We start from the raw sequence: 57,671 nt of genomic DNA on the forward strand, positions 1-57,671 counted from the left end.
AAGCTGCTCCCCGAGCTGCTCTCGGTCGAGGCCTGGGGCGGGGCCACCTACGACGTCGCCCTGCGCTTCCTCGGCGAAGACCCCTGGGACCGGCTTGCCGCCCTGCGCAAGGCCATGCCGAACCTGTGCCTGCAGATGCTGCTCCGCGGCCGCAACACCGTCGGCTACACGCCCTACCCGGAAGAGGTCACGGTGGCGTTCGTCAACGAGGCCGCCGCCACGGGCATCGACATTTTCCGGATCTTCGACGCCCTCAACGACGTCAACCAGATGGCCCCGGCCATCCGGGCCGTCCGTGAGACCGGTACCGCCGTCGCCGAGGTTGCCCTCTGCTACACCGCGGACATGCTGGACCCGGAGGAAACGCTCTACACCCTGGATTACTACCTGGAGCTGGCGCAGAAAATCGTCGACGCCGGGGCGCACATCCTGGCGATCAAGGACATGGCTGGACTTCTGCGTCCGGCTGCCGCGGCACGCCTGGTCTCGGCGCTCCGGGAGCGGTTCGACCTCCCCGTCCACCTGCACACCCACGACACCGCCGGCGGCCAGCTAGCCACGCTCCTCGCGGCCGTGGATGCCGGCGTGGACGCTGTGGACGTGGCCTCGGCCTCCCTGGCCGGAACCACCAGCCAGCCCTCGGCATCGGCCCTCGTCGCCGCGCTGGCCCACACGCCGCGCGACACCGGCCTCAGCCTGGCGAACGTCTGCGCCCTCGAGCCTTACTGGGAGGCCGTCCGCCGGGTCTACGCGCCGTTCGAGTCCGGACTGCCGGGGCCCACGGGCCGGGTCTACCAGCACGAAATTCCGGGCGGCCAGCTCTCCAACCTGCGCCAGCAGGCGATGGCGCTTGGCCTGGGCGAGCGTTTCGAGGCGATCGAGGACATGTACACCGCGGCGGACCGGATCCTCGGCCGGCTGGTCAAGGTGACCCCGTCGTCCAAGGTGGTGGGCGACCTCGCCCTGCACCTGGTGGGCCTCAACGCCGATCCGGAAGACTTCAACGAGAACCCGCAAAAGTACGACGTCCCGGATTCCGTGATCGGCTTCCTTTCCGGCGAGCTCGGTGACCCGCCCGGCGGCTGGCCTGAGCCCTTCCGGACGAAGGCGCTGCAGGGCCGCACCGTCAAGGTCCGCGACGTCGAGATCAGCGCCGAGGACAGCGCCGCGCTCAACGGCGATTCCAAGACCCGGCGGGGCACGCTCAACCGCCTGCTCTTCGCCGGTCCCACGAAGGATTACCAGAAGAGCGTGGAGGCCTACGGCAACCTTTCGGTACTGGACACGCGGGACTACCTTTTCGGGCTGCAGCGCGGCGCGGAGCACGAGATCGAACTCGAGAAGGGCGTCCGGCTGATCGCCTCGCTCGAGGCTGTCTCCGAGCCGGACGAGAAGGGCATGCGCACGGTCATGTGCACGCTCAACGGCCAGTCCCGGCCCGTGGTGGTCCGCGACCGTTCAGTGGTGAGCAACGTCAAGGCCGCCGAACGCGCCGACACCTCCCAGCCGGGCCAGGTTGCCTCGCCGTTCGCCGGTGCCGTCACGCTGACTGTCAAGGCCGGGGACACCGTCAAGGCCGGCGACACGGTGGCCACGATCGAGGCCATGAAGATGGAGGCGTCCATCACGACGCCGGTGGCCGGCACCGTCGCGCGGCTCGCCGTCGCCGGAATCGAACAGGTCCAGGGCGGGGATCTGCTGCTCGTAGTCGAATAGCGGCAGCGCGGCAACACCGCACCCCATCAACACACAAGGGTCCTTCCGGCTTCCGCCGGAAGGACCCTTGTGTTTCTGCCGAACATTGCCTCCCGAACAAAAGCAACGCGGGGTCAGATACGGCCCATCAGGGGGCGCCGGATGGGCCGTATCTGACCCCGCGTTGCTCTGGTGCGGGGTTTCGGTGCGGGGCGGTTGCGGTTGCAGCCTAGGCGAGGGTGGGACGCTTGGCGCTGTACATTTCCTCGATCACGTTCTCGAAGTCCTTGAGCACCTGGGCCCGCTTGACCTTCATGGAGGGGGTCAGATGTCCGGAGGCCTCGGTGAAGTCGGCCGGCACGATCCGGAAGGACTTGATCGCCTCGGCCTGGGACACGGACTGGTTGGCGTGGTTGATGAGCTCCTGGACCGCGGCCATGACGGCGGGGTTGACGGCAGCCTCGGCGAGCGAGGTCGAGGCCGGGAGCCCGTGGCGGCCCAGCCAGCCGGGCAGCGCTTCTTCGTCCAGGGTCACCAAGGCACCAATGAACGGGCGGTTGTCACCGACCACGAGCACCTGCGAGACGAGCGCGTCCGCGCGGATCTGGTCCTCCAGCAGGGCCGGGACGACGTTCTTGCCGCCGGCCGTGACGATGATTTCCTTCTTGCGCCCGGTGATGGTCAGGAACCCCGCCTCGTCCAGCTGGCCGATGTCGCCGGTACGGAACCAGCCGTCCTCGAAGGTTGCAGCGGACAGGTCATCGCGCTTGTAGTAGCCGCGCATGACGCACACGCCCTTGGCGAGGATCTCGCCGTCGTCCGCGATCCTGACGGAGTTGCCCGGAATCGGGGCGCCGACCGTGCCGATCTTGATCAGATCGGGGGTGTTGACGGTGATTGGCGCCGTGGTTTCAGTCAGCCCGTACCCTTCCAGGATCTGCATGCCGATGCCCTGGAAGAAGTGGCCCAGCCGTTCACCGAGCGGCCCGCCGCCGGAAACGGCATGGGAGACGTTCCCGCCCATGGCGGCCCGTAGCTTGCTGTACACGAGCTTGTCGAACACGGCGTGCTTGAGCTTCAGCACGAGCCCGACCTTGCCGGCCTGCCGGGCCCGGGAGAATTCGATGGCGGTGTCCGCGGCGCGGTGGAAGATGGCGCCCTTGCCGCCGTCCTCGGCCTTGGTCAGGGCCGAGTTGTAGACCTTCTCGAAAACGCGCGGGACGGCGAGGATAAAGGTCGGTTTGTAGCTCTGCAGATCCGGCAGCAGGTTCTTGATATCCGGGGTGTGCGCCACCGTGACGCCGGCCGCGACTGCCAGCACAGAGATGAAGCGTGCGAAGACGTGGGCCATGGGCAGGAACATGATGGTCCGCGCCTGCTCGTGGACGATCGTGCCCAGCGACGTGACCAGCGCGTTCTCGGACAGTTCCACGAAGTTGCCGTGCGTCAGCTCGCAGCCCTTGGGCCGGCCGGTGGTGCCCGAGGTGTAGATGATCGTGGCGACATCGTTCAGGGACGCCTGGCTGCGGCGTGCTTCGAGCTCGGCATCGCTGACGCCGGCTCCGGCCGCACGGACCTCGTCCAGGCTGTCGCCCTCGAGCTGCCAGACATGCCCCAGGGCGGTGAGGCCCTCGGAGGTGGCCGCCTGCCGGATGATGTCCTCGTGGTGCGCCGATTCGCCGAACGCGGCCACGGCGCCGGAGTCGCCAAGGTTCCAGGCCACCTGGGAGGGGGAGGAGGTTTCATAGATCGGGACCGAGACGGCGCCGGCGAACCAGATGGCGAAGTCGATCAAGGCCCATTCATACCGGGTGCGGGACATGATGCCCACCCGGTCGCCGGCGGCCACACCGCTGGCCATGAGGCCCTTGGCGAGGGCCGAGACGTCGGCCAGGAATTCCGTGGCGCGGACGTCCTGCCACTGGCCGGCTGCGTCGAGCCGCGAGAACAGCGCAGGGTTGGAGGCCTTGGCCGCCTGGCGCACCACGAGATCGGTGACATTGGTGTCCGGATCGACATTCACCAGGGGCGGGACAATGATTTCTCGCACGACAGCTCCTTTGGTATCCATAGGCCCGCAAGGGGTACCGCTAAGCCTAGTATGCGGCCCCCCGAAGGTGTGTTCTGCGACACCTACTGGCGAGTAACTTTACGGTCGGGGCCGCCGTTCCGCCAGTCGGGGATGCTGCGGGCACGTGCGCGGCGCTCTGCTGCCGCGTCATTCGGCCGGGCTTTCGCTGCCGTTGCGGCCCCGGCGAATAGAATGGGGCACCATGCAGACACCAACACCCGGCCGGCAGCCCGGCCTGCGCCGCCGGACCGCCGCCTGGCGAAGCAGGACCCTGGCCGGAGCCGCGGCCGCCACGGCCGGGCACGACCTCCGCTCACACCTGCGGCTGGGCCGCAAGGGCCTGGCGATCGGCGTCGACATCGGGGGAACCAAGGTTGCTGCCGGCGTGGTGGACGCCGAGGGCAGGATCCTCAGCCAGGCCAAACGCTCCACCCCGGGCAACGACCCGCGCGCCGTGGAACAGGTCATTGTCGAACTCGTCGGAGAGCTGGGCGCCGGACACCGGATCTGGTCGGTCGGAATCGGCGCTGCCGGCTGGATGGACCTCGACGGCGGCACTGTCCTCTTCAGCCCACACCTGGCCTGGCGCAATGAACCGCTGCGCGAGAACCTGCAGCGGCTGCTGCGCCGCCCCGTCCTGCTGACCAACGACGCCGACGCCGCCGCCTGGGCGGAATGGCGCTTCGGCGCCGGACAGGGACAGGACCGTCTGGTCTGCATCACCCTGGGCACCGGAATCGGCGGGGCCATGGTCATGGACGGACGGCTCGAACGCGGCCGCTTCGGTGTGGCGGGGGAGTTCGGCCACCAGATCATCATGCCGGGCGGGCACCGCTGCGAGTGCGGCAACCGCGGCTGCTGGGAACAATACGCCTCGGGCAATGCGCTCGGCCGCGAGGCCAGGGAACTGGCCGCCGCGAATTCCCCGGTTGCCCAGGAACTGCTCAAGGCCGTGGACGGCGACGTGGCACGCATTACGGGCGTGATCGTGACGGAGCTGGCCAAGGCCGGGGACCAGACCTCCCGCGAACTCCTCGAGGACGTCGGGGAGTGGCTGGGCCTTGGCCTGGCGAACCTCGCAGCGGCACTGGACCCAGGCAAGTTCGTGATCGGCGGCGGACTGTGCGACGCCGGCGAGCTGCTCGTCGCGCCGGCCCGAAAGGCCTTCGCGCGGAACCTCACCGGCCGCGGCTTCCGCCCCGCGGCGGAGATCGAACTTGCGGCCCTGGGACCCAACGCCGGGCTGATCGGCGCCGCCGACCTCTCCCGGGTCAGCAGCCGCATGCACACCCAGTAGCGTGCCTTCCTGGGCCCTGAACCAACCAGCGCGGTGCCTGGCGCCCTGGCCGGGTGGACTAGATGCGCGCCCCGTCGTCGTGCTCGTCCTTCTCGCCCGGCAGCTTCATGATCAGGAACACCACGGAGGCCGCGAACGCGGCCACCATGCCCACGATCGCCAGCGTCGGGGCCGACCGCCAGAACATCGCCGAGAACACGAGCGCAATCGGGCCGCCCACCGCGCCAATCCAGGCAAGGACGGTCATCGGATCTGCACCGGCCAGGCTGGGCGGCTCCTCCGGGACGAACACGCCATCGTCGTCGTCGGCCTCGTAGTCCCGGGGGCCGGATGCGGTGTCCGGTGCCTCACTGCTGCCCGCGGCCGGGTTCCCCGGGGCGGAGGCGAGCCGCTCCCTGGCGGAAAGTTCGATCGGCGCGACGCCGGCAAGGCCCAGCGGGTCGAAATCGCTGAACGACCTGTTCGCACCGGTGCCAGCACCGGAGCCAGCGCCGGTGCCGGCGCCGGTGCCGGCGGCGCTGTTGGTTTCGCCGGCCGGGCCGTCAGTTCCCCCAACTGCCTCGTCCCCGCCTGCCCCGACCCCTTCCAGCCTGGCGACCAGATCCAGCCACACGGCGTCGTCATCGGCAAGCGGTTCGTCCGCGGCGGCCGGGTCCTGCGCCTCAGGGGGCGGGGTGGTGCCCGGACGCTGGAGGCCGGATGCGTCAGCGCCAGGCGACCGGGCGTCGTCGGGGTCAGGGGTCTCGGGGTCAGGGACGTCGGGGTCCGGTTTAGTCATTGGCCGTGTCCTTCCGGCTGGCGCGGGCGGCGCCCGGACCGGCTGCGGCTGCAACGGACCGGACAAATTCGGCCGTGCCACGGAAGATCTCGGGCGCGTCGTTGTCCATGGTAGCGACGTGGTAGCTGTTTTCCAGCCGGACCACCTCAAGCGGGGCGTTGGTCAACCCGCCGCGCAGGGCCTCCATGCTGGATTCGGACACCACGTGGTCCACTGTGGAACGGTAGACCCGGACCGGAGCCGTGACGCGGGGCAGCAGCCGCACGGTGTCCTTGAACATCTTGTTGAGCTCGTGCGCGGCGGCCACCGGGGTGCGCGGGTAGGCGCACTCATCCATGCCCGGTTTGAGGATGTCATTGGCGATCGCCGGGGTGCTCTTGAGGACAAACTTCAAGACGCCCGCCAGCGGGGCGCGGGGATCATCGATGACCAGGCCGGGGTTGACCACCACCACCCCCGCTACGGGGCGGGTGGCCGCGATCCGCAACGCGAGGGCGCCGCCCATGGACAGCCCCGCCACGACCACGACGTCGCATTCTTCCGCAAGCTCCAGGTAGGCCGCGTCCAAGGCAGCATGCCAGTCCTGCCACCGGGTCTTGGCCAGCTCCTGCCAGCTCGTTCCGTGCCCCGGCAGCAGGGGCAGCCGGACGGCGAACCCGGCACCGGCCAGGGACAACGCCCAGTCCCGCACACCGTGCGGGCTGCCGGTGAAGCCGTGCGAGACCACGACCCCGGTCCGGGGGATGGTTCCGGTGAACGGGCTGCTGAACGGCGAATGGTCCGGGAGGATGCTCATGGGGACTCCGAGGGGGCGCGGGGCGGCGAAATGGCGTGGGCGTGCTGCAGGAAGAAACGCACTGATTCTTCAAAGAGTAGCGGCGCATCGGCGTCCAGGGTGGCAACGTGCCCGCTCTTCGGGAGGGGAACCACCGTGAGCTCCCGGGACCCGAGCCGCCTGCGCAGCAGCGCCAGGGACGACGGCGGGACCACCGCGTCGGTGTCCGACTTGAACACCAGGGCCGGGGCGGAGACGGACGGCAGGTCCCGGAGGGTCGCGGCGAACAGCCGGCGCAACTGGTGGACGGCGGCCAGCGGCGTCAGGGAGTAGTCACCGTCGTCGGTGGTGGCCGCCGTGGAATTGTCCTCCTGGACGGGCGTGGTGGTGTGCTGGAAGTACTTGAGCAGTCCCACGATCCGGACCCTGCGGTCATAGAAGCTCAGGCCGGGGTTGACGGCGGCCACGCCGGCCACGCTGTGGCGGGCCGCGGTACGCAGGGCGATCGTGCCGCCCATGGACAGTCCCGCGACATAGCAGTCATCAGTCCGGGCGGCCAGGTCCAGGTAGGCCGTTTCAAAGCTCCTGTACCAGTCCTGCCAGCCCTGCCGGGCGAGATCCCGCCAGTGGGTGCCGTGCCCGGGCAGTAGCGGTACCGAGACGGCGAAGCCCTGGGCGGCGAGGTGGCGGGCCCACGGCAGGACGCTGAGCGGGCTGCCTGTGAAGCCGTGGCAGATGGCCACACCGGTCCGGGCGTTGGGGCCGTGGCCCGGGTAGCTGAAAGCGGCGGGCGCAGGGGGAGTGCTGCTTTCAGTCATGAGCCCATCGTGTCACCCCTAGCGCCAAAACTCACTAGAGTAAGGTGTCCATTGAAGCCTGGCCGGACCCGGTTCGGGCCGCAGGCCAGACGCCTTCCGGAGAGGTCACCGAGTGTTTTATTGGTTCATGAAGACGTTTGTCCTGGGGCCGGTGCTCAGGCTGCTGTTCCGGCCCTGGGTCAAGGGCCTTGACAACGTCCCTGCCGAGGGCGCCGCGATCCTTGCCTCGAACCACCTCTCCTTCTCGGATTCCATCTTCATGCCGGTCATGGTGCCGCGGCCGGTCGCGTTCCTGGCGAAATCCGAATACTTCACCGGCACCGGGATCAAGGGCAGGCTGACCGCAGCGTTCTTCCGGCTCACCAACCAGCTCCCCATGGACCGGTCCGGGGGCGCCGCGTCCGCGCAGTCGCTGAACGCCGGGATGGACGTGCTCAAGAAGGGTTCCCTGCTGGGCATCTACCCCGAGGGGACCCGCAGCCCCGACGGGCGCCTCTACCGCGGCAAGGTGGGGGTTGCGCGCCTTGCGCTGCAGGCCCGCGTCCCGGTCATCCCGGTGGCAATGATCGGAACGGACAAGGTCCAGCCGATCGGCAAGCGCGTGCCCAACATCCGCCGCATCGGCATGATCTTTGGCGAACCGCTCGACTTCAGCCGCTACTACGGGATGGAGGATGACCGGCTGATCCAGCGTTCAGTGACTGACGAGATCATGTACGAACTCATGCGCCTCTCCGGCCAGGAATACGTGGATGAGTACGCCGCCGTCGTGAAGCTCCGCCTGGCGGGCAAAGCGCAGGACGCGGCCCCGGACAAAACCCCTGCGGGCCCTGACGCGGTGCAGGATGCGGCCGCCGGCAATACCCCGAACGAAGCCCCAAACACGGCCCCACCGGAAACCCCGAATGAAGCCGCTGCCGGGGATGCGGGGCCGGAGGTTCCCGGCCCCTCATGAGCGGGCCGCGGGTGCCATATGACGGCAGCCGGGCTGTCAATGACAGGCAGGGCCCCCGAACCTTGATGGGGCAACTATCCTTAGATAGTGACCGAGCTATCTGAGAAACCAGTTTCCCCGCTGACCAGCACCGCCCAGAGCGGAGCCGCCAACTATCCCGGACTGGACAACTGGCGGGAGCTCCCGGCCTCGCAGCAGCCCACCTGGTCGGACCCGGCTGTGTTCGAGGCGTCTGTCAAGGAACTTTCCGTCCTCCCGCCCCTCGTGTTCGCCGGCGAAGTGGACATTCTTCGCGAACGGCTCGCCGCCGCCGCGCAGGGCAAGGCGTTCCTGCTCCAGGGCGGCGACTGCGCCGAGACCTTCGAAGCCGCGACGGCGGACAAGATCAGCGCCCGCGTCCGGACCATCCTGCAGATGGCCGTTGTCCTGACCTACGGCGCGGCCATGCCCGTCATCAAGATGGGCCGCATGGCTGGCCAGTTCGCCAAGCCCCGCTCCTCCAACGATGAAACGCGCGAGGGCGTCACCCTGCCGGCCTACCGGGGCGACATCGTCAACGGCTACGATTTCACGCCCGAGTCCCGCGCCCACGACGCCGGCCGGATGCTCAAGGCCTACCACACCTCCGCTTCGACGCTGAACCTGATCCGCGCCTTCACCCAGGGCGGTTTCGCGGACCTGCGCCTGGTGCACCAGTGGAACAAGGGCTTCACCGAGAACCCGGCCCACGCCCGCTACGAGTCCCTGGCCCGGGACATCGACCGCGCCATCAAGTTCATGGCCTCCTGCGGTGCCGACTTCGAGGCCCTGAAGCGGGTGGAATTCTACGCGAGCCACGAGGCCCTGCTGCTGGACTACGAGCGCGCCCTGACCCGCATCGACTCGCGCACGGGGCTGCCCTACGACACCTCCGCGCACTTCCTCTGGATCGGGGAGCGGACCCGCGAGCTGGACCACGCACACGTTGACTTCCTCTCCCGCGTCCGCAACCCGATCGGCGTCAAGCTCGGCCCGTCGACCAGCGGCGACGACGCCCTGCGCCTGATCGACAAGCTGGATCCGAACCGGGAGCCCGGCCGGCTCACCTTCATCACCCGCATGGGTGCGGGCAACATCCGCGAGAAGCTGCCGGCGATCGTCGAGCGCGTCACCGCCTCCGGGGCCCAGGTCCTTTGGGTCACCGACCCCATGCACGGGAACACGGTCACCTCGCCCAACGGCTACAAGACCCGCAATTTCGACGACGTCATTGACGAAGTGCGCGGATTCTTCGAAGTCCACCACGCGCTCGGCACCGTTCCCGGCGGCCTGCACGTGGAGATGACGGGGGACGACGTCGCCGAGTGCCTCGGCGGAGCCGACCCGATCGACCAGGAAGCCTTCCTGGACCGCTACGAGTCGGTCTGCGATCCGCGCCTGAACCACATGCAGTCGCTCGAGATGGCGTTCCTGGTGGCCGGAGCGCTCTCCAAGCGCTGACGCACTGATCGGCAGAATGCGTCTGGCAGAACGCATTCCGGCAGAACGTTTCCCACAGAACGCATTCTGAGAAAAAGCTCCGCCCGGCTACAGCAGCCGGGCGGAGCTTTCTTGTGTAATGGCAGAGGCCGGAGCGGGGTGCCGGTCAGACGACGGTGAGCGTGACGGTCGAGCCTTCCGGGGCCTTCGTGTCCACCGGATTCTGGTCCCGGACCGTGCCGAAGAAACCGCCGAGGATGTTATCGACCTGGACTTTGAAGCCGAGTTTCTCAAGGGCTTCCTGGGCCTCCGAGGCCTGCTTGCCGATGAAGCTGGGGACCTCGACGAGCTTCGGGCCCTTCGAGATGGTCAAGGTGACGGTGCCGCCCTTGGTCAGGTTGCCGGAGGCCGGGTCCTGCGCCAGCACCGCGCCCTCGGGGACGTTCCTGTCGTTGACTGCTTCCGGGGCCACCACGGCCTTCAGGCCGGCGGCTTCCAGGGCCTTAACAGCGGCGTCCTGCGCCTGCCCGCGAACATCCGGGACCGGGATGGGCTGCGGGCCCTTCGAGACGGTCAGGCCCACGGGCGTCCCGTGCCTGACCGGGTTGCCGCTGCGCGGAGCCTGGGCAAGGACGGTTCCGGCAGGCGCCTTCTCGTCGAAGGTCTCGGTAATCGGGCCCAAAGCCATCTGGGCGCCGTTGAGCGTGGTCTTGGCCTCGTCGAGGCTCTTGCCGGCCAGTTCCGGCAGCGGGAACAGCTCCGGGCCCTTGGACACGGCCAGCGACACGGGCTGGAACTTGCGGATGACCTCCCCGGCGGTCGGCTCCGAGCCGACCACGAGCCCGGGCGAGACGTCGTCGTCGAAGACATCCTTCACCGTGGATTGGAAGCCGGCGGTGCGGAGCAGGTCCTGGGCCTCGGCAACGGTCTTGTTCGCCACCGGGGGAATCGTTCCCGGCGACCCTGGACCCATGCCGAAGAACCAGCCGGCGACGGCGGCGAGCAGCGCCGCGACGACGAGCAGGACGATCCACAGCAAGCCGCGGCGCCGGGGGTTGCCCTCGTGCAGGGTCCTGGTGGGCGTGGCGGCGGCGCGCTGGCGCGCCTTCTCCTCGTCCCGGTCCAGTTTGCGCTGGGCGCGTTTGCTGGGGGCAACCGCGCCCTCCGCCGGGCCGTCATACCCGGCGCCGTCGTAGGCCGCCTCGTCCGGGGTGGACAACGGTCCGTAGGCCGGACGCCGCGGGGCACCGGACATCACGGTGGTCGGGTTGCCGCTGGTGCGGGAAATCATCTCGGTGGGCCGGGCGAGGCTGCCGTATACCTCAGTCTGCAATTCCGTGGGCATTCCGGTGGGCGGAAGCACGTGGGCCGTTTCCTGCGCGTCCGACGCCGGACCGGTACCGCCTGGCGGCCGGGTTGGCGGTGCTGTGACGGCCGGCAGGGTGCTGCGAGCCGCTGGCGGCTGGAGGTCGAGTTCGGCGTCGCTGAGGTTGGTCCTGATGTGCCGGAGCTCGGACAACAGGGCGCTGCCGTCGACGGGGCGCTTGTCCGGGTCCCGGTCCGTGCACCACTGGACGAGTTCGTCGATCTCCGCGGCCAGCCCGGGCACCTCCAGCGAGGGCGCTGCGACGGTGGAATTGACGTGCTGGTAGGCGACCTGGATGGGCACGTCGCCTTCGAACGGCTGCCGGCCCGTGATCATTTCGTAGAGCATGATCCCGACGGAATAGATGTCGCTGCGGGCATCTGCCTGTTTGCCCAGGACAAGTTCGGGGGAGATGTAGGCGACGGTCCCGATCAGGGCGCCCGTGCTGGTGGACGTCGAGATAGCGCGTGCCAGGCCGAAGTCGCCGAGCTTGATCCGCCCGTCGTCGGCGATCAGGACGTTTTCGGGCTTGATGTCCCGGTGGATCATTCCGGCGGCGTGCGCGGCGCCGAGGCCTTCGACGACCGGATCGATCAGCGCCAGGGCCAGCCGCGGCGACAGGGCGCCCTTGTCATTGAGGACATCCCGCAGCGTGTGGCCCTTGATGAATTCCATGACCAGATAGGCGAGCCGGCCGTCCTCGCCCTGGTCCAGGACGCCCACGACGTGCGGGTGGGAGAGCCGGGCGGCAGCCTTGGCTTCGCGGCCCAGCCGATCGAGGAACTGCGGGTCGTCAGCCAGATGGGGATGGAGCACCTTCAGCGCGACATCACGCTCAAGGCGCTGGTCCGTGGCGAGGTACACGGTGGACATCCCGCCGCGGGCAAGCCTGGATTGAACCTGGTAGCGGTTGTCCACCAGGTTCCCTACGAGAGCATCCGACACGTATTCCTGCACCTTACAATCGTAGTCGCTGGACAGAAACGGGCCCGAATCAACATGCGATCCGGGCCCGTAGCGTCACGCTCCGCCGAAAGGGAGCCTGTGCTGGAGTCTGTAGTTGGCCGAACGGCCGGGTTTAGCCGAACAGTTGCCGGTTGGCCTTGATGGCGGCGACGTAGCCCTTGGTGTCCTCGAACATGCCGTTCTGACTCACCGAGTACTGGCCCTGGTAGTAGCCGGCGATTGCGGTGTCCACATCCGGGCTCGTGCGGACCAACTGGCGGATGATCGCGATGCCTGCCGTGGCGTTGTCGTACGGATCGAGCAGGTTCAGCTGGCGGCCCACCAGATCGGAGGCCCATTCGCCGGAGGACGGGATGACCTGCATGGTGCCGATCGCATTGGCCGGTGACACGGCACGCTGGTCGAAGCCGGATTCCTGGAAGGCAAAAGCCAGTGCAAGGCTGGCGTCCACGCCCATGCGCCGGGCCGTGTCCGCCACGATCGACTTCATCTGCTGGCGGGTGGGCACCGGAGAGGCATTGAGCAGCGCCTTGTTCTGGTTGGCCGAGCTGACCACCGCGGCCGGGTAGCTGAACCCGAGGAACGTGCTGGGCACGAGGGGCGTGGTGGTGGCAGGCGTGCTCGATGCCGGTGCGATGGTCGACGCGCCGGGGATGACGAGCTTCTGGCCGGGGTAGATGATGCTCGACATTGTCAGCCGGTTGGCCGACAGGACGTCCGAGAGCCTGACACCGTTGCGGGCCGCGATGCCGGAGAGGGTGTCGCCGGCCTTGATGGTGTAGGAGCCGGAACTGGCGGGCGCGGGCGCCGACGGCTTGGGTGCGGCGGCCGTCACGGGTGCAGAGGGGGCCGGCGTGCTGGAACCGCCGCCGACCTTGACCTTCTGGCCGGGATAGATAACGGAGCTCATGCCGAGCCCGTTCCACTTGAAGATCTCGGAAAGGCCAACGCCGTGGCGGGTGGCGATGGCGCTCAGGGTGTCGCCGGACTTGACGACGTACACGCTGCCGCCGCCCGAGGCGGGCGTTGTCGGCGTCGATTTCGCCGGTGCGGACGGTTTGGGCGCTGCCGGCGTCGAGCCCGTGAGCTTGATCTTCTGCCCCGGGTAGATGATGGTGTTCGGCTGCAGGTTGTTCAGCTTGAGCACGGCAAACGTGTCCAGACCGTAGCGGCCGGCAATGGCACTGATGGTGTCGCCGCGGGCGATCGTGTAGACGGCCGGAGCCGCCGCCTGTGCAGGCCGCAAGGCGCTCGGCAGCGTCACCGGGACGGAGGCGGCCGGGATCACTGCCGCCTTCAGGGATGTCGCCGCGTCAGCCTTCGCCTGGGCACGCATGGCGGCCGCGAGCGTTGCCGGGACCGAGCGCACCCGCGATTCGGCTGCGGCAGGCTGGGCGATCGCCAGGGAGGAAAGCACGACGGCGGGAAGCGCCGCCGTCGTCGCCGCGATGAGCGGCAGGCTGCGCCCCGGACGGAGCTGTGGCGAACGTGAGGTTGTCATTGGAAAGATCCTCTTCTCAGCGGCAACGCTGCGGTCAGGCCGGTAGAACTGGTGTTACCAGTGTGACAAAAGTTATTTCTGTTACAAATGTGATCTATGTGAATCTCTCATGAATTGGCAATTAGCACAAGAACCGTTTGACATTCCGCAAACCCGTTTCCGGTGGAGTGTCGCCCGAAAGTCGCTCCAGGGGAGTCCCCCGGTGAAGCCGGGCGGCATTCCGGCACGGCGGGACCGGCCATGCCCGCAGCGTGAATTCTGCGGATGCCGACTAGGCGGCGGGGCACCGGCCGTGGCAATCTTTATGCGTGAGTAATGTAGAAAGCCTCGTGGGCGAATGGCTGCCCCTGCCCGATGTCGCACAGCTTCTGAACGTATCTATCACCAAGGTCCATGCATTGCTGGACGAGCGTGCGCTGGCGGCCGTGAGAATCGGCGACCGGCGCATCCGGTCCGTGCCTGCGGCTTTCATCCAGGACGGGCATGCGGTGGAGAGCCTGAAAGGCACCATTGTTGTTCTCTCAGACGCCGGATACTCGGATGAGGAACTGATCAACTGGCTCTTTACGCCGGACGATTCCCTCCGCGGCCGGCCCATTGACGCCCTGCGGGAAGGGCGCAAGACCGAAATTCGCCGCAGGGCGCAATCACTGGCCTGGTAAAAGCAGACCGGCAGCAACTGCGCCGGCAGCATCCCCCGGACGTGCCATGACGGGCCGTGCACAGCGCAAGCGCCGTGCACGGCCCGCCGCGTTTCCAGGCACCGTTTAAAAAGGCATTGCTGCCGTGAGGGCCGGGTTAAGCGGCGCGGCTGACCGTGGCTTCTGCCAGCCTGCGGAGCGCGGTTTTGGGCAGCTCCTGAAGCGGCAGCAGGTCCAGGGCGGCGAAGGCGGCCTTGCCGAACTCCTCGATGAGCACTTCCGTGGCCTGGAGTGCGCCGCAGTCCACGATGATCCGCCGGATCTCCTCGATGTCCGCGTCGCCGAGATCGGGGCTGCCCAGCTTGGCGTCGATGAACTCTGATTCGGCCGCGGAGGCCTGGTCCAGGGCGAAGGCCACCAGGACCGTGCGCTTGCCCTCACGGAGATCGTCCCCGGCAGGTTTGCCGGTGGTGACGGGGTCACCGAAGACGCCAAGGACATCGTCCCGCAGTTGGAACGCCTCACCGAGCGGCAGCGCGAACGCGGAATAGCCGCGCAGCAGCTCGTCGCCGGCGCCGGCCAGGGCGCCGCCGAGGGCGAGCGGGTGTTCGGTGGAGTATTTGGCCGACTTGAACCGGATGATGGACTGGGCCCGGCTGACGGCCCCGGCGCGGTCCCGCCGGGGCCCGGCGACCTCTTCCAGGATGTCGAGGTACTGCCCGGCCATGACTTCTGCACGCATGAGGTTGAAGATCAGCCGTGCCGGGCTGCCGGAGGCGGCACGGTGTCCGATCTCCGTGAACGATTCCTCGCTGAAGGACAGGCAGAGATCCCCGGTCAGGATCGCTGCCGCGTGGCCGAACCGCTCGCTGTCCAGCGCCCAGCCCTGGGCCTCGTGCAGTTCAATGAACCTGCGGTGGACGCTGGGTCCGCCCCGGCGGGTGTCCGAGCGGTCAATGATGTCATCGTGGATCAGGGCCGCGGCCTGGAACAGCTCCAGGGCCGAGCCGGCGGTGACCACCTCGGCCGCGCCGGCTTCTCCGCCGGCGCCGCGCCACCCCCAGTAGCACATGAGCGCCCGCAGGCGCTTTCCGCCCGTGACCAGGTTTGAGATCGAGCCCATGAGCGGATCGATGTCCTGGGAGATCGAGGCCATGATGGCCTGTCGGCTGGTCAGGAACTCGGTGAGCTTGCCGGCGACGGCGGCCACGTAATCCGCCTGCTCGAGCCGCAGCTGTTCGGCGAGACTCACTTGACGGACTCGGCAGCGACGTTCGCACCGATCGTGAACGTGGACACCCCTGTTGTCTGCATGACGGAGATGTTCACGGTTTCGTTGTCCCCGCGCAGGAAGTCCTTGGAAGGCAGGGCACCGACGGTTTCCCCGGGTACGGGCTTGAATCCCTGCGCCTGCAGCCCCTTGGCGTAGAAAGCCAGGACATCGGCGGCCGGGGCGGTGATGCTGCCGACCAGTGCCGCGGTTGCCGGCACCGTGGTTTTGTCGAAGCTGCTGGAGACGACCTGGGCTCCTGGCATCAGCGGCAGGAGTTTCTGCGGGAAGCCGGGTACGAGGGCGCCGACCGTGGCTGACGTGCCGGGCTCCGCGGAAGGGCTGGGGGGAGCCGTGGTGGAGGACTGCGCAGAGGCGTCCGGGGTCGACGCCGGCGACGCCGCCGGGCTCCCGGTGCCGGCAGGCGTGCATGCGGCCAAGGCCAATAGCGCGCCAGCCGCCGCGATGGCGGCTGCGGCACGTTTGCGCTGTCCAAATACCTTCACAGGGACTTTCCTCCTGGGGTTGAAGCGGAATCAGCCTCCAGTTTAGTCAGTCCCCGGGCATAGGATTGAAGACGTGGGGCCGGACGCAGAGAATCAGCAGGGAGCGCAGAGGAATATGCACCCCAACGGGCCCTCGAATGCGCAGCCCCAGATCCAGCCTGCCGGCAGCCTGGGCGGGGACTCACTGCTGGAACTGCGGCGCAGCAGCATCATGCACGTGGACATGGACGCCTTCTTTGTCTCCGTGGAGTTGCGCAGCCGGCCCGAGCTGAAGGGAAAGCCCGTGATTGTGGGCTACCCGGCGGACCGCTCCGTGGTGCTCTCCGCGTCCTATGAGGCCCGCGCCTTCGGCGTCAGATCGGCGATGCCCATGGTGGTGGCGGCGCGCATGTGCCCCTCGGCTGTCATCATCGAGCCCCGCCACAAGCTGTACTACGAAGTGTCCGGCCAGATCATGGCAATCTTTGGTTCCATCACCGACCTCGTCGAGCCGCTCAGCGTGGATGAGGCGTTCCTGGACGTCGGGGGAGCCATCCGGAGGCTCGGGCCGCCACGGGAGATTGGCGAACTCATCCGGGCCCGCGTGTTCCGGGAGCTGGGCATTACGGCATCAGTGGGCATCGCCGCCAGCAAGTTTGTGGCCAAGATCGCGTCCACCCGCTGCAAACCGGACGGGCTGCTGCTGATCCGGCCGGAGGAAACCGTCCCCTACCTGCACAGCCTTCCCGTCAGTGCGCTCTGGGGAGTCGGCGGCAAGACCGTGGAGGTGCTGGCCCGACGGGGCATCAGGACGGTGGCGGACGTCGCAGCGTCGCCGCTGCCCTCGCTGCGCAAGCTGCTGGGCGCATCGGGGGAGCATGTCTACCGGCTCTCCTGGGGCATCGATCCGCGGCCCGTGACGCCGGTCCGCCTGGAAAAGAGCATTGGTGCCGAGGAGACGTTCGCCACTGACACCGCGGATGACGCGCTGCTTCACAGGGAGCTGCTGCGCCTTTCGCACCGGACGGCGGAGCGCCTCCGCAGTGCCGGTATGCACGCCCGCACCGTGGCGCTCAAGCTGCGCTACGCCGACTTTTCCACTATTACCCGCAGCCGCACCGTGAGCACACCGATCGACAGCGCCCAACTCCTGTACGCGGTGGCAGTGCAGCTCCTGGAATCTGTGGGTCAGCGGCCCATGACGGTCCGGCTGGTCGGCATCCGCGCCGAGCAGCTGGAAGAGGCCGCCGATGCCCCGCTTCAGCTCAGTCTTGACCGCCGGGACGACAACTGGCGGGCCGCCGAACAAGCCCTCGATGCTGTCACCCGGAAGTTCGGCAACAAGTCCGTCCTTCCGGCCCGGCTCCTGGATTCCGGGGGCGCCCTTGAGTGAACCCGGCCGGAACCCCGTCGGGCCGCCCGTTCCCAAGGGTTCCGGCGGCGAAAGGGCCTTAAGACTGTCTTTCAGAACAGGCCGCAACAATCTATCCTTATTAATACCTAGGTTTAGGACTACTGGATCGACCGTTAGGGCGACCTGGCCAGCTAAGACCGGCGCGGGAGAGCTGATTCGACCCCCTTTTCACCAATGGCGGTGACGGGGGAACCACTTCGGAATCCCGGGCGTTAGGGAATTAGGGCAATGGCCACGTCATGCCCGGACGTTGGCAGACTTGAGGAGGTCGTGATGCCGCTCTCGGAACACGAACAGAAGTTGCTGGAGCAACTTGAGAAGCAGCTGCATGAGGACGACCCAAAGTTTGCAAGCTCAATGGGATCGGTCCCCGGACGCTCATGGTCCACCCGCCACCTTGTCATCGGCGTGCTCGCGACTCTCGCGGGCGTGCTGCTGTTATTGGTCGGGGTGTCGATGCAGAACATCTTTGTCGGGGTCCTCGGCTTTGTTGTGATGGGCGCCGGCGTCTATTTCGCCACGATGCGCAGTTCTGCGGTCGGCAAGGCCAGGGCAGCCGGCGGACGCAAGCAGGGCAAGCCCAGGAGTTCGTTCATGAGCAACCTCGAGCAGCGCTGGGACGAACGGCACGGGGGCGAGTCCTAAACCGCTCAGTGACGGCCCCGTAAAGTCCTCCACTTCCCGCCACCGGTCCGCCGGGGAGCGGCGCGAGACCCGCTTCGGCGGGTCTTTCGCCATTTAACGCGGTTATTTCCGGCGCCTTTGCTGCAGCCTTGCTGGAATTTGGCTTCGATGGCGCCGCAAAAGGGACAACCGCACCGAATTATTCGCTCCCGCGCCGGTACGCCCCGTCAATCGGTGCGGGGTGGGAGGCAAGCAGGCAAAAATCGCTCCACTTTCCCCCACCAGTCCCGATTGCCTGCAAATGCTGGGAAGAAGGGGGATAAACATCCGCAGAATTGTCTAAACATCCCGGGCGTGTCGTTGACTGTGGAGCGATGTGGAGTAATGTGGAGGACGTAAGAGGGTAGTGGCAGCACAGGGGACGTTGGACTTCCTAAAACAGACAGGCGGTGGGCCGTGTTTCTCGGCACACATTCGCCGCGTCTGGATGAAAAAGGTCGAATTATCCTCCCCGCGAAGTTCCGAGAGGAACTTGCCAGCGGGCTGGTTCTCACAAGGGGCCAGGAGCGTTGCATCTACGTCTTCAGTGAGGCGGAATTCGGCCGGGTTCACGAGCAGATGCGGGAGGCTCCAATTTCCTCCAAGCAGGCACGTGACTACATCCGTGTTTTCCTCTCTGGAGCCTCGGACGAGGTACCTGACAAGCAGGGGCGCGTGACGATTCCGCCGGCGCTCCGGGAGTATGCAGGTCTTGGCCGGGAACTCGCCGTCATTGGCGCAGGATCCCGGGCAGAGATCTGGGACGCCCAAGCCTGGAATGAGTACCTGGCCGAAAAGGAAACCGCCTTCTCGGAAACAGACGACGCCATCCCGGGGATTCTCTGAACCCCCACTGATCCACCAGCAAACAACGTTCCTTGATCGAGATCTCCAGCCGCCCATCCGGTTGTTGTCCTGGCTCACTTCCCCGGAGCCAGGCCGGCGCAGGATAGGCGCGGATGGGGATCTGGACCAAGGAACGTTGCGTAAGAGCAGTACCAAGCAACGCGCAACTAGCAAAGCGCAACTAGCAAAGCTCAAAACAAACAAGGCCAACGAAAGGACGAAGGCATGACGGATCCCGACCAGGCGAAGCCGACGTCCGAACGCCATGTACCGGTCCTCAAGGACCGGTGCATCAATTTGTTGGCCCCCGGCATCGAGGCCGCACGGAGCCGCGGCGAGACCCCAGTGGTGATCGACGCCACGCTCGGCATGGGCGGACACTCGGAGGCCCTCCTGCAGCGCTTCCCGGACCTTCACCTGATCGGCATCGACCGCGACGAGGAAGCCCTGGCACTGGCGGGGGCCAGGCTGGCGCCCTTCGAGAACCGGACCGACCTCGTTCACGCCGTCTACGACGAAATCCCGGACGTCCTCGAAGACCTGGGCTTCACCGAAGTCCACGGAGTGCTCATGGACCTCGGCGTATCGTCCCTCCAGCTGGACGAGCGGGAACGCGGCTTCGCCTACTCCTTCGATGCGCCCCTGGACATGCGGATGGACACCAGCCGGGGCCAGACGGCCGCCGATGTCGTCAATAACTACAGCGAAGAAGAACTCGTCCGGATCATCCGGAAGTGGGGCGAAGAGAAGTTCGCCGGCCGCATCGCGAACAGGATCGTGGCCGCGCGCGCCGAAAAGCCCTTCACCACCACCGGCGAACTGGTCGACCAGATCCGGGCCGTGGTGCCCGCCGGTGCCGCCAAATCCGGCGGCCACCCCGCGAAGCGCACTTTCCAGGCGCTCCGGATCGAGGTCAACGAGGAACTGGACGTCCTCGAGCGCGCCATCCCGGCAGCGATCGAGGCCATCGCCCTCGGCGGCCGTGTGGTGGTCATGTCCTACCACTCCCTGGAAGACAAGATCGTCAAGGGCTTCTTCCAGGCCGGATCGAAGTCCTCGGCGCCGCTCGGCTTCCCGGTCGAGCTCGAAGAGCACAAAGCCGAACTCAAAACCCTGACAAAGGGCACCGAGGTACCCACCGCCGCTGAAATCGCCGAAAACCCCCGCGCAGCTTCCGCCCGGCTGCGCGCCGTCGAACGCATCAAAGCCAGGAGAGCCGCATGAGCACCGCCGCCGTCAACAGCTACCCCGTTGCCCAGGGCGCCACTGCCCGTGCCCTGCCCGGCCTCCGCCCCGGCCTTGACCAGCCCCGCAAGGCACGCACCCCGCTGTCGGTGGTCCGCTCCGTGCCGCGCAAGCGCCGCGCACCGTTCGTGGTGCTCTGCTTCGGGCTCCTGGCGATTGCCCTCATGGCCGTGCTGGTCCTGAACATCTCCGTCTCCTCCGCCCAGTACCAGCTGGTCCAGCTCCGCAGTGAACAGACCACACTGACCAAGCAGAACCAGGACCTCACCCAGCAGGTGCAGAACTTCGACGCCCCGCAGAACCTGGCGGCCAAGGCCACGGAGCTGGGCATGGTGGCTTCGGTCGCCAAGGGCCAGATCGACCTCTCCACCCTCAATGTCACCGGCAAGGCCAAGCCGGCCGTCAAGGGTGATGCCCCGGGCGCCGTCATCGCCGCACCGGCCGTCGCCGGGCAGCTCACGGTTGTCCCGCCGGCCACGGAGAACGAGCCTCTCGCCCAGCGCAAGGCGGCGGACACCAGGCCGGCCGACACCAGACCGGCGGACACAGACAAGGCGCCGGCAGCTGTGAAGCCCGCCCCCGCACCGAAACCCGCCGCCCCCGCCGTGGAACTCCACGGCGGCTCGGTTCCCGCCCCCGCACAAAAGACGCCGGGGCAGTAACGTTCACTGACCACCAGCAAGGCAAGCAGCAAGGACTCACCGTGGCGAAGAACTCCGGCAGGGCAAGCAAGGCGAAAGCCCCAAACCCCACCCGGCGGCTCCGCGTGGGGCTTGGCATCATGCTGGCGCTCCTGCTGGTGGTCGGCGGCAAGCTGTTCATGGTCCAGGGCCTGGACATCGGGGGACTGGCTGAGGCCGCCCTCAACAACAGGCTCACGCCCACCGTGCTGCCCGCGGAGCGCGGCAGCATCCTCGATTCCTCCGGCGCGGTCCTGGCCAGCAGCGTCATCCGCTACAACGTCGTTGTGGACCAGACAGTCAACACCAAGACCGAAACCTTCCGCCGGTTCGAGACCATCAACGGCAAGGACGAGCTCGTCAAGGTCACCCGGGACCAGGGCATCTCCGAACTCGCCGCCGTGCTCGGCATGGACCGCGGCACCCTCCGCGATGCCCTGACCGGAACCCAGCGCTACTACATCGTGGCCAAGGACCTGAAACCGGACGTCGAGGACAAGGTCTCCAAGCTGCAGATTCCCGGCATCGTCACCGAAGGCACCAGCAAGCGGGTCTACCCCAACGGCTCCGTGGCCGGCGGAATTGTGGGTTTCCTCAAGGACGGCAGCACCGGACAGGCGGGCCTCGAGCAGACCCAGGACGAGGTACTCAAAGGCACACCGGGCAAGCGGCTCTTTGAAATCGGCGCCGACGGACTGCGCATCCCGGTCGGTGTGGACCAATTGACGCCGGCGGTGAACGGCAAGGACATCAAACTCACGCTGAATTCGGACCTGCAGTACTTCTCCCAACAGGCGATCCAAAGCCAGAAGGACAAGCTCAGCGCCGAGTGGGGCGTGATCGTTGTCCAGGACGTCAAGACCGGCAACATCGTGGCCATGGCCGATACCGACTCCCCGGATCCGAACGACCCCGGCAAGGTTGCCGCCGAGGACCGCGGGGTCCGGGCCGTCACCGCCGCCTACGAGCCCGGCTCGGTGGAGAAGATGATCACGGCCGCAGCTGCGATTCAGGAAGGGAAGTCCAGCCCGCTGGACAGGTTCACCATTCCACCGACCTACACAGTGGACGGCCAGACCTTCAGTGACGCGTTCGAACACGGCACCGAGCAGCGGACGCTGGCGGGCATTGTCGGCTATTCCATGAACACCGGCACAGTCATGGTGGGCCAGCGGCTGAGCAAGGAACAGCGCTATGACTGGCTGCGGAAGTTCGGCATCGGCGATGCCCCCGACATGGGTCTGCCGGCCGAATCCAAGGGCATCCTGACCCCGGCCGACCAGTGGGACGGGCGCCAGCAATACACAGTGCTCTTCGGCCAGGGCGTCGCCCAAACCACCCTCCAGACTGTCCGGGCCTACCAGAGCATCGCCAACGACGGCGTGATGCTCCAGCCCCGGCTGATCGACAGCTACATCAACCCGGACGGTGCCGAGGAAAAAGTCCCGGCCAAAGCCCCGCAGCAGGTCGTCTCCAAGGAAACCGCCAAACAGGTCCGCGACATCCTTGAGAGCGCCGTAACCGAGGGCGAGATCAAAGAGGCTGCGATCGACGGGTACCGGGTGGGCGCCAAGACCGGCACATCCGAATCGCCCTGCGACGACGGCAAATCAGGGTTCTGCGGCTATACGGCCTCCATCATCGGAATGGCGCCCATGGACGATCCGCGGTTTATTGTTGAGGTGGTCCTGCAACGGCCCAAGGGAAGCATCTTCGGAATCACCAACGGACCGGTGTTCCGTTCGGTGATGAGCCAGACGCTGCGCACATTCAACGTCCAGCCCTCCACCGGCGAACCCGCGCGGCTGCCGCAGTACGCCAAGTAGCGCCTGTTCCACCTGGCACCCGGAAGTCACCAGCCGACGCCACACCCATTGCCTGCGCGCCGGAGCATTTCCGCGTGCGCAGGTCCCGATCTACCAGTGCCCGATTTTTTTCAGTGCCCGATCCACTAGCACCACAACGGAGATCCACTTGTCAGAGCTCACCGACCCCGATGCTTCCGCGCCGTCCGGCCATGACTCCACCCAGGGCTTCCGGCCCACTGCGGTTGCCGCAGTGCCGCTGGCAGACATTGGCGCGGCGATCGGCGTCGCCGTTCCCGGTGCATCCGGCTCCGTCCAGGTCACCGGGATCTCCCTGAACTCCCGGTCGGTCCGCCCGGGAGACCTGTACGTGGCCCTGCCGGGCGCCACACGGCACGGGGCCGACTTCGTGTCCCAGGCCGTCGACGCCGGCGCCGTGGCGGTCCTGACAGACGACGCCGGGGCGCGCCTGCTGGCCCTGGGCCATGACATCGCCGTCCCGGTCCTGCTGGCCCACGAGCCGCGCAGCGTGGTCGGCCGGCTGTCCGCGCTCATCTACCAGAGCAGGCCCGACGGCGCCGGGGCACCGGCCCTCTTCGGGGTGACAGGCACCAACGGCAAGACCACCACCACCTATTTCATCAATGCCCTGCTGCGGGCGCTGGGTAAGCGGACCGGGCTGATCGGGACGATTGAGATCCTGGCCGGCGGGGAGCCGATCCCGAGCCTGCTGACCACTCCCGAATCCACGGATGTGCACGCACTGCTGGCGCTCATGCGCGAACGCGGGCTCGATGCCGCCTCCATGGAGGTTTCCTCGCACGCCGTGTCCTTCCACCGTGTCGACGCCGTGGTGTTCGACGTCGCCGGCTTCACGAACCTCACCCAGGACCACCTGGACCTGCACGGGACCATGGAGGAATACTTCCAGACCAAAGCCCGGCTGTTCACGCCGGAACGCGCCCGCGCCGCCGTGGTCACCATCGATGATGACTGGGGCCGCAAGCTTGCGGCCACCGCCGAAATCCCGGTCACGACCCTGGCCACGGCCGGGACCGACGGCGCCGGGCCGGCTGACGCCGACGGGGCCGCGGACTGGACCGCGGACTGGACTGTGGTCCGGACTGCTCCGCGGGGCCTCGGCTCAGACTTCGTCCTCCGGCACCGCGACGGCGCCGAGCTGCGCGTCCACACGGGCCTGCCGGGCGGCTTCAACGTCGCCAATGCCGCGCTGGCCACGGTGATGGTCCTCGCCGGGGGCCACGAGCCGGCCGCGGTGCAGGCCGCCCTCGACGCCGCGGATCCCTTCACCGTTGCCGTGCCGGGCCGGATGCAGCTCGTGTCCACGGCCCCGGCCGCCGTGGTGGACTTCGCGCACAACCCCGACGCACTGGCCCGTGCCCTCGCAGCCGTCCGGTCCCCGGAACCCGGATCCAGAGTGATCATCGTTTTCGGCGCCACCGGACAGCGGGACCAGGGCAAACGCCCCGCGATGGGTGCCATCGCGGCGCGGCTGGCGGACACCGTGATTGTCAGCGACGACGATCCCCATGACGAGGACGCGGCGGCCATCCGCGCGGACGTCCTTACCGGCGCCCTGGCGGCCAAGGACGACGAAGGCCTGGACTGCACAGTCCTGGAGGTCTTCCCGCGCGACGCCGCCATCCTGAAGGCCGTAGAGCTCGCCGGAGCCGGGGACACCATCCTCGTGGCCGGGCGCGGTCACGAGGTCTGGCAGGAAGTCAAGGGAGTCAACCTGGCACTGGATGACCGGGTGGAGCTTCGGAACGCCTTGACAGCACGGGGATTCACCGTTCTCGAAGACCACCGGATAGAGTCCTAAACCGAGATGATTGCATTTACAGCGGCGGAAATCGCCGACATAACCGACGGCCGGCTCGCCGCGGAACCGGGAATTACCCCCGCCTCCGTGGTGACCGACTCCCGCGAGGCCACGGCGGGTTCCCTCTATGTGGCCAAACCGGGGGAGAACGCCGACGGACACGACTTCGTCGGCGCAGCCTTTGACCGGGGCGCCGTATTGGCGCTCGTTGAGCGCGAAGTGGCCGACGCCGCCGGAACGGACTATCCCGCCGTCGTCGTTGAGGACACTGTCCTCGCCATGGGCGCGCTGGCCGCCGAAGCCGTACGCCGGATCCGCGCCAGCCGCGCCGCGGCCGGCGCCGCTTTCACCGTGGTCGGCATCACCGGCTCCGCCGGCAAAACCACCACGAAGGACCTGCTCGCCGGGATCTTCGCGGCCGCCGGCGCCGAAGGTGCCACAGTTGCGCCGCAAGGGTCCTACAACGGCGAGATCGGCGTACCGCTCACAGTCTTCAAGGCCGACTTCGACACCCGCTACCTCGTCATCGAGATGGGTGCCACGGGCATCGGCCACATCCAATACCTCGCGGACATGGTCCGGCCGGAGATCGGCGTCGTCCTCGGCGTCGGCTCCGCCCACGCCGGGGAGTTCGGCGGCGTCGAGAACATCGCGGTGGCCAAGGGCGAACTCGTGGAGGCGCTCCCGGCCGGGGGCACCGCCGTGCTGAACCTGGACGACTCCCGCGTCGCCGCGATGGCCACCCGGACCCGGGCCCGCGTGCTCGGCTACACCTCACGCGCGGCCGGCACAGGCCAGGACAACACCATCCAGGCCGACGTGGCCCAGGCCGATGTGGTGCGGGCCGCGGATGTGGACCTGAACGCCGACGGCCACCCGGAATTTGAGCTCTACCTGCCCGCCGACGTGACGGACGGGAAAGCAGAACAAGGACCAACCCGGCACCACGTCGCGGCCAAGCTGATCGGCGCCCATCACATGGCCAACCTCCTCGCGGCCGCGGCCGCGGCCCACGCGGCCGGCATCCCCGGCGCGCAGATCGCGGCCTCGCTCAGCGCGCAGACCGCCGCCAGCCGCTGGCGGATGGAACGCACGGAGCGTCCCGACGGCGTGACCGTCATCAACGATGCCTACAACGCCAACCCGGAGTCCATGCGGGCAGCACTGCGGACGCTGGCCGAGCTGGGCCGCGGCCGCCGCACCTGGGCGGTCCTGGGCGCCATGCTGGAACTGGGCCCGGATTCCATCCGCGAGCACATGGCAGTCGGCACCCAGGTGGTGCGGCTGAACATCTCGCGGCTCGTCGTGGTGGGCCGGGAGGCGCGGTCGCTGTATGTCTCCGCCGTCAACGAAGGCTCCTGGGGCGACGAATGCGTTTTCGCCGAGACGGCGGACGAGGCCTATGAGCTTCTCCAAGCCGAGCTCCAGCCCGGCGACCTGGTCCTGTTCAAGTCATCGAACGGCATCGGGCTGCGCCACTTGGGGGATCGGATAGCATTACCCCCACATGCCACCCAAGACTCTCCCGAGCGACCTGCTGAGGGAACTGCCGCAACCGCCACAGAAGGGAGTGCACAGCTGTGATTGCACTGCTGATGGGCGCCGGAATGGCGCTGCTCCTCGCGTTTGTGGGCACCCCGCTGTTCATCCGGTTCCTGGTCCGCAAGGGCTACGGACAATTCATCCGGGACGACGGACCCACCTCCCACCACACCAAGCGGGGCACGCCCACAATGGGCGGCACCGTGGTGGTCGTGGCGGTCCTTGTCAGCTACGGGCTCACGCACCTGATCATGTGGATGATGAACCCGCACTCACCGGGGCCAAGCGCCTCCGGGCTTCTCCTGCTCTTCCTCATGGTGGGCATGGGGCTGGTCGGATTCCTGGATGACTTCATCAAGATCTCCAAGCAGCGCAGCCTGGGCCTGGACGCCAAGGCCAAGCTGATCCTCCAGGGCGCTGTTGGCATCATCTTTGCCGTGCTGGCGCTGAACTTCCCGAATGCGGCGGGCCTGACCCCGGCGTCCACCCAGATCTCGCTGGTGCGCGACATTCCGTGGCTTAACCTCGCGTTCGCCGGGACCGTGCTCGGCGCCATCTTGTTTGTGCTGTGGTCCAACCTGATCGTCACGGCCGCGACTAACGGCGTGAACCTCACCGACGGCCTCGACGGCCTGGCCGCGGGCGCTTCCGTCATGGTGTTCGGGGCCTACACGCTCATGGGCATCTGGCAAAGCAACCAGGCCTGCGGATCCCCCCGGCAGGCCGGCAGCGGCTGCTACTCGGTCCGCGACCCCCTGGACCTGGCCCTGCTGGCCGCTATCCTGAGCGCGGCGATGGTCGGGTTCCTGTGGTGGAACACCTCGCCCGCGAAGATCTTCATGGGCGACACCGGCTCCCTTGCCATCGGCGGCGCCGTCGCAGCCTTCGCGATCCTGTCCCGCACCGAACTGCTGCTGGCCTTCATCGGCGGGCTCTTCGTCCTCATCACGCTCTCGGTCATTATCCAGGTGGGCTACTTCAAAATCACCAAGGGCAAACGGTTCTTCAAGATGGCACCGCTCCAGCACCACTTCGAGCTCAAGGGCTGGGCCGAAGTCACGGTGGTGGTCCGGTTCTGGATCCTGTCCGGGTTGTTTGTCGCCGCCGGCCTGGGCATCTTCTACGCCGAATGGGTGGTGCTGCTGTGACCGGTCCCATCCCCGCCCCGCTCACCACCTCGCCCCGGCTGCAGGGACTCACCACCTGGGATTCCGAGTGGGCCGGACTGCGCGTCGTGGTCACCGGCATCGGCGTCTCCGGCTTCGCCGCCGCCGACACCCTCATTGAACTCGGCGCCCGGGTGGTGGTGGTGGATGCCGCCACCAGCGCCAAGGCGCTGGCCCAGGCCGACACACTCCGCATCGTCGGCGCCGCGGACGTCCTGCTGGGCGAGGAAGCGGTGGAGTCCGTTCCGAAGATCGACGGGCAAAAGCCGGACCTGGTGGTCACGTCCCCGGGCTGGCGCCCGGACCAGGCACTGCTCGCCGCAGCGGCACGGGCGCACATTCCGGTGTGGGGCGACGTCGAGCTCGCCTGGCGGCTCCGCGAACGCGAGGGCCGTAAGACCGCCGACTGGCTGGCCATCACAGGCACCAACGGCAAGACCACCACGGTCGGCCTGACCGAATCCATGCTCCAGGCCGCCGGCCTGAAGGCGATCGCCGTAGGCAACGTCGGAACCCCGATCCTGGACGCCCTGCGCGATCCCGTGGACTACGACGCCTTCGCGGTGGAACTGTCCAGTTTCCAGCTGCACTGGAGCCACTCGGTGTCACCGGTGGCCAGCGTGTGCCTCAACGTCGCTGAAGACCACGTGGACTGGCACGGCTCCTACGCCTCCTACCTGGCCGACAAGGCCAAGGTCTACGCCAACACGCAGAAGGCCTGCATCTACAACGCCGAGCAGATCGAGACCGAACGCATGGTCGAGGACGCGGACGTGGTTGAAGGCTGCCGGGCCGTAGGCTTCACCACCCTCACCCCGGCGGTGAGCATGCTCGGCGTCGTGGAGGGGCTGCTGGTGGACCGGGCGTTCATCGCCGAACGCAAGGACAGCGCGGCCGAACTCGCCTCGATCGCTGACCTGGGGTCCGCGGCACCCCGCCACATGGTGGCCAACGCACTGGCCGCGGCTGCCCTGGTCCGCGCCTACGGGGTGGAGGCGTCGGCTGTGCGCCAGGGCCTGCTGAACTACCTTCCGGGAGACCACCGGATCCAGCTGGTGGCCCGGCATGAGGGCGTGCTGTGGATCAACGATTCCAAAGCCACCAATCCGCACGCCGCCGCCGCCTCGTTGTCCGCGTTCCAGAATGTGGTGTGGATCGCGGGAGGTTTGTCCAAGGGCGTGAATTACGACTCCCTGATCCAGGAACAGGGCAGCCGGCTCAAGGCCGTGGTCCTGATCGGCGCGGACTCCAGCGATCTGCAGGCCGCCCTGAAGCGACACGCGCCGGATGTCCCCGTGATCGGGCAGGGCAAGGGCGAGACTGAAGACGTGCAGACTGCCGGTACGGCCAAAGCCGACGCAGGCCCTTCGCCGATTTTCGGCGAGACTGTGATGGCCCAGGCCGTTGCCTCGGCGGCGCAGCTGGCCGCCTCCGGGGACACTGTGCTGCTGGCCCCGGCGGCTGCTTCCATGGACCAGTTCTCTTCCTATGCTCACCGTGGCGATGCCTTCATCGAAGCTGTCCGCGAGCTCGTGGAAGGGCAGGCTCAGACCAGCGAGGAGTAACAATGGTCAGCACGCCCACACGTACGACGGCGGCACGACCCGCCGCAGGCGGGGCCACCAGCGGCACGCCCGCCGGCCGTCCGGCCCCTTCGGCGGCTCGGCCAACGGCCGGCGGCCCCGCCGTCACCCCCGCGGCCCGGGTGCGTGCCTGGAGCCGCGGATTCTGGTCCGCGCTGGAAGGCACCGGCAAGTCGCGCAACGGATCCACGTACTACCTGATCCTTGGCTCCACCCTGGCGCTGACGGCGATCGGGATCATGATGGTCCTCTCGGCCTCCAGCGTGGAAGCCATCGCCGCGGGGGAGTCGCCGTACTCCGCCGCCCTCAAACAGGGCGGATTCGCCGCGATTGGTGTCTTCGCGATGCTTGTCCTCTCCCGCGTGAACGTCGTCTGGCTCAGGCGCTTCGCCTGGCCGCTCATGTTCCTGGCCATTGCGCTGCTGGGCCTGGTGCTCCTCGTGGGACGCAGCGCGCTGGGCAACCAGAACTGGATCGACGTCGGTCCGTTCACGTTCCAGCCCTCCGAAGCCGCCAAGCTCGCCCTCGCGCTCTGGATGGCCACCGTGCTTGACCGCAAGGCCAAGCTCCTCCACGAATGGCGCCACGCGCTCATTCCGGTCGTGCTCCCGGGCGCCATTGCGGTCCTGGGCCTCATCCTGGCCGGAAACGACCTCGGGACGGCCATGATCGTGATGATCATCGTGGCCGCCGCGCTGTTCTTCGCCGGCGTGCGGCTGTACCTTTTCGGGTTCGCCGGGGCGGTCCTGGCCCTTGGCGCGACGATCCTCGCCGTCACGAGCCCGAACCGGATGTGCCGCATCCTGTCATGGACGGGCCAGACCTGCGCCGACGGCTCCGACCTGAACTACCAGTCCACCAACGGCCTGTACGGGCTCGCGTCCGGCGGCTGGTTCGGCGTCGGACTGGGCCAGAGCCGGCAGAAGTACAGCTGGATCCCGGAAGCGCACAACGACTTCATTTTCGCGATCATCGGCGAGGAACTCGGACTGGTCGGCACGATCGTCGTCCTGGTCCTGTTCGCCATCCTCGGCACCGCCATCTACCGGGTGGTCGTCGCCCAGCACGATGTCTTCCACCGCGTCCTGGCCGGCACGATCATGGTCTGGCTGCTGGGCCAGGCCAGCGTCAACATGGCCGTGGTCACCGGTCTGGCACCGGTGATCGGTGTCCCATTGCCCTTCATTTCCTATGGCGGCTCGGCCCTGCTGATGTCGCTGTGCGCAATCGGCGTCGTCCTGTCCCTGGCCCGGGCCCAGATGGACCCCGGCATGCAGCCGAAGAAGATGCTCAGGTTCGGCCCGGCCGCCTTCGCCAATTCCGTGCGGAGGGCCCGCGCTGCCCGGGCTGCAAGGACTGCCGCCAGCCGGTCCGCCGCCAGCACGGCCTCCAGCCGGTCCGCCGCCCGCACGGCAGCCCGGCCCAAGGCCCCCGCAGGCAAGGCCCCCGCCGGCAAGAACCCCGCCAAGAGCCCCGCCACCAAGAACCGTACGAAAGCGTAAACAACCCTTCATGAACACCGAGTCGCCCTTGTCCGTGGTCCTTGCCGGCGGCGGAACCGCCGGCCATATCAGCCCGCTGCTGGCAATTGCCGGCGCCCTCCGGCAGTCCCGCCCCGGAGTGCAGCTCCTGGCTGTCGGGACCCCCGGGGGAATGGAAGCGCGGCTCGTCCCGGCGGCCGGCCTGGACCTTGCCACCATCAGCCGTGTCCCGCTCCCGCGCAGGCCTTCCGCGGATCTGCTCCGGCTGCCGGGCCGGATGGCCGGTGCGGTGAAGCAGGCGGGTTCCATCCTGGACGAGGCAGGCGCCGACGTCCTGGTGGGGGTCGGCGGGTACGTGTGCACACCGATGTACCTCGCTGCCCGGCGCCGGAAGATCCCAATCGTGGTCCACGAGGCCAACACCCGTCCCGGCCTGGCTAACCGCGTTGGCGCAGGCCTCGGCGCCCACGTGGCAGTGGCCTTCGCCGCGACCAAACTGGGCCGCGCCGCCCGGCACGTAGGCATGCCCATGCGCCCCGAAATTTCCGGCCTCGACCGCGCGGCCGCCCGGGCCGGTGCACGGCAGGCGCTCGGCCTGGACGCGGACCGGCCGACGCTCATCGTCACGGGCGGGTCCTCGGGCGCCCAGAGCATCAACCGGTCCCTCGCCGCGGCCGTCGGGGCCCTCGCCGACGCCGGCGTGCAGACCCTGCACATCACCGGTCGCGGCAAGTCCGTCCACGACGCCGACGGCAAACCGCTCGCCGCGCCAGGCTACCGGCAGGTGGAGTACGTCGACGGGATGGAAACCGTCTACGCCGCGGCGGACCTGCTGTTGGCCCGTGCCGGAGCCGCCACGGTCTGCGAGGTGGCCGCCGTGGGCGTGCCTGCCGTTTTCGTGCCCCTGCCCATCGGCAACGGCGAGCAGGCGTTGAACGCCGCGGGCCTGGTCGCCGCGGGCGGCGCATTGATAATCGATGACAAGGCCTTCTCCGCCGACTGGATCAGCGGGAACATCATTCCCCTGCTGCTGGACACGGACAGGCTGGACCGGATGGCAGCCAGCTCCGAACAGCTCGGCATCCGCGACGCCGACCGGCGCATGGCCGATCTCATCCTCGGGGTCGCGTCTTCGAACGAGCGCAGCGGGAACCGGCAGCGTCCGAACCGGCAGCGTCCGAAACAGCAGGGCACGAACCAGCACGGCAGGAAGCAGTAGAGCAATGACCCAGCCCCAACACGGCACGCATGCCCTGGAATCCCTCGGCCGCGTCCACTTCATCGGCATCGGCGGCGTCGGCATGTCCGCCGTTGCCCGCATCATGGTGGCCCGCGGCGTCCCGGTGAGCGGCTCCGACGCCAAGTCGCTGCCCGTCATGGCGGACCTCGCGGCCGCCGGGGCGCGGATCGCCGTCGGCTATGCTCCCGGCAACCTGGGAGACGCCCAGACGGTGGTCGCCGGCTCCGCGATCCGGCCCGACAACCCCGAGCTCGCGGCGGCCCGCGCCGCCGGACTCCCGGTGCTGCACCGCTCCGAGGCGCTGGCCGCCACGATGGCGGATGACACTGTGGTGGCAGTCGCCGGAACGCACGGCAAGTCCACCACGACCTCAATGATCACGGTGCTGCTGCAGGGCGCCGGACTGGACCCGTCCTTCGCGATCGGCGCCAACGTGCCCGCGCTCGGAGTCAATGCGGCACACGGCACGGCGGGCATCTTCGTCGCCGAGGCCGACGAATCGGACGGCTCCTTCCTGAACTACCGCCCCACGATCGCCGTGGTGACCAACGTCGAGCCGGACCACCTGGACTTCTACGGCACCGCCGAGGCCGTCTATGCCTCCTTCGACCGCTTCACGGCCCTGCTCCCGGCGGACGGCGTCCTGGTGGCGTGCGCTGACGACCCCGGGGCCAGGGCACTGGCCGAGCGCACCCTGGCCCGCGGCAACACCCGCGTGGTGCTTTACGGAACCGCCGACGACGCCGCCATCCGGCTGCACGACGCGGGACCCGGCCGAATGGGGATCTCGACGACGGCGGGCACGTTCGGCGTCGAACTGCAGGTTCCGGGCCGGCACAACGCACTCAACGCTGCCGCCGCCTTCGCCGTCGCGATCGAACTCGGCGTCGCGCCCGGCACCGCCGCGGCGGCACTGGCCCACTTCTCCGGCGCCTCGCGCCGTTTCGAGTTCAAGGGGGAGGGCCGCGGCGTCCGCGTCTACGACGACTATGCCCACCACCCCACGGAAGTCCGCGCCGCCCTGTCCGCGGCACGGGCCGTCGCCGGGGAGCACAAGGTCCACGTGATCTTCCAGCCGCACCTGTTTTCCCGGACCCGGGAATTTGCCCGCGAGTTCGCCGAAGCGCTCAACACCGCGGACACGGCCCTGGTCCTGGACATCTATCCTGCCCGCGAGGATCCCATTCCAGGGGTCACCAGCGGGCTGATCGCCGAGCACCTGGGCTCAGGCGGCCGCCTTGTCGGACCCGACGGGGAGGCTGTGCAGGCACTGCTGGCGGCCGCCGGGCCCGGGGACATCGTGCTGACCGCCGGCGCCGGTGACGTCACGGCCTACGGGCCGTTGATTGTCGAGGCCCTGACGGCGGAGGCCGCCGGTGCCTAGCACCAGGCGCCCCACCTACCGTGGCGGATCCGGCACGAGTGGGTCCGGCACCGGCGGATCCGGCTCCCGGCCGCCGTCCGCCGGGACGGGCACGGATGTCATTTCTGCGTCCAAGACCGCCACGGACACCGCCGCGGACACCGCCGTCGGTCGGTCCCGCAATCCGCAGAACCTGCAGAACCCGCAGGCCACCCCGGACAACGGGCCCGGAAAGGTGCTGTCCTTCCCCGAGCCCAAGGGCAAGCGCCGTCGGCGGATCCTGCTCAGCACCATCGGGATCGTGGCCGTGCTGATGGCGGGCATCGTCGCGGCCGCCGTCTACTCGCCCGTGCTGGCCCTGCGCACGGTCACGGTGGAGGGTACAAAGATGCTGCACCCGGATCAGGTCCAGGCCGCCCTCGCGCCCCTTCAGGGCAAGCCGCTGCCGCAGATCAGCGAGGAGGAGGTCACAGCCCTGCTCAAGCCGCTGGTCCAGGTCAAGTACGTCACCGCGAAGGCGCTGCCGCCCGCCACCTTGCAGGTGCACGTCACCGAGCGCATTCCCGTGGCCCTGGTCAAGCAGGGCAAGACATTCCAGCTGGTGGACGTCGACGGTGTCCAGCTCAGCACCACCGCCGATGCGGCCTCGGTATCGCTGCCGGTGATCGACGGCGGCAGCGGAACGCTGCCGAAGGACCTGTTCCAGGCCATCACGGCAGTGCTGGGGGCCCTGCCGGCGGATGTGCTGGCGCGGCTCTCCAACGCCTCTGCCGCGTCGGCCGACGCCGTCGAACTCAAACTCGTCGACGGGCAGACAATCGTCTGGGGCAACGCGGGGGAGAAGGAGCTGAAGGCACGGGTCCTTTCTGCCCTCCTGAAGGTCCCGGCCGACGCCAAAAACCCGGTGAAGGTCTACGATGTCAGCGTGCCCCGGCACCCAGTCACGCGGTAGCCGGCAATCGGATCCGCCGCGTCACGGATGTCCAGCGGACGTCCAGCTGCCCGCGGGACTACTTACAGGGGCTATTTGCCCGGTAATCGCGCGACACGCGGCGCCGGTTATTGAATGTCCCCTGCATAGGAAATACCGTCACAGACATGAGTTACTTGACATAACTATAACCTTCAAGTCGAAGGTTAAGGTTCAAAGCTTCAAGCAGGACTCGATCAGTTTTCGCATTAGTACACGAACAAGGGACACGTAACGTGGCAGCTCCGCAGAATTACTTGGCCGTCATCAAGGTCGTCGGCATCGGCGGCGGTGGCGTGAACGCAGTCAACCGCATGATCGAGGTCGGTCTTCGCGGCGTCGAATTCATCGCCATCAACACCGATGCCCAGGCATTGTTGATGAGCGATGCCGACGTCAAGCTCGACGTCGGGCGTGAGCTGACCCGTGGACTCGGTGCTGGCGCGAACCCTGAAGTTGGCCGGCAGGCCGCGGAGGACCACGCCGATGAAATCGAAGAGGTCATCCGGGGCGCAGACATGGTCTTCGTCACCGCCGGCGAAGGCGGCGGAACCGGAACCGGCGGCGCCCCCGTCGTCGCCCGGATCGCACGGTCCCTTGGCGCCCTGACCATCGGCGTCGTGACGCGCCCCTTCACGTTTGAAGGCCGCCGCCGTGCCGGCTCCGCCGAGGCCGGCATCGACGCCCTGCGCGATGAAGTCGACACCCTGATCGTGATCCCGAACGACCGCCTGCTCTCCATCAGCGACCGCAACGTCTCCGTCCTGGACGCGTTCCGTTCCGCCGACCAGGTTCTGCTCTCCGGTGTCCAGGGCATCACGGACCTCATCACCACCCCCGGCCTGATCAACCTCGACTTCGCCGACGTCAAGTCCGTCATGCAGGGTGCCGGTTCCGCGCTGATGGGCATCGGTTCTGCCCGCGGCGAAGACCGCGCCGTGAAGGCCGCGGAGCTGGCCATCGCCTCCCCGCTGCTGGAAGCATCGATCGACGGCGCGCACGGCGTGCTGCTGTCCATCCAGGGCGGCTCGGACCTTGGCCTCTTCGAAATCAACGAGGCAGCCCGCCTGGTCCAGGAAGTCGCCCACCCGGAGGCCAACATCATCTTCGGCGCCGTGATCGACGACGCCCTCGGCGACGAGGCACGCGTCACCGTCATCGCCGCCGGCTTCGACGACGTCAAGGCCACCTCGCCGTCCATGGACCAGTCCCTGCCGGCCGCGCCGCAGCGTCCCGCGTCCCCCGCCCCCGCCCCGGCGCAGGCACCCGCCTCCGCCCCGGTTCAGCCGCTGCACGCCACCGTCGGCGCCTCCGGCTACGGCGGCTGGGGCCAGCAGCGTCCCTCTGCCGTACCGGCCGATTCGGGCTTCGACGTCGACCTTCCGGCCGTCGTGGAGCCGGACCTGTCCGGCCGGCACTCCGATGACCTGGATGTCCCGGACTTCCTGAAGTAAATAGTTCCGCTCCTGCATGGCACCGCCGTCCGGCGGTGCCATGCTGCTTTGCGGCGGGTTACGGTGGATTGTATGAACGCAGGTATTCCGGACATGTTGATGGCGGTGGTGTGATTGTTTTGCTGGCGGGCTGAAGTCCGGCCGGGCGTATGGGTGGCCTTCACCGACGCCGGAGCCGGGAACCTGGCACTGCATGTCGGTGATGACCCCGTGGCGGTGCGCCGCCGGCGCGCGGAGCTCGAAGCGGCCGCCGGGCTCGGCGGGCGCTCCTTCCGTTACATGAACCAGGTCCACGGCAGTGACGTCGCCACCATCGTTGGGTCCACGGCCGCGGACTCCGCGGGTGAAGGTCCGGCCGCGCCCACGGCCGATGCCATGGTCTCCCTGACTGAGCCGCTGGCCGTCCTGGTAGCCGACTGCGTGCCTGTGGTGCTGGTCGGCGAGGATCCGGCCGGGGCGCCGGTGCTGGGCGTCGTCCACGCCGGACGGCCAGGCGTCGCCGCCGAGGTGGTGCCAGCCGCTGTGGCCCGCCTCCGGGAGCTCGGTGCGGACCGCATCAGCGCCTGGGTGGGCCCCTCGGTCTGCGGGCGCTGCTATGAAGTCCCCGGCAGCCTGCGCGCGGACGTTTCCGCGGCCGTGCCTGCCACCTGGTGCACCACCTCGACCGGCACCCCTGGCCTGGACCTGCCGGCCGGAGTGCGGAGCCAGCTGGAAGCTGCGGGCGTCGCGATCGAATACTCCGGGGGATGCACCCTCGAGGACGACACCCTCTTCTCCTACCGCCGCAACAGCCACACCGGCCGCTTCGCCGGGCTGGCGTGGACGGACGGCACCCACGGGACTGACGGCACTGACGGGACTGACGGGAAAAGGGATTATGGCCATGACTGAACCGGCGCAGCGCCCGGACGCACACGCCGTCGAGCCCGTCGCGGCGCCGGGGGAGAACCATGAGAACCGAACGGACGCGCTGGAAGGCCCCCGTCTGGCCCAGCTGGAGGCGAACCTCGCGGCCGTCCGCCGCCGGATCGACGCCGCCGTGGCCGCCGCGGGCCGGCAGGCGGCGCCGCCGCGCCTGATCGTCGTCACCAAGTTCCATCCTGCGCTGGACGTCCGGCGGCTGGCGTCGCTGGGGGTCACCGACGTCGGGGAGAACCGGGACCAGGAGGCCGCGGAAAAGGCGGCGCAGCTTCAGGACCTTGGCCTGAGCTGGCACTTCATCGGTCAACTCCAAAGCAAGAAGGCCAAATCCGTGGTGAAGTACGCCGCGTCCGTGCACTCCGTGGACCGGGAAGCCGTCGCCTCGGCCCTGGCCAAGGCGATGGCCGTCGAAGCCGACCGCACCGGCCGCCCGCCCCTGGACTGTTTCATCCAGGTCAGCCTGGCCGAGCAGGCCGGCGACGCAGCAGCGGCCCACCGCGGCGGCGCGGCGCCCGGCGGAGTCACCGCGCTGGCCGAACAGGTCGCCGGTGCCGGCGGACTGAGGCTCGCCGGCGTCATGGCCGTTGCCCCGCTCGGGGCGGACCCGGCGGCTGCCTTCGAAAAGCTGGCGGGCATTTCCGGGCGCCTGGCCGAACAATTTCCCTACGCCACGGGAATATCCGCCGGCATGAGCCAGGACCTCGAAGAGGCCGTCCGCTTCGGGGCGACACACCTGCGCATTGGCTCCGATATTCTCGGTCCGCGTCCGGCCCTGCGGTAAGTTCGACATATTGGAAGGTAATGGCGGGGATTCCAAGGCTGTCTAGTCACTAAGCGGCCCGCTTACGGACAAGATTAGGAGTCGACCATGGCTGGCGCTCTGCGCAAGACAATGATCTATCTTGGGCTCGCCGACGGCGACGAACACTACGAGTCTGAGCACCCCACACCGCACAAGGATGAGGACGAATCCATGGAGCAGGACCGCGAGGAACGACGTGCTCCGGCGCCCGTCCGCGAGGTCCCCCGGGAAGAGCCCCACGCCGCTGAAGAGGAATATCGCGCACCTGTGACACCCATCAAGCGTGCGGCATCGAGCCGCGAAGAGACCACCGGACTCCGGCAAATCACGACCATCCATCCGCGGTCGTACAACGACGCCAAGCTCATCGGCGAAAGCTTCCGCGACGGCATCCCCGTCATCATGAACGTCACCGACATGGGCGAGGCTGACGCCAAGCGCCTCGTGGACTTCTCCGCCGGTCTTGTTTTCGGCCTGCGCGGCAGCATCGAACGGGTGACGAACAAGGTCTTCCTGCTCTCGCCGTCGTACGTCGAAGTCATTGGCGACGACAAGAAGGTCAGCGAGACGCAGGCAAGTTTCTTCAACCAGAGCTAGGCCCGAATATTCGGTACTGATGCCAGGCGGGGACACCTGCCTGGCATCCGTGCGGAATTATCCGTGTTGAAATAGAAGTGACACTTTCCTTAGGACACTTCGGTATCCGGAATGAACATGGAGATATGAGTTAGCTCATGGGAATTGTTTTGGGGCTCGTCTATATCGTTCTGTTGCTTTTTTTCGTGGCATTGATCATCCGTCTGGTCTACGACTGGGTGCAGATGTTTGCCCGAAGCTGGCGGCCGCGCGGTTTGGCACTAGTGACCGCCCATGCTGTGTATTCGGTCACGGACAAGCCCCTCAAACTGCTCCGCCGGCTCATCCCGCCGCTGCGGTTGGGCGGAATGTCGCTGGACATAGGCTTCCTGCTGCTGTTCGTGGCCGTGAGCGTGGCGATGTGGATCGTCAAGGGCCTGGTGTACGCCCAGCCGATCGCGGCATAGGCCGCAGCCGCAGCCGGGCAGCGACCTGCCCGGCCCAGGCCCAAACCGAAAGTAAACTCCGGTTTGACACTGCGGTGTTGAATTAGAGGAACCAGACCATATTTAGGTACCGTAGTTTGACGGCCGGAAGGCCTACTGACTAACTAGACCAACGAGGTGACCAGATGGCTTTGACGCCAGAAGACGTTGTCAACAAGCGCTTTCAGCCGACCAAGTTCCGCGAAGGCTACGACCAGGACGAGGTTGACGACTTCCTGGACGAGATCGTCGTCGAACTTCGGCGCCTGAACCAGGAGAACGACGAGCTGCGCAAGAAGCTCGCCGAATCCGGCGCCGGCACGCCTGCCAGCTCCGCAGCCGCCGCACCCGTGGTGGAAAAGGTCCCGGCACCCGTCAAGGCCGAGAAGGAAGACACCGCCAAGGCCGAGGCCGAGGCCAAGGCAAAGGCGGCCGCAGAAGCCGCTAAGAAGAAGGAAGCCGAGCAGGCCGCCAAGGCCGCCCAGGTTGTCGAGCCGGCGCGCAGCGCCGCCACCCCGGCGTCGGAGTCCGCCGCCGGCCTGCTCGCCATGGCGCAGCAGATGCACGACAAGCACGTCGCCGACGGCGAGCAGCAGCGGGACAAAATCATCGCTGAAGCTCAGATCGAGGCCAGCAGCCTCGTCAACGATGCGCAGGAAAAGTCCCGCAAGATCCTCGGTGCCCTCGAGCAGCAGCGCTCCGTCCTGGAACGCAAGGTCGAGCAGCTTCGCGGCTTCGAGCGCGACTACCGCTCACGCCTGAAGGCCTACATCGAAGGCCAGCTCCGCGACCTGGACGCCCGCGGCTCCGTCGCGGCCCCCGAGGTTGGCGAAGCCAGCTAGGGCAAAAAGCAAGTATTCTGAAAGCCGGTGGCTGAGGATTCCTCGGCCGCCGGCTTTTCCCTTTTCCCGCAACGTGCCGGCACCGGCCCAGGTGCCCGGCGCTTGCCGGTACCTGAACCCGGTCCCCGCACTGGCTCCCGATCGAAAGCCCTATGACTGACGCACCATCACCAGACGCCATGCAGCCTGTCGAGGCGGCACAGCCCGTGCGCGCCCGGCCGCGGCGGGCAAAGCTGTTTGTCCTGTTCGCTGCCTTCGCGGTCTTCGCCTACGTGTTCGACCAGCTCACCAAGCTCTGGGTCACGACCACCATGACCGAGGGTGAGCGGATCCCCGTGCTTCCCCCGCTGCTGCACTGGTTCTACATCCGCAACTCGGGGGCGGCGTTCTCGATCGGCGAGAACGTCACCTGGGTGTTCACGATCATCATGGCGGCCGTGTCTGTCGCGATCCTGCTGCAGCTGCGCAAGCTCGGTTCGCTCTGGTGGGCTCTGGCGCTGGGACTGCTGCTCGGCGGCGCACTCGGCAACCTGACGGACCGGCTGTTCCGCGAGCCGTCCTTCGCGATGGGCCATGTGGTGGACTTCATCCAGCTGCCAAACTTCGCGATCTTCAACATCGCCGACTCCGCCGTCGTCTCCGCCGTCGTGATCATCTGCCTGCTCACGCTCCGCGGAATCTCCCTGGACGGCTCGCGCCATACGAAGGATACGGTGGCTAACGATGTCTGACACTGCCTCAGGAAACGCCGCTGATATGGCGGCCGATATGGCCGCCGAAGCCGGCACCGCACCCGCCGGGCACCACCGATTCACCGTCACGGAGGACCTCGCCGGTGCCCGTGTGGACGCCGGACTGGCCCGGCTGATGGACATCTCCCGCTCGCAGGCCGCAGTCCTGATCGCCGAAGGCAACGTCACCAGCAACGCAGGGAAGGTGGGAAAGTCCCTCAAACTCACCCTGGGCACCGTGCTTGAGGTCGTGGTGCCGGACCGCAGGGACCCCCTGGAAATCGTGGAGGAAGTAGTGGACGACCTGTTGATCCTGCTGGACGATGACGAATTTGTGGTCATCGACAAACCGGTCGGTGTCGCCGCCCACCCTTCGCCCGGCTGGGTGGGACCCACGGTGGTGGGTGGCCTCGCCGGGCTCGGCTACCGGATTTCGACGTCGGGCGCCCCGGAGCGCGCCGGCATCGTCCATCGGCTCGATGTCGGCACTTCCGGTGTCATGGTGGTGGCCAAGACCGAAAATGCCTACACCGTGCTCAAGCGCGCATTCAAGGAGCGCACCGTGGACAAGGTCTACCACGCCGTCGTCCAGGGCCTTCCCGATCCGCTGGCGGGCACCATCGACGCGCCCATCGGCCGGCACCCGGGCCATGACTGGCGGTTTGCCGTGACCGAGGACGGCCGTGATTCGGTGACGCACTATGAGGTCCTGGAAGCTTTCGGGAAGGCCTCACTCGTGGAGGTGCACCTCGAAACGGGCCGCACCCACCAGATCCGCGTGCATTTCTCGGCCCTGCGCCACCCCTGCGCCGGTGACCTCACCTACGGAGCGGACCCGAGGCTGGCCGCCACCCTCGGCCTCACCCGGCAGTGGCTGCACGCCCGGGAACTGTCCTTCGACCACCCGCGGACAGGGGAGCGGGTTACCGTCGCCAGCGAGTACCCGCAGGACCTGCAGTACGCGCTGACGGTCCTGGAGTCCGGAAACGCCTGAGCCGCACGGCACGGGCGGCCTGAATCCACGGGGTTCTGCCGGGCCGCCCGTTGCCGCCGTTCGGTGCCCACCGCCGTGGCTGCACGCCGCCGTCGTGGCACGGCACTAGAATGGTGCGGTGACTTCCAGCAACGACTCGTTTGTCCATCTCCACAACCACACCGAGTACTCGATGCTGGACGGTGCCGCCCGGCTCGGTGAGCTGTTCGACGAAACCGAACGGCTCGGCATGCCGGCCCTCGCCACGACGGACCACGGCTACCTGTTCGGCGCCTTCGACTTCTGGAAGCGCGCAACAGACCAGGGCATCAGACCCATCATCGGCGTCGAAGCCTATGTGACTCCCGGGACCGCCCGCACGGACAAGACCCGTGTGCGCTGGGGCGAGGAGCACCAGCGCAAGGACGACATTTCCGGCGGCGGCTCGTACACGCACATGACCCTGCTCAGCTACAACAACGTGGGCATGCGGAACCTTTTCCGGGCCTCCTCGATCGCCTCGCTGGACTCGGTCTTCGGCAAATGGCCCCGGCTGGACCGTGAGCTGCTGAACACCTACTCGGAAGGGCTCATCGCCACCACCGGCTGCCCGTCCGGCGAGGTCCAGACCCGGCTGCGGCTCGGCCAGTACCGCGAAGCCCTGGAGGCCGCGGCGGAGTTCCGCGACATCTTCGGGGCGGAGAACTACTTCTGTGAGCTCATGGACCACGGCCTGGACATCGAGCGGCGCGTCACAGGTGACCTCCTGCGCCTGGCCAAGGACCTGAACCTGCCGCTGGTGGCCACCAACGACCTGCACTACACGCACGAGCATGACGCCAAGGCGCATGAGGCCCTGCTGGCCATCCAGTCCGGTTCCACCCTCCTGGAGCCGACCTACGACAACGGCGGCTCGCGCTTCGCCTTCTCCGGCAGTGGCTACTACCTGAAGTCACCGCAGGAAATGCGCGAACTGTTCCGCGACCACCCCGAGGCGTGCGACAACACGCTCCTGATCGCCGAACGCTGCGAAGTTTCCTTCAACACCGGCGCCAACTACATGCCCCGGTTCCCCTGCCCGGAGGGGGAGGACGAAACGTCGTGGCTGGTCAAGGAGGTCGACAAGGGACTCCGCTACCGCTATCCCCAGGGCATCCCGGACAAGGTCCGCAAGCAGGCCGACTATGAGCTCGAAGTCATCACCTCGATGGGCTTCCCGGGCTACTTCCTCGTCGTCGCCGACTTCATCAACTGGGCCAAGAACAACGGCATCCGGGTCGGTCCCGGGCGCGGCTCCGGCGCCGGCTCCATGGTGGCCTACGCGATGCGCATCACCGACCTGGACCCGCTGCACCACGGCCTGATCTTCGAGCGCTTCCTCAACCCGGACCGCGTCTCCATGCCTGACTTCGACGTCGACTTCGATGACCGGCGACGTTCCGAAGTGATCGACTACGTCACGCGCAAATACGGCGACGAGCGCGTGGCGATGATCGTCACCTACGGCACCATCAAGACCAAGCAGGCCCTCAAAGACTCCTCGCGCGTGCTGGGCTACCCGTTCAGCATGGGCGAGACGCTGACCAAGGCGCTCCCGCCGGCCGTGATGGCCAAGGACATCCCGCTGGCCGACATCCAGAACAAGGACTCCAAGCGCTACAGCGAGGCCGGCGACTTCCGCCAGCTCATCAGCACCGACCCGGAGGCCGCCAAGGTCTTCGAGACGGCGCTGGGCATCGAGGGCCTGAAGCGGCAATGGGGCGTGCACGCCGCCGGCGTCATCATGTCCTCGGACCCCATCATCGACGTGATCCCGATCATGCGCCGTTTCCAGGACGGCCAGGTCATCACCCAGTTCGACTACCCGACGTCCGAAGGCCTCGGCCTGATCAAGATGGACTTCCTCGGGCTGCGAAACCTGACGATCATTTCCGATGCCCTGGAAAACATCAAAATGAACCGCGGCATCGAGCTCGACCTCGAAACGCTCGAGTTGGATGACACGGCGTCCTACGAACTGCTGGCCCGCGGAGACACACTGGGCGTCTTCCAGCTCGACGGCGGCCCCATGCGGTCCTTGCTCAAGCTGATGAAGCCTGACAACTTCGAGGACATCTCCGCCGTGCTGGCCCTCTACCGGCCCGGACCCATGGGCGCCAACGCGCACACCGACTACGCGCTGCGCAAGAACAAGATCCAGGAAGTCATACCGATCCACCCGGAGCTCGAGGAACCGCTGTCCGAGATCCTCGGCGGGACCTACGGGCTGATCGTGTACCAGGAGCAGGTCATGGCCGTGGCGCAGAAGCTCGCCGGCTATACCCTGGGCCAGGCCGATATCCTGCGCCGCGCCATGGGCAAGAAGAAGAAATCCGAGCTGGACAAGCAGTTCGCCGGCTTCTCCCAGGGCATGCAGGACAACGGCTATTCCATGGCCGCGGTCAAGACCCTCTGGGACATCCTGCTGCCGTTCTCCGACTACGCCTTCAACAAGGCGCACTCGGCCGCCTACGGCGTGATCTCCTACTGGACCGCGTACCTGAAGGCGCACTACGCGCCGGAGTACATGGCTGCCCTGCTGACCTCAGTGGGCGACGACAAGGACAAGTCGGCGATCTACCTCAACGAATGCCGGCGCATGGGCATCACGGTGCTGCCGCCCGACGTCAACGAGTCAGCCCTCAACTTCACCCCTGTGGGCACCGACATCCGCTTCGGCATGGGCGCCATCCGCAACGTCGGCGTGAACGCCGTCGAAGCCATGGTGGCGGCGCGCGAAAAAGAAGGCGCCTACACCTCCTTCAAGGACTACCTCCTGAAGGTCCCGGCAGTGGTCTGCAACAAGCGCACCATCGAATCCCTGATCAAGGCCGGCGCCTTCGACTCGCTCGGCCACCCCCGGCGGGCCCTGGCCATGATCCATGAAGAAGCGATCGACTCCGTCATCACCCTCAAGCGCAACGAGGCGATCGGCCAGTTCGACCTCTTCGCCGGCTTTGAGGACCAGGAGCCCGAGGCGTCGCTCAGCACCGAGATCCCGGACCTGCCGGAATGGGAGAAGAAGGACAAACTGGCGTTCGAGCGCGACATGCTCGGCCTCTACGTCTCCGACCACCCGCTGCAAGGACTGGAAGGGCTCCTGAGCCAGCACGCCGACCGGTCGATCACCTCGATCATCGCCGAAGACGGCCCGCCGGACGGCTCGATCGTGACCATCGCCGGTATGATCACCTCGCTCAGCCGGCGGATCGCCAAGGCCAGCGGCAACGCCTACGCCCGGGCCGAAATCGAGGACCTCGCCGGTTCCATGGAGGTCATGTTCTTCGGCCAGGTCTACGGCCCCATCGCCTCGGTGCTCGCGGAGGACCTGATCGTGGTGGTCAAGGGCCGGCTGCAGCGGCGCGACGACGGCGCCGTCACCTTGAACTGCATGGAACTCTCCGTGCCGGACCTCAGCGACAGCCAGAACGGGCCCGTGGTGATCACCATGGCCACGCACAAGGCCACCGAGGCCGTGGTCACCGAGCTGGGCGACGTGCTGCGCACCCACCGCGGAAATTCGGAGGTCCGCCTGCACCTGCAGGGCGACACCCGGGTGGAGGTCATGGGCCTGCCGGTGCACCTGCGCGTCAACCCGAGCCCGTCACTGTTCGGCGATCTGAAGGTGCTGCTCGGCCCGACCTGTTTGGATAACTGACATGCAGGGGGTTGCTGGCGGCCAGGCAAGGCTGAGCGATCCAGGGCACCCTGAGTATCGCCGCCCCGCGAGGGTTCACGAACAGCATCCGAGGATCATGTTTTCGGGTTGAGCGTTCCCCGGGCGATGCTGTCGGCGGAGTGGGCCGGGTTCCCGTTGTATGGCTGGTTGGAGACGTCCACGATGGGGTACTGGGCCAGATCAATGCCGTCCGGGATGGTGAAGATGCCGGATTCATTGTCGAGGACACCCAGGCTGACCATTCTGGACAGGTCGGCAGAGCCGACCCACACTCCCCGGAATCCGGTGATGTGGTCGTTGGAGAGCCGGATGATCAGGTGCCGGGTTCCATCGGGGAGTTGCTCTACCCGGGCGTCTCCGCTCCCGGTATGTGCGGGCAGCGGAGTCAGGGACGTTTGGGCGACGACTGTCGAAGCGGGACCCGACTGGGTGGAGGTGGGTGTGGGAGTGCCGGTGTGTCCGAGAACTCCGGCAGCGGTCCATCCGGCGGCCGTGCCAAGAACGATTCCGGCCGCAGCCGCGATAACCCACAGACCGGGACGGCCATGCCTGTCTTTGGCGCGGGGCCGCAGTGGTATCGGTGCCGGCTTTGTGCCGCCGCCGTGGTTCGGGCGCGCCTCCGCCGCGGCAGGTTTCTCCGGTGCGGCTGGTTTCTCCGGTGCAGGGTGCCCGGAGCTGGGCTGGCTCAAGGGATCCGTTGCGAGGGCCGGCGAGAGGCCGAGGGCCTGATGGATGGCGGCCCAGTTCTGGCTGCCGGGTTGCTCGAGTTCGACGCCTGCGGTGTCGAGGGTGGCAACGTGCACGGCATGTTGCAGGCCTCGGAGGGTTTCGCTGCACGCGGGGCAGGTGGCGAGGTGGTCGGCGTCGGCGTCCGTGCCCAGGGGCTCGCCAAGGGCCAGCAGACTAAGAAGTTCGGCGTCAAGGTGTTCCATGTTCCACCTCCAGGCGGGTGCGTAAGCGGGTGAGGCTGCGCCGGATGTGGCTTTTGACAGTACCGAGCGGCAGGTTGAGGCGCGACGAGATCTGGTCGTGAGTCAGGTCTTCATAGAACGCCAGCCGCATTATTGCTTGCTGTGGATCCCCTAAATGCTCCAGTTCTTCGTCCAACGTCAGGCGGTCGGCGACCTCTTCTACGTCCCCGGCGTCCGGGCGGGAAGCGGGGTCAACGACCAAGAGAGTGGCTGCTTGTTCGAGATGGCGCTGGCGGGAGCGAGCGGACAAGGCATCGGAGATTGCATTGCGGGCGATTCCGATCAGCCATGCCGGCAGCCGCGCCGCCTCCGGGCGAAATGTGGTCCGTGATTTCCAGGCCCGAATGAAGACCTCCTGGGTGACGTCGTCGGCAGCGGCACGCTCTCCCAAGGATCTTAGCGCCAGCGTGTAGACGAGCGGACTGAACCGTCGGTACGCCTCCGCGAGGACGTGTTCGTCGCCGCCGGCAAATGCTTGGTCGAGACCGGAGTCCCAATCGTGCGATGCGGCAGCCTCCATCAGATGCTCCTTTGAGCGGCAGTGGCCCCTGTTGCACCACATTATGCCGCTCGCGCGGGGACTCCGCCATGGTCGAACTGGGTCAGCCTTCCGGGCTGTCGCTGTGTGCGTGCCGGTGGGGCCGCGGTTGATGCGACCCCACCGGGCGAGAAAACAGGATGCCTGCTGGAGCTCCGGTTGGCTTACTCGTGGTGGCCTTTGTGTCCGCGCGATGAGGAGTCCACTACCTGTACGGCGGCCCCAAGGTTGTTGTCGGCGAGGCTTCCCCAGGCGTAGACGATGGTGTTTTTCCCCGCAGTGACCTTGATGTCGGCCGGACCGATCAGCGGGGCAGTGGTTCCCTCGGCTGCGACCGAGGCCGGGACGGTTCCGGCCTTGAGAGTGAGGGTCTTTTGATGCCGGTTGGTGAGTCCCTCAATGACCGCGTTGCCACCGGCCAGGACATCGACGGCGGGCGCCGCAGCGACGTGCCGGACGGTCAGCTTGCCCTTTCCATCCGGGCTGGCGGAGGTGTCATTGGTGAAAAGGGTGGCCGTGGGCGTCCCGTCAGCGGCCAGATGTGCGACCGCTGTGTAGTCCCGACCTTCTTCGAGGTCCACTGTGACCGGGCCTATCACGGGGTGGTCGGCGCTGGTGGCGTCGGCGCCGGTGATGGCGACCTTGTGGTCTCCGTCGGGGACGTTCAACGGCCCGGCCAATGTGCCCGGTTTGAAGTTGTCCAGGGCGAGTTTGCCGTCGACCCAGACATCGACGGTAAGGCCCGGAACGCCGTGGAGGACGGACAGTTTTGCCGTTCCCTCGTCGCGGTGATGCCAGGTCCCGGCCTGGGCCGGGGCGGCCAGGGCCAGTGCTGCCAGCAGCGTCATTGCTCCGGTGGCTGCAGAGAGTGTCTTGCGCATTTCCAACTCCTCATCGGGGCCCACATGGGGGCGGTGGTTGTGCTTACACCCTTAATACCGGCCGAAGGCCGTCGCCGGATGCACCACCGGGGAAGTTTTAATGTGCCGTGTTAATTTGCCGTGGCCCGTAGAGGCGTCTGTCAGATCTCGTAGTCGAGCGGAACGGGCTGGCTGTAGGCCCCGGAGTGGTAGAGCAGGGGAACACCGTCGTCGCCGACCTGGCCCTCCACCACCTCGACCACCACGACCGCGTTGTTCTCGAAGGAGAGCCGCATCTGGACCTTGCCGATCAGCCAGCCGCTGACTCCCTTGAGCACGGGCACCTCGTGGGGTCCGAGCTCCCAGTGGTCGCCGTCGAACCGGTTGCCGGCCCGGGCGAAACGGTCGGCGAGCTCCTGGTTTTCCAGCCCGAGCATGTGCACGCCAATGTAGGTCGTGTTCGCCACGGCCGGCCACGAGCTGGAGGTCCTGGCCATGTTGAACGTAAAGCGCGGCGGCTTGGCGGACAGAGAGGCCACGGAGGTCGCCGTGAATCCGAACGGGACGCCGTTGTGGTTGGCCGTGATGATGGCCACGCCCGCCGCGTGCCGGCGGAACATTTCCCTGAATGTTCCCTCGAAAATACCTTCATCTGTGGCCACTGCGATCCAACTCCCTGCTGCACGTGCGTGTCGTACTTCTACTCTGCCAGCGTATTGCGCAGGGGAATCGAGTGCGGCATTTTCTTTACGTCTCCCGTCATGTGCTGCCGGCCGGCGTCATGCGCCGCGGGAATCCTTGTTACGGTTTGTTGCATGACACAGTCCGCAGTCGACGGCCCCGTCCACCACGCCGGGGAGCCCGCACAGCCCGAGCGGCGTCCCGAGGGGCAGCCCGGTTCCGGGGGGACATGGCGGAAGGCCGCGGTCATCGCGGCCGCCGGCATCCCGGTGGGGCTGCTTTGGTGGCTTCTGGCGCCGTCGGGCCTGAATCTCCTGACCGGAAACCCTGACCTCGCCGCCGGCACCAACACCGCCACCTGGCTGCCCCGTGACCTTGTGCTGGCGGGGCTGTGCCTGCTCGCAGGGTGCATTGCCGGGTCGTTCGTCGCCGGCAACAAGCACCAGCAGCCCGGCCCCGGCACTGTTGTCCTCGTGGTCCTCGCCGGCGCTGCCGGTGCGCTCATCGCGTGGGGAACCGGTGTGCTCAGCGCCCAATGGTGGGGAGCGCCGGCAGATACTTCGGCCAGCGCCAGCGTCGCCTTCTCCCTGCGCTCCTATGCGGTCCTCGCCATCTGGCCGGCAGCGATCGCCCTGGCCATCTTCCTGAACAGCCTCTTCCCGGGCAACGGCGGCAAACCCCGCCGCGGCGGGGCACGTAAAATGAACGGGTGAGCCTAACTCCTGACAGCCCCGTGACCCCGATGACCGCCGCCCTTAACTTCCGCACGGTGGACGTGCGCGGTGCGCACCTGTCTCTCGCGGGACTCCGCGCAGCCGTGCCCCGGGCACAGTCCGGGACGATGGCCGACGCCGAGGGCAAGGTCCTGGATATCATCTCCGCGGTCCGCGCGCGGGGCTTCGGCGCACTGCGGGAGCTGGCGCTGGCTTTCGACGGCGTCGAGCAGACGCATCCCCGCGTCCCGGCCGAGGCGCTGCGTGCAGCCCTCGAGAACCTGGATCCCGCCGTCCGCGCGGCCCTGGAGGAGTCCATCAAGCGGGCCCGCGCCTTCGCCGACGCCCAGCGCCCGGCGAACATCGACGTCGAACTCGGCGAGGGTGCCGTCGTCAGCCAGAACTGGGTGCCGGTGGCGCGCGTGGGGCTCTATGTCCCCGGCGGCCTGGCGGTCTACCCGTCCTCGGTGATCATGAACGTGGTCCCGGCCCTGGCCGCCGGCGTCGAATCGATTGCCCTGGCCTCGCCGCCGCAAAAGAACTTCGGCGGCCTCCCGCACCCCACGATCCTGGCTGCGGCCTGTCTGCTGGGCATCGAGGAGGTCTACGCGATTGGCGGGGCGCAGGCCATTGCGGCCTTCGCCTACGGCATCCCGGCCGACGCGTCCGACGGCGGCCACCTCCCCGGGATCGACCCCGTGGATGTCGTCACCGGTCCGGGCAATATCTTCGTGGCCACCGCCAAGCGCCTGGTCAAAGGGGTTGTCGGGATCGATTCCGAGGCCGGCACCACGGAGATCGCGATCCTCGCGGACGCCACCGCCAGTCCTGCCCTCGTGGCCGCGGACCTCATCAGCCAGGCCGAGCACGACCCCAAGGCTGCATCGGTGCTGTTCACCGACTCCGAGGCCCTCGCCGCAGAGGTCCGCGTGGAGCTTGAGCGGCAGGCCGCTGCCACCAAGCACTCCAGCCGCGTCCGCGAGGCGCTCTCGGGCCCGCAGTCCGGGGTGGTGCTGGTCGAGGACCTGGAGCAGGGCATTGCCGCCTGCGACGCGTACGCCGCGGAACACCTTGAGATCATGACCGCCGACGCCGCCCGGGTGGCCGGCCGGATCCGCAGCGCCGGTGCGATCTTCGTGGGGGACTACAGCCCCGTGAGCCTGGGGGACTATTGCGCCGGCTCCAACCACGTGCTGCCTACCAGCGGCACCGCGGCCTTCTCCTCCGGACTGAATGTGACCACGTTCCTGCGCGCCATCCAGGTCATCAACTACAGCCGGGCCGCGTTGGAGCAGGTCAGCGGCCATATCGTCAGCCTCTCCGGCGCGGAGGACCTGCCGGCGCATGGCGAGGCCGTCACGGTGCGGTTCGCCGCACGGTAGTTCAGGACCCAGACCACTACATGTAGTAATTACAGGCTTGTTATTCAGCTACATCTAGTCGTAAACTGAAGTCACAGCGGATTGCGACAGGGGAGGAACCGACATGTATTGCCCGTTCTGCCGAAACCCTGATTCGCGCGTCGTGGACAGTCGGATCGCCGATGACGGCTCCGCCATCCGGCGCCGCCGTCAGTGCCCCGAATGCGGCCGCCGGTTCACCACCGTGGAAACCACGAGCCTGACCGTCATCAAGCGCTCCGGGGTCGGCGAGCCGTTCAGCCGCAGCAAGGTCATCAACGGCGTGCGCAAGGCCTGCCAGGGCCGCCCGGTCACCGAAGACGATCTCGCCTTGCTGGCGCAGGAAGTCGAGGAGGCGATCCGGGGCTCCGGCGCCGCCGAAATCGAGGCCCACGAAGTCGGGCTGGCGATCCTGGAGCCGCTGCAGCGTCTCGACGAGGTTGCCTACCTGCGGTTCGCCAGCGTCTACCAGGCCTTCGAATCGCTCGAGGACTTCGAATCGGCGATTTCCCTGCTTCGCCATGAGGCAGAGACCAAGGGCCGGGACGGCAAGAGCCCGGACAAGCGGCCGCTGCAGGCGCCGTCGTAAATGTCCTGATTGTCCTGGCGACTGCGTCCCAGGATCCACCACAGACTCCGGTGGTGGCAGCGGAGGGGAAGCCGCAGCCACCACCGGCTCCACGTCACCGCTCCACAAAGAAATTGAGCTATCACTCCGGGTCGTTCCCAGCGTTCAGAACGACCCGGAGTGATAGCTCAATTGGTTTTTGCGGCGCGATGGGCCTTTATTTTGCCAGCTTGTGCTTGAGGGCAATCTCGATGGCCGCGCCCACGATCCCGGCGTCGTTCTTCAGCTCGGCCGGGACGATCGGCGTGCGCAGCTTCATGTGCGGCAGGTACTCGTCCGCACGCTTGGAGATGCCGCCGCCCACAATGAAGAGCTCGGGGGAAAACAGGAATTCCACGTGGGAGAAGTAGCGCTGCAGCAGGACGCTGTACTGTTCCCAGCTGAGGCCCTCGCGCTCACGGGCCACGGCCGAGGCCTTGGTCTCGGCGTCGAAGCCGTCAATCTCCAGGTGACCGAGTTCGGCGTTGGGAACCAGCTTGCCGTCGAAGATGAACGCCGAGCCGATGCCGGTGCCAAGGGTGATCACCAGCACCGTGCCGGCCACTCCCTCGCCGGCACCGAAGCGGGCCTCGGCGAGTCCCGCGGCGTCGGCGTCATTGATGACCTCCACCGGGCGGCCGAGACGCGCCGTGAGCATGGCATCGATGTCGGCTTCCAGCCACGACTTGTCCACATTCGCGGCCGAATGGACCACGCCGTGCTGGATGATGCCGGGGAAGGTCACGCCCACGGGGCTGCTGGCGTCGGGGGCATCGGAACGGGCCGAGAGCTCGGCGACAACCTGCGCGACGACTTCGGCCACCGACTCAGGAGTGGAGGGCTGCGGCGTCGGGAAGCGCACGCGGTCACCGATCAGCTTCCCCTTCTTCAGGTCCACGATCCCGCCCTTGATTCCGGTCCCACCGATGTCAATGCCGATCAGGGGGGCGTTCTTCTTCGACTTTTCGTCCTTCTTGGCCAATGTCGTTCCGTTCGTGGCAGGGGCGGGCTGTAGTGACCGGGCAGGGCCGGTGGTGAAAGAGCGGGGTGGCTCCGTGAACTAGCGTGTGGAGCAGACGGTCAGGGCAGCGTGAGGACCTCGGCACCGGACTCCGTCACGAGCAGGGTGTGCTCGAACTGGGCGGTGCGCTTGCGGTCGCGGGTCACGACGGTCCAGTCATCGGCCCACATGTCCCAGTCAACGGTGCCCAGGGTCAGCATCGGCTCGATCGTGAACACCATACCGGTTTCCATGGTGGTGTTGTATGCCGGGGCCGCGTCATAGTGCGGAATGATCAGCCCGGTGTGGAAGGCTTCGCCAACTCCGTGCCCGGTAAAGTCGCGGACCACGCCGTAGCCGAAGCGCTTTGCGTAGGACTCGATGGTCCGGCCGATCACGTTGATTTCGCGTCCGGGAGCCACCGCCCGGATGGCGCGGGTCAGCGATTCCCGGGTGCGCTCGACGAGGAGGCGGGACTCCTCGTCGACGTCGCCGACCAGGAAGGTGTAGTTGGTGTCGCCATGGACGCCGCCGATGAAGGCCGTGATGTCGATGTTGAGGATGTCGCCGTCCCGGACCACCGTGCTGTCCGGGATCCCGTGGCAGATGACCTCGTTGAGGGACGAACACAGGGACTTCGGAAAGCCCCGGTATCCGAGGGTGGAGGGGTACGCGTTGTGGTCCAGCAGGAACTCATGGCCCACCCGGTCCAGCTGGTCGGTGGTGACGCCGGGTTCGATGTGCCTGCCGACCTCCACTATGGCCTGGGCGGCGATCTTGGAGGCGATCCGGATCTTCTCGATGGTCTCCGCCGACTTGACCTCGGACCCTGTGAACTTCGCAGGAGCCGGCTTGCCCACATATTCCGGACGCGGGATGGACGGCGGCACGGGAAGCTGCGGGCTCACTGTCCCCGGGACCAGCGTGCCGATGGGTGCAGTTGAGGCTAGAGAAGGCATAGATTGATCATATAAGCCCCCGGGCTCGCCCCGGAAAATACAGCCCGGAAAATACAGCCCGGAAAAGACACCCGGACACGCTCCGGGCCATGAAGGAGCCCCGATGCCCGAATACTGGTACAACGTCAACACCCACGAGATCGAGGAAGACGCGATGTCCGACTGGAGCCAGCTGATCGGACCGTACAAGACCCGTGAGGAAGCCGAACACGCCCTGGAAAAGGTCAAGGCGCGCAATGAGGCTTGGGACAAGGACGAGGACGACTAGCCCGTACGGACCTGCTGCGCCCGCGGGAACGTCCCCCGGCGATCGCGGACCGGACACCGCGCAGGCTGACTGATTTTCTCCCGGCCCGTGATTCTCACCCTGTGAGGGTGGGTGCGAGCCGGTTGCCGACAGCCATACTGGGAAAATGCCGACGCGCGTTGCCCGCACCCGCGGCACCCGAATATCAGACCTCGCCAGGCTGGCCCTTGCCTGGGCTGCCTCGACTGTAGCCCTCATTATCACCGGCGCCCTGCTTCCGGGGTTCTCTGCGGCCAGCTGGTGGTCATACGCCGCCGTGGCGGCGGCAGCCGGCCTCGTCGGCCTGGTCCTGCGCCCCGTGCTGGTGGAGATCTCGGCCAGGGTGGGCTGGGTGGCAGTACTTCTTACCGCCCTGGTGGGGCAGGCCCTGATCATGTACGTCGCCATCCGTCTGGTGCCCGGCATCGAGTCGACGCCGTTGACAGCCCTCGCCGCTACCTGGGTCAGTGCCGTGGTGGGCACGCTCATTTCGTGGGCCACCACAGCCGGAACCGATGACGGCCTCATCACCTCGCTGGCAGGACGGGCACGCCGGCAGGAAACGGTGACCGATCCGGAGGTGGACGGTGTCCTGTTCGTCCAGCTCGACGGGGTCCCCTTCCCGGTGCTGCAGTGGGCTATCCAGTCCGGGGGAGTGCCCCATCTCCGCCGCTGGCTGGCCTCGGGGGATTATCAGTTCCGTGAATGGACTCCCCAGCTGCCTTGCACGACGCCGGCGAGCCAGATGGGCATTCTGCACGGCACGGTCGCCGGGATCCCGGCCTTCCGGTGGTATGACCGTGAGCTCCAACGCGTCCTGGTGGCCAACCGTCCGGCAGACGCCCGGGTGATCGAGGACAGGCACAGCACCGGCCAGGGACTGCTCTGCGACGACGGCGTCTCCATCTCGAACCTGTTCACCGGTGACGCGCCCCGCTCGTTTTTGACGATGAGCCGGGTAGAGGTCCGGCGCGGCTCGACCCAAACCCGCCGGGCGTTCGCCTGGTTTTTTGCCACCCCGAACGGCTTCATGCGCAGCTTCACGCGGACCGTCGCCGAGATCTTCAAGGAGCGTTGGCAGGCCCGGAGACAGGTCAAACGTGACCTCAATCCGCGGGTGCGGCGGGACTGGACCTTCGCCCTGCTGCGGGCAGTCACCAACGGTCTGCTGCGGGACCTGAACACGGCGCTGGTGGCAGAGGAGCTGCGTCGCGGCACGAAGTGCATCTATGTCGACTACGTTGACTACGACGAGATCGCCCACCACGCAGGCATGTTCCGCCCCGAGTCGCTTGCAGCCCTGGATGGCTTGGACCGCACGCTCGGTGCCTTGGCCGAACTCGCCGGGTCCGCTCCCCGCCGCTACCGGCTGGTGGTGCTCTCGGACCACGGCCAGTCCCAGGGCACGCCGTTCGCGGACCGGTATGGCCAGGCGCTTGGTGATCTGTGCGCGGAACTGATGCAGGAACACGTTCAGAACGTGGACGCGTCCGTCGAGGGGCTCGGGCGCGCGGACTCCCTCGCCGGCGACGTTGCCTCTGGCGGATTGTCCGGGAAGCTCGCCGGCCGTGCCGACGAGGTGCTGACCAAGGCACAAGAGACGCCGGCACAGCAGACTTCCGGCCCAGGCGGCGCGGAGGATCCGGTGGTCGTGTTGGGCTCGGGCAACCTGGGCCTGGTGTACCTGCGCGGTGACCGGCGCCTGAGTCTCCAGGCCCTCGAGCATCGGTGGCCTGCCCTGGTCCCTGGCCTGGCGGGCCATCCCGGCGTCGGGTTCGTGGCCGGCATCGATGAGGAGGGCGGGGCGTGGGCGATCGGAAGCGGCGGGCGCGTCAATATCACCAGCGGGGCAGTGGAGGGCACCGACCCGCTGGCCGGTTTCGGGCCGCATGCGGCGCGGGTGCTGAATCTCGCGCTGATGCACCCCGAGGCGCCGGATCTCTATGTCAACAGCGCGGTGGATCCCGTGACCGGCGACGTTGCAGCATTCGAAGGCCTCGTCGGATCCCACGGGGGTCTGGGGGGTTGGCAGGACCGCGCCGTGCTGATGGGCCCGGCCGATCTCATGGCGGGGCTGCCCGAGCGGATCGAGGGTGCCGGGGAACTCCACCGGGTGCTGGTGGCGATGCTTGAGTCCTGTGGCCAGCGCACCACGACGGCGTCCCGCGGCTGAGCGACCAACGGGGGGATTTCCCGGGGCGGGTCCAATTCGAGGCCCTGGGCTTACGAGGACGCGACCCAGGTCTGGCCGGGAGCGAGGACGACTGCCGTGCAGCCGGGCGCCTGTTCCGCCACGGCAGTGGCGAACCGGTGGCCGGGCCGCTCGAGCCAGCTCCGGGCAAAGTAGGTGACGAACGGAGGGTGCAGCGTCCCCCAGTGCACCGGCAGGGCGAACCGTGCGCCGCTCATCGCGACAGCCCGTGCGGCGGTCTCCGGAGTCAGGTGCCCCGCCGAGAGCCTCGGTCCCCACCCCCAGACCGGCACCAGGGCGACATCGATCGGCCCTCCGGCCATGGCGGGGAGCGCGCCCATCTCCGGGAACAAGCCCGTGTCACCCGCGATCCACACGATGCCCGACTGGCCGCGGACGAGCTGGCCATTGGCGTCGTTGGGCCGGTGCGGCATTGGCCGGCTGCGATGCTCGGCCGGCACCTGGCGAATCTGGACGCCGCTGCCTACCGGGGTCCAGCCGTCGCCCAAGGAAACTGTGTGCGCCAGCTTTCGGCGACGCAGCCAGGCCACGTTCGCCGGCGCGCTCATCAGCGGTGCCCCGGGCAGCATGCGCAGGGAGCGCAACTCGGCGTGGTCGTGGTGCAGGTGAGAGAGGAGCACCGCGTCCGGTCGGTCCCACGAGACCGGGTCCGGACGCGGTGCCAGGCGTCGGAGCAACCCGGCATGGGAACGGAGCAGCGGATCGGTGAGGATCCGAACCCCGTCGAGATCCAGAACCACCGTGGAGTGACCAAGCCAGGTGATTCTCATGTCGGGCGTAGCCCGTTTTCGTGTCAGGCCAAGGCCTTTGCCTTGAGGGAATCAAACTCGGTCTGGTTGATGGCTCCGGAATCAAGCAGCGCCCTGGCATCGGCGATCTGGCCGGCCGGGCTGGCCGTCGAGCCTGCGGCCTGCTTGATGTACTCCTGCTGGGCAGCCTGCTGCTGGGCCAGCATCTTCATCTGACGATCGGTCATGCTCCGGCCCCGGGCGATCAGGTAGATGAGGGCGCCGAGCCAGGGAACGAAGATCAGCAGGATAACCCAGCCGGCCTTGGCCCAGCCGCTGAGCTCGTGGTCGCTGAACAAGTCCATCAGGCAGCGGAACCACACCATCAGCGCAGCGATCCAGATGAAGAACCAGAAACTCCAGAGCAGAACGTCCCAGAAGCTATTCGTGTCCATCGATACTCCTCGAATCGTGTCCGCCGGAGCCTGACCTTACGCTTAGCGCATGAAACCGTCGGGGCCGGCGGAACATCTTGAGGTCCTAATGCAGACCTTATTGGTCAGCCTGCCCGCACCTGAGGCGCAACGCATCGCCCGTGAAGGATGAGGTCTTGCAAAAGAGGCCCCGGATCCGGAAGGTCAGGGGCCCGCTGGAGCGGAACTAGAAGGAGTGTTCCGGGCCGGGGAACTGGCCTGAGCGCACGTCGTCGCCGTAGGCTTTTGCGGCGTCACTGAGGGACGTGCGGAGGTCGGCGTACTGTTTGACGAATTTCGCCATCTTTCCGCCGCGCAAACCGGCCATGTCCTGCCACACCAGGACCTGTCCGGTGGTGGCGCTGCCGGCGCCGATGCCGACCGTGGGGACCTCGACGGCGGCATCCACGGCGGCTGCCGTGGCGGCCGGGACCATTTCCATGAGCACGCTGAACGCGCCGGCGTCGGCCAGCGCGACGGCGTCGTCGATCAACCGCTGGGCGTCATCGCCGCGGCCCTGGACGCGGTAGCCGCCGAGGGAGTGTTCGCTCTGCGGGGTGAAACCGATGTGCGCCATGACGGGGATGCCGGCCTGGACCATGGCGCGGACGGTCTCGGCGTAGAACTTTCCGCCTTCAATCTTCACGGCGTGGGCCAGGCCCTCTTTCAGGAACCGGACGCCGGTGGCAACCGCCTGCTGGGCCGAGACCTCGTAGCTGCCGAACGGCAGGTCAGCGACCACCAGGGCCCGCCGTGCGGAGCGGGCGACGGCGCGGCACAGCGGAAGGAGTTCGTCCACCGTCACGGGAAGGCTGGTTTCGTTGCCGAAGACGTTGTTGGAGGCCGAATCGCCGACCAGGAGCACCTCGATGCCTGCCTGGTCAAAGATTTCTGCGGTGTACTGGTCATACGCGGTGAGCATGGCGAAGCGCTCACCGTTGACCTTGGCCGCCTGGAGATGATGCGTGCGGATCCTGGCCGCCGGTTTCCGGACCGCCTCCGCAGCCCCGCCGGCGCCGCCGTCGGGGGTCCCGCCTGTGCCACTGGCCGACGTGCCCGAAGAGGCGGCCGCTGAAGCCGCTGCCGGGCCGCTGCCGTAGGGGGCCGCAAGTTCTGCGGGCGTGCTGGAATCGGAGCTGTTACTTGAGGCCATGCCACGAGCGTAGTGCGAGACGAAGTGCCGCAGCTACCGCGGATTGCCCCCGCCCGGCGTGAATCACGTCACACGGGCGGCCTGCGCGACGGCGCAATAGCCCCTCCCGCCGCGAATTCGTCCGGCTTTGTGTTAACGGTGTGTTACGCGGGGGTCCGGCTTCAGCAATCGGTGGCAATGCTTAGTAAAGTGAACCGTGAGCAGCCGCGGGGCCCATGTATGCCGGGCCCGGGGCGGATGGAAGAACCGGAAAGAGGCCAGTATGGACCGCCAGCAAGAGTTTGTCCTGCGGACGATCGAAGAGCGCGATGTGCGGTTTGTGCGCCTGTGGTTCACCGACGTCGTGGGATCGCTCAAGTCCGTGGCCCTGGCCCCGGCCGAGGTGGAAGGCGCCTTCGAGGAAGGACTCGGATTCGACGGTTCCTCGATCGAAGGCCTGGCCCGCGTCTTCGAATCCGACATGCTGGCCCAGCCGGATCCGGCCACGTTCCAGATCCTGCCGTGGCGCGGCGAGACCGAGGCCACATCGCGGATGTTCTGCGACATCCTGACGCCCGACGGCGAACCTTCCGCCGCGGACCCGCGCAACGTCCTCAAGCGCACCCTGGCCAAGGCCGCGGACATGGGCTTCACCTGCTACACCCACCCCGAGATCGAGTTCTACCTGCTCA

Annotated in this window: 51 protein-coding genes (2 of these 51 running past the window's edge); 34 read left to right on the top strand and 17 right to left on the bottom strand. The window is 67.5% G+C overall.

Annotation, left to right across the window (positions count from 1 at the left end; genetic code table 11):
• Window positions 1-1,716, top strand: the 3' portion of a protein-coding gene (locus tag AC1DDH_RS15880) for a pyruvate carboxylase (protein ID WP_476955794.1). 1,680 nt of this gene lie to the left of the window's left edge; only the last 1,716 of its 3,396 coding nucleotides appear in the window; the start codon falls outside the window, past its left edge; it ends in the stop codon at window positions 1,714-1,716.
• Between the two features lie 208 nt (window positions 1,717-1,924).
• Here AC1DDH_RS15880 and AC1DDH_RS15885 read toward each other — a convergent pair whose 3' ends face one another.
• Window positions 1,925-3,745: an AMP-dependent synthetase/ligase gene (locus AC1DDH_RS15885; protein WP_223916598.1), complete on the bottom strand. Its 1,821-nt coding sequence runs from the start codon at window positions 3,743-3,745 to the stop codon at window positions 1,925-1,927.
• 223 nt (window positions 3,746-3,968) lie between these two features.
• Here AC1DDH_RS15885 and AC1DDH_RS15890 point away from each other — a divergent pair, with 223 nt between their 5' ends.
• The gene (locus AC1DDH_RS15890; protein WP_223916600.1) at window positions 3,969-5,063 is read left to right on the top strand and encodes an ROK family glucokinase; all 1,095 of its coding nucleotides are present in this window, start codon (window positions 3,969-3,971) and stop codon (window positions 5,061-5,063) included.
• 58 nt (window positions 5,064-5,121) lie between these two features.
• On the opposite strand, the gene AC1DDH_RS15895 is transcribed toward AC1DDH_RS15890, so the two are convergent.
• The 3 genes from AC1DDH_RS15895 to AC1DDH_RS15905 are packed head-to-tail and all read right to left on the bottom strand — an operon-like array spanning window position 5,122 to window position 7,434.
• Window positions 5,122-5,841, bottom strand: coding sequence for a hypothetical protein (locus AC1DDH_RS15895; protein WP_476955795.1), 720 nt, complete (start codon window positions 5,839-5,841; stop codon window positions 5,122-5,124).
• Window positions 5,834-6,637, bottom strand: coding sequence for an alpha/beta hydrolase (locus AC1DDH_RS15900; protein WP_476955796.1), 804 nt, complete (start codon window positions 6,635-6,637; stop codon window positions 5,834-5,836). The genes AC1DDH_RS15895 and AC1DDH_RS15900 overlap by 8 nt, the downstream gene beginning before the upstream one ends.
• The gene (locus AC1DDH_RS15905) at window positions 6,634-7,434 is read right to left on the bottom strand and encodes an alpha/beta hydrolase (RefSeq protein ID WP_476955797.1); all 801 of its coding nucleotides are present in this window, start codon (window positions 7,432-7,434) and stop codon (window positions 6,634-6,636) included. The genes AC1DDH_RS15900 and AC1DDH_RS15905 overlap by 4 nt, the downstream gene beginning before the upstream one ends.
• A gap of 112 nt (window positions 7,435-7,546) precedes the next feature.
• Between AC1DDH_RS15905 and AC1DDH_RS15910 the strand changes: the two genes are divergently transcribed.
• Window positions 7,547-8,389: a lysophospholipid acyltransferase family protein gene (locus AC1DDH_RS15910; protein WP_223916608.1), complete on the top strand. Its 843-nt coding sequence runs from the start codon at window positions 7,547-7,549 to the stop codon at window positions 8,387-8,389.
• 84 nt (window positions 8,390-8,473) lie between these two features.
• Entirely contained in the window at window positions 8,474-9,868 is a 1,395-nt protein-coding gene (locus AC1DDH_RS15915) for a class II 3-deoxy-7-phosphoheptulonate synthase (protein ID WP_243179595.1), read from the top strand.
• Window positions 9,869-10,013: 145 nt separating this feature from the next.
• Here the strand turns inward: AC1DDH_RS15915 and AC1DDH_RS15920 are convergent, their stop codons facing one another.
• Window positions 10,014-12,170, bottom strand: coding sequence for a Stk1 family PASTA domain-containing Ser/Thr kinase (locus AC1DDH_RS15920; protein ID WP_476955798.1), 2,157 nt, complete (start codon window positions 12,168-12,170; stop codon window positions 10,014-10,016).
• A gap of 121 nt (window positions 12,171-12,291) precedes the next feature.
• Window positions 12,292-13,680, bottom strand: coding sequence for a lytic transglycosylase (locus AC1DDH_RS15925; protein ID WP_476955799.1), 1,389 nt, complete (start codon window positions 13,678-13,680; stop codon window positions 12,292-12,294).
• A gap of 308 nt (window positions 13,681-13,988) precedes the next feature.
• Between AC1DDH_RS15925 and AC1DDH_RS15930 the strand changes: the two genes are divergently transcribed.
• Window positions 13,989-14,342: an Rv2175c family DNA-binding protein gene (locus AC1DDH_RS15930; RefSeq protein WP_026266238.1), complete on the top strand. Its 354-nt coding sequence runs from the start codon at window positions 13,989-13,991 to the stop codon at window positions 14,340-14,342.
• 136 nt (window positions 14,343-14,478) lie between these two features.
• Here AC1DDH_RS15930 and AC1DDH_RS15935 read toward each other — a convergent pair whose 3' ends face one another.
• Window positions 14,479-15,573, bottom strand: a complete 1,095-nt coding sequence (locus tag AC1DDH_RS15935) for a polyprenyl synthetase family protein (protein ID WP_028275891.1) — start codon at window positions 15,571-15,573, stop codon at window positions 14,479-14,481.
• Window positions 15,570-16,097: a RodZ family helix-turn-helix domain-containing protein gene (locus tag AC1DDH_RS15940; protein WP_028275890.1), complete on the bottom strand. Its 528-nt coding sequence runs from the start codon at window positions 16,095-16,097 to the stop codon at window positions 15,570-15,572. The genes AC1DDH_RS15935 and AC1DDH_RS15940 overlap by 4 nt, the downstream gene beginning before the upstream one ends.
• A gap of 115 nt (window positions 16,098-16,212) precedes the next feature.
• Here AC1DDH_RS15940 and dinB point away from each other — a divergent pair, with 115 nt between their 5' ends.
• From dinB to dnaE, 23 genes are all read left to right on the top strand, one after another.
• Entirely contained in the window at window positions 16,213-17,469 is a 1,257-nt protein-coding gene (gene dinB / locus AC1DDH_RS15945; RefSeq protein ID WP_476870569.1) for a DNA polymerase IV, read from the top strand.
• Window positions 17,470-17,763: 294 nt separating this feature from the next.
• The gene (locus AC1DDH_RS15950) at window positions 17,764-18,135 is read left to right on the top strand and encodes a DUF3040 domain-containing protein (protein WP_028275888.1); all 372 of its coding nucleotides are present in this window, start codon (window positions 17,764-17,766) and stop codon (window positions 18,133-18,135) included.
• Between the two features lie 435 nt (window positions 18,136-18,570).
• A complete protein-coding gene (gene mraZ, locus AC1DDH_RS15955) occupies window positions 18,571-18,999 on the top strand; it encodes a division/cell wall cluster transcriptional repressor MraZ (RefSeq protein WP_028275887.1) in 429 nt (142 codons plus the stop codon).
• 225 nt (window positions 19,000-19,224) lie between these two features.
• Window positions 19,225-20,223 carry a 16S rRNA (cytosine(1402)-N(4))-methyltransferase RsmH gene (rsmH, locus tag AC1DDH_RS15960; protein WP_018772338.1) on the top strand — a complete coding sequence of 333 codons (999 nt, stop codon included), beginning with the start codon at window positions 19,225-19,227 and terminating at the stop codon, window positions 20,221-20,223.
• Complete coding sequence (gene ftsL, locus AC1DDH_RS15965; RefSeq protein WP_476955800.1) at window positions 20,220-20,906, top strand: cell division protein FtsL; 687 nt, start codon at window positions 20,220-20,222, stop codon at window positions 20,904-20,906. The genes rsmH and ftsL overlap by 4 nt, the downstream gene beginning before the upstream one ends.
• A 41-nt stretch (window positions 20,907-20,947) precedes the next feature.
• Window positions 20,948-22,750 carry a peptidoglycan D,D-transpeptidase FtsI family protein gene (locus AC1DDH_RS15970; protein WP_476955801.1) on the top strand — a complete coding sequence of 601 codons (1,803 nt, stop codon included), beginning with the start codon at window positions 20,948-20,950 and terminating at the stop codon, window positions 22,748-22,750.
• Window positions 22,751-22,898: 148 nt separating this feature from the next.
• Window positions 22,899-24,572 (top strand): UDP-N-acetylmuramoyl-L-alanyl-D-glutamate--2,6-diaminopimelate ligase, encoded by a 1,674-nt coding sequence (locus AC1DDH_RS15975; protein ID WP_476955802.1) that lies wholly within the window; start codon window positions 22,899-22,901, stop codon window positions 24,570-24,572.
• A 6-nt stretch (window positions 24,573-24,578) separates the two neighbouring features.
• A complete protein-coding gene (locus AC1DDH_RS15980; protein WP_476873061.1) occupies window positions 24,579-26,156 on the top strand; it encodes a UDP-N-acetylmuramoyl-tripeptide--D-alanyl-D-alanine ligase in 1,578 nt (525 codons plus the stop codon).
• The gene (gene mraY / locus AC1DDH_RS15985; RefSeq protein ID WP_028275881.1) at window positions 26,153-27,262 is read left to right on the top strand and encodes a phospho-N-acetylmuramoyl-pentapeptide-transferase; all 1,110 of its coding nucleotides are present in this window, start codon (window positions 26,153-26,155) and stop codon (window positions 27,260-27,262) included. Before AC1DDH_RS15980 ends, mraY begins: the two co-directional genes overlap by 4 nt.
• Window positions 27,244-28,845 carry a UDP-N-acetylmuramoyl-L-alanine--D-glutamate ligase gene (gene murD / locus AC1DDH_RS15990; RefSeq protein ID WP_476955803.1) on the top strand — a complete coding sequence of 534 codons (1,602 nt, stop codon included), beginning with the start codon at window positions 27,244-27,246 and terminating at the stop codon, window positions 28,843-28,845. The genes mraY and murD overlap by 19 nt, the downstream gene beginning before the upstream one ends.
• 2 nt (window positions 28,846-28,847) lie before the next feature.
• On the top strand, window positions 28,848-30,365 hold the full coding sequence (gene ftsW, locus AC1DDH_RS15995; protein ID WP_476955804.1) for a putative lipid II flippase FtsW: 1,518 nt from the start codon (window positions 28,848-28,850) through the stop codon (window positions 30,363-30,365).
• A gap of 10 nt (window positions 30,366-30,375) precedes the next feature.
• A complete protein-coding gene (locus AC1DDH_RS16000; RefSeq protein WP_476955805.1) occupies window positions 30,376-31,563 on the top strand; it encodes a UDP-N-acetylglucosamine--N-acetylmuramyl-(pentapeptide) pyrophosphoryl-undecaprenol N-acetylglucosamine transferase in 1,188 nt (395 codons plus the stop codon).
• Window positions 31,564-31,567: 4 nt separating this feature from the next.
• On the top strand, window positions 31,568-32,968 hold the full coding sequence (gene murC, locus AC1DDH_RS16005; RefSeq protein WP_476955806.1) for a UDP-N-acetylmuramate--L-alanine ligase: 1,401 nt from the start codon (window positions 31,568-31,570) through the stop codon (window positions 32,966-32,968).
• Window positions 32,961-33,899: a cell division protein FtsQ/DivIB gene (locus tag AC1DDH_RS16010; protein WP_476955807.1), complete on the top strand. Its 939-nt coding sequence runs from the start codon at window positions 32,961-32,963 to the stop codon at window positions 33,897-33,899. Before murC ends, AC1DDH_RS16010 begins: the two co-directional genes overlap by 8 nt.
• A gap of 254 nt (window positions 33,900-34,153) precedes the next feature.
• Complete coding sequence (gene ftsZ, locus AC1DDH_RS16015; RefSeq protein ID WP_476857734.1) at window positions 34,154-35,371, top strand: cell division protein FtsZ; 1,218 nt, start codon at window positions 34,154-34,156, stop codon at window positions 35,369-35,371.
• Window positions 35,372-35,485: 114 nt separating this feature from the next.
• Complete coding sequence (locus tag AC1DDH_RS16020) at window positions 35,486-36,262, top strand: purine nucleoside phosphorylase YfiH/LACC1 family protein (protein ID WP_476955808.1); 777 nt, start codon at window positions 35,486-35,488, stop codon at window positions 36,260-36,262.
• On the top strand, window positions 36,255-37,073 hold the full coding sequence (locus AC1DDH_RS16025) for a YggS family pyridoxal phosphate-dependent enzyme (RefSeq protein WP_476955809.1): 819 nt from the start codon (window positions 36,255-36,257) through the stop codon (window positions 37,071-37,073). The genes AC1DDH_RS16020 and AC1DDH_RS16025 overlap by 8 nt, the downstream gene beginning before the upstream one ends.
• A gap of 87 nt (window positions 37,074-37,160) precedes the next feature.
• Window positions 37,161-37,691, top strand: a complete 531-nt coding sequence (locus AC1DDH_RS16030; protein ID WP_230008814.1) for a cell division protein SepF — start codon at window positions 37,161-37,163, stop codon at window positions 37,689-37,691.
• 137 nt (window positions 37,692-37,828) lie between these two features.
• Complete coding sequence (locus AC1DDH_RS16035) at window positions 37,829-38,137, top strand: YggT family protein (protein ID WP_230008815.1); 309 nt, start codon at window positions 37,829-37,831, stop codon at window positions 38,135-38,137.
• Window positions 38,138-38,301: 164 nt separating this feature from the next.
• The gene (locus tag AC1DDH_RS16040) at window positions 38,302-38,997 is read left to right on the top strand and encodes a DivIVA domain-containing protein (protein ID WP_028275874.1); all 696 of its coding nucleotides are present in this window, start codon (window positions 38,302-38,304) and stop codon (window positions 38,995-38,997) included.
• Window positions 38,998-39,149: 152 nt separating this feature from the next.
• Window positions 39,150-39,728 carry a signal peptidase II gene (lspA, locus tag AC1DDH_RS16045; RefSeq protein WP_223916639.1) on the top strand — a complete coding sequence of 193 codons (579 nt, stop codon included), beginning with the start codon at window positions 39,150-39,152 and terminating at the stop codon, window positions 39,726-39,728.
• A 25-nt stretch (window positions 39,729-39,753) separates the two neighbouring features.
• Window positions 39,754-40,722 carry an RluA family pseudouridine synthase gene (locus tag AC1DDH_RS16050; RefSeq protein ID WP_476932365.1) on the top strand — a complete coding sequence of 323 codons (969 nt, stop codon included), beginning with the start codon at window positions 39,754-39,756 and terminating at the stop codon, window positions 40,720-40,722.
• A 118-nt stretch (window positions 40,723-40,840) separates the two neighbouring features.
• Entirely contained in the window at window positions 40,841-44,398 is a 3,558-nt protein-coding gene (gene dnaE, locus AC1DDH_RS16055) for a DNA polymerase III subunit alpha (protein ID WP_476850425.1), read from the top strand.
• 95 nt (window positions 44,399-44,493) lie between these two features.
• On the opposite strand, the gene AC1DDH_RS16060 is transcribed toward dnaE, so the two are convergent.
• The 4 genes from AC1DDH_RS16060 to AC1DDH_RS16075 all read right to left on the bottom strand — a co-directional run bounded on the left by AC1DDH_RS16060 (window position 44,494) and on the right by AC1DDH_RS16075 (window position 47,408).
• Window positions 44,494-45,351: an anti-sigma factor gene (locus tag AC1DDH_RS16060; RefSeq protein WP_476955810.1), complete on the bottom strand. Its 858-nt coding sequence runs from the start codon at window positions 45,349-45,351 to the stop codon at window positions 44,494-44,496.
• Entirely contained in the window at window positions 45,338-45,910 is a 573-nt protein-coding gene (locus AC1DDH_RS16065; protein WP_476955811.1) for an RNA polymerase sigma factor, read from the bottom strand. Before AC1DDH_RS16065 ends, AC1DDH_RS16060 begins: the two co-directional genes overlap by 14 nt.
• 182 nt (window positions 45,911-46,092) lie before the next feature.
• Window positions 46,093-46,809, bottom strand: a complete 717-nt coding sequence (locus AC1DDH_RS16070) for a DUF4397 domain-containing protein (RefSeq protein ID WP_230008335.1) — start codon at window positions 46,807-46,809, stop codon at window positions 46,093-46,095.
• A gap of 140 nt (window positions 46,810-46,949) precedes the next feature.
• Window positions 46,950-47,408, bottom strand: a complete 459-nt coding sequence (locus tag AC1DDH_RS16075; RefSeq protein ID WP_018772361.1) for a flavin reductase family protein — start codon at window positions 47,406-47,408, stop codon at window positions 46,950-46,952.
• Window positions 47,409-47,603: 195 nt separating this feature from the next.
• On the opposite strand from AC1DDH_RS16075, the gene AC1DDH_RS16080 reads away from it, so the two are divergent.
• The 3 genes from AC1DDH_RS16080 (at window position 47,604) to nrdR (ending at window position 50,171) form a co-directional block, all read left to right on the top strand.
• Window positions 47,604-48,182 carry a hypothetical protein gene (locus tag AC1DDH_RS16080; RefSeq protein ID WP_476870581.1) on the top strand — a complete coding sequence of 193 codons (579 nt, stop codon included), beginning with the start codon at window positions 47,604-47,606 and terminating at the stop codon, window positions 48,180-48,182.
• A 29-nt stretch (window positions 48,183-48,211) separates the two neighbouring features.
• Window positions 48,212-49,564: a histidinol dehydrogenase gene (gene hisD / locus AC1DDH_RS16085; RefSeq protein ID WP_374208246.1), complete on the top strand. Its 1,353-nt coding sequence runs from the start codon at window positions 48,212-48,214 to the stop codon at window positions 49,562-49,564.
• Window positions 49,565-49,667: 103 nt separating this feature from the next.
• Window positions 49,668-50,171 (top strand): transcriptional regulator NrdR, encoded by a 504-nt coding sequence (nrdR, locus tag AC1DDH_RS16090; RefSeq protein WP_028275865.1) that lies wholly within the window; start codon window positions 49,668-49,670, stop codon window positions 50,169-50,171.
• Between the two features lie 196 nt (window positions 50,172-50,367).
• Here the strand turns inward: nrdR and ppgK are convergent, their stop codons facing one another.
• Together ppgK and map are read right to left on the bottom strand one after the other, a co-directional pair.
• Complete coding sequence (ppgK, locus tag AC1DDH_RS16095; protein WP_223916650.1) at window positions 50,368-51,171, bottom strand: polyphosphate--glucose phosphotransferase; 804 nt, start codon at window positions 51,169-51,171, stop codon at window positions 50,368-50,370.
• 98 nt (window positions 51,172-51,269) lie between these two features.
• The gene (map, locus tag AC1DDH_RS16100; protein WP_476955812.1) at window positions 51,270-52,148 is read right to left on the bottom strand and encodes a type I methionyl aminopeptidase; all 879 of its coding nucleotides are present in this window, start codon (window positions 52,146-52,148) and stop codon (window positions 51,270-51,272) included.
• Between the two features lie 103 nt (window positions 52,149-52,251).
• On the opposite strand from map, the gene AC1DDH_RS16105 reads away from it, so the two are divergent.
• Window positions 52,252-52,416 (top strand): SPOR domain-containing protein, encoded by a 165-nt coding sequence (locus AC1DDH_RS16105; protein WP_018772367.1) that lies wholly within the window; start codon window positions 52,252-52,254, stop codon window positions 52,414-52,416.
• 145 nt (window positions 52,417-52,561) lie between these two features.
• On the top strand, window positions 52,562-54,607 hold the full coding sequence (locus AC1DDH_RS16110; protein WP_476955813.1) for a phage holin family protein: 2,046 nt from the start codon (window positions 52,562-52,564) through the stop codon (window positions 54,605-54,607).
• 50 nt (window positions 54,608-54,657) lie between these two features.
• Here AC1DDH_RS16110 and AC1DDH_RS16115 read toward each other — a convergent pair whose 3' ends face one another.
• The 3 genes from AC1DDH_RS16115 to panB form a co-directional block, all read right to left on the bottom strand.
• Window positions 54,658-55,416, bottom strand: coding sequence for an MBL fold metallo-hydrolase (locus AC1DDH_RS16115; RefSeq protein ID WP_476955814.1), 759 nt, complete (start codon window positions 55,414-55,416; stop codon window positions 54,658-54,660).
• Between the two features lie 23 nt (window positions 55,417-55,439).
• The gene (locus AC1DDH_RS16120; protein WP_028275861.1) at window positions 55,440-55,829 is read right to left on the bottom strand and encodes an SHOCT domain-containing protein; all 390 of its coding nucleotides are present in this window, start codon (window positions 55,827-55,829) and stop codon (window positions 55,440-55,442) included.
• Between the two features lie 205 nt (window positions 55,830-56,034).
• Window positions 56,035-57,000, bottom strand: a complete 966-nt coding sequence (gene panB, locus AC1DDH_RS16125) for a 3-methyl-2-oxobutanoate hydroxymethyltransferase (protein WP_476955815.1) — start codon at window positions 56,998-57,000, stop codon at window positions 56,035-56,037.
• Between the two features lie 262 nt (window positions 57,001-57,262).
• Between panB and glnA the strand changes: the two genes are divergently transcribed.
• Window positions 57,263-57,671, top strand: partial view of a type I glutamate--ammonia ligase gene (gene glnA, locus AC1DDH_RS16130; protein WP_028275859.1) — the beginning only. It continues 932 nt past the right edge of the window; 409 of the gene's 1,341 nt are visible here — the first part of the coding sequence; the start codon lies at window positions 57,263-57,265; its stop codon lies beyond the right edge, outside the window.

Source organism: Arthrobacter sp. 10T425, from assembly GCF_056393985.1.

Bases quoted from the DNA above. Each gene is read 5' to 3' on its own strand.
- AC1DDH_RS16080 (WP_476870581.1), top strand. From the start codon at position 47,604: ATGACACAGTCCGCAGTCGACGGCCCCGTCCACCACGCCGGGGAGCCC.
- AC1DDH_RS16050 (WP_476932365.1), top strand. From the start codon at position 39,754: ATGGCGGCCGATATGGCCGCCGAAGCCGGCACCGCACCCGCCGGGCAC.
- AC1DDH_RS16040 (WP_028275874.1), top strand. From the start codon at position 38,302: ATGGCTTTGACGCCAGAAGACGTTGTCAACAAGCGCTTTCAGCCGACC.
- ftsW (WP_476955804.1), top strand. From the start codon at position 28,848: ATGGTCAGCACGCCCACACGTACGACGGCGGCACGACCCGCCGCAGGC.
- AC1DDH_RS16025 (WP_476955809.1), top strand. From the start codon at position 36,255: ATGACTGAACCGGCGCAGCGCCCGGACGCACACGCCGTCGAGCCCGTC.
- murC (WP_476955806.1), top strand. From the start codon at position 31,568: ATGACCCAGCCCCAACACGGCACGCATGCCCTGGAATCCCTCGGCCGC.
- AC1DDH_RS15890 (WP_223916600.1), top strand. From the start codon at position 3,969: ATGCAGACACCAACACCCGGCCGGCAGCCCGGCCTGCGCCGCCGGACC.
- AC1DDH_RS15900 (WP_476955796.1), bottom strand. From the start codon at position 6,637: ATGAGCATCCTCCCGGACCATTCGCCGTTCAGCAGCCCGTTCACCGGA.
- hisD (WP_374208246.1), top strand. From the start codon at position 48,212: ATGACCGCCGCCCTTAACTTCCGCACGGTGGACGTGCGCGGTGCGCAC.
- AC1DDH_RS16070 (WP_230008335.1), bottom strand. From the start codon at position 46,809: ATGCGCAAGACACTCTCTGCAGCCACCGGAGCAATGACGCTGCTGGCA.
- AC1DDH_RS15905 (WP_476955797.1), bottom strand. From the start codon at position 7,434: ATGACTGAAAGCAGCACTCCCCCTGCGCCCGCCGCTTTCAGCTACCCG.
- AC1DDH_RS16000 (WP_476955805.1), top strand. From the start codon at position 30,376: ATGAACACCGAGTCGCCCTTGTCCGTGGTCCTTGCCGGCGGCGGAACC.
- ftsL (WP_476955800.1), top strand. From the start codon at position 20,220: ATGAGCACCGCCGCCGTCAACAGCTACCCCGTTGCCCAGGGCGCCACT.
- AC1DDH_RS16075 (WP_018772361.1), bottom strand. From the start codon at position 47,408: ATGTTCCGCCGGCACGCGGCGGGCGTGGCCATCATCACGGCCAACCAC.
- AC1DDH_RS16110 (WP_476955813.1), top strand. From the start codon at position 52,562: ATGCCGACGCGCGTTGCCCGCACCCGCGGCACCCGAATATCAGACCTC.
- dinB (WP_476870569.1), top strand. From the start codon at position 16,213: ATGCACCCCAACGGGCCCTCGAATGCGCAGCCCCAGATCCAGCCTGCC.
- panB (WP_476955815.1), bottom strand. From the start codon at position 57,000: ATGGCCTCAAGTAACAGCTCCGATTCCAGCACGCCCGCAGAACTTGCG.
- nrdR (WP_028275865.1), top strand. From the start codon at position 49,668: ATGTATTGCCCGTTCTGCCGAAACCCTGATTCGCGCGTCGTGGACAGT.
- AC1DDH_RS15950 (WP_028275888.1), top strand. From the start codon at position 17,764: ATGCCGCTCTCGGAACACGAACAGAAGTTGCTGGAGCAACTTGAGAAG.
- lspA (WP_223916639.1), top strand. From the start codon at position 39,150: ATGACTGACGCACCATCACCAGACGCCATGCAGCCTGTCGAGGCGGCA.
- AC1DDH_RS16120 (WP_028275861.1), bottom strand. From the start codon at position 55,829: ATGGACACGAATAGCTTCTGGGACGTTCTGCTCTGGAGTTTCTGGTTC.
- murD (WP_476955803.1), top strand. From the start codon at position 27,244: ATGGGTGGTGCTGCTGTGACCGGTCCCATCCCCGCCCCGCTCACCACC.
- AC1DDH_RS15980 (WP_476873061.1), top strand. From the start codon at position 24,579: ATGATTGCATTTACAGCGGCGGAAATCGCCGACATAACCGACGGCCGG.
- rsmH (WP_018772338.1), top strand. From the start codon at position 19,225: ATGACGGATCCCGACCAGGCGAAGCCGACGTCCGAACGCCATGTACCG.
- AC1DDH_RS15895 (WP_476955795.1), bottom strand. From the start codon at position 5,841: ATGACTAAACCGGACCCCGACGTCCCTGACCCCGAGACCCCTGACCCC.
- AC1DDH_RS16065 (WP_476955811.1), bottom strand. From the start codon at position 45,910: ATGGAGGCTGCCGCATCGCACGATTGGGACTCCGGTCTCGACCAAGCA.
- AC1DDH_RS15925 (WP_476955799.1), bottom strand. From the start codon at position 13,680: ATGACAACCTCACGTTCGCCACAGCTCCGTCCGGGGCGCAGCCTGCCG.
- AC1DDH_RS16030 (WP_230008814.1), top strand. From the start codon at position 37,161: ATGGCTGGCGCTCTGCGCAAGACAATGATCTATCTTGGGCTCGCCGAC.
- AC1DDH_RS16105 (WP_018772367.1), top strand. From the start codon at position 52,252: ATGCCCGAATACTGGTACAACGTCAACACCCACGAGATCGAGGAAGAC.
- AC1DDH_RS16035 (WP_230008815.1), top strand. From the start codon at position 37,829: ATGGGAATTGTTTTGGGGCTCGTCTATATCGTTCTGTTGCTTTTTTTC.
- AC1DDH_RS16060 (WP_476955810.1), bottom strand. From the start codon at position 45,351: ATGGAACACCTTGACGCCGAACTTCTTAGTCTGCTGGCCCTTGGCGAG.
- AC1DDH_RS16115 (WP_476955814.1), bottom strand. From the start codon at position 55,416: ATGAGAATCACCTGGCTTGGTCACTCCACGGTGGTTCTGGATCTCGAC.
- map (WP_476955812.1), bottom strand. From the start codon at position 52,148: ATGCCTTCTCTAGCCTCAACTGCACCCATCGGCACGCTGGTCCCGGGG.